This is a genomic window from Acinetobacter sp. YH16031 (assembly GCF_013417335.1).
In the GTDB taxonomy this organism is placed as follows: domain Bacteria; phylum Pseudomonadota; class Gammaproteobacteria; order Pseudomonadales; family Moraxellaceae; genus Acinetobacter.
In genome coordinates this window covers 57672-115342 of the sequence record NZ_VPED01000003.1, presented here as the reverse complement: position 1 = coordinate 115342, position 57671 = coordinate 57672, and the positions used below count along the sequence as shown (strand labels likewise).

The 57671-nt window shown below is 44.4% G+C and carries 53 protein-coding genes (2 of these 53 cut by a window edge); 32 read left to right on the top strand and 21 right to left on the bottom strand.

Annotation, left to right across the window (positions count from 1 at the left end; translation table 11 throughout):
- Both FTV31_RS02480 and FTV31_RS02475 read right to left on the bottom strand, forming a co-directional pair.
- Positions 1 to 19, bottom strand: the start of a protein-coding gene (locus tag FTV31_RS02480) for a type III pantothenate kinase (protein ID WP_180012868.1). It extends 722 nt beyond the left edge of the window; the window shows 19 of its 741 coding nt (coding positions 1-19); it begins with the start codon at positions 17 to 19; its stop codon lies off the left edge, out of view.
- A 14-nt stretch (positions 20 to 33) separates the two neighbouring features.
- Positions 34 to 789, bottom strand: a complete 756-nt coding sequence (locus FTV31_RS02475; protein WP_180012867.1) for a biotin--[acetyl-CoA-carboxylase] ligase — start codon at positions 787 to 789, stop codon at positions 34 to 36.
- A gap of 27 nt (positions 790 to 816) precedes the next feature.
- Between FTV31_RS02475 and FTV31_RS02470 the strand changes: the two genes are divergently transcribed.
- The 6 genes from FTV31_RS02470 to rlmF all read left to right on the top strand — a co-directional run bounded on the left by FTV31_RS02470 (position 817) and on the right by rlmF (position 10317).
- Positions 817 to 1620, top strand: coding sequence for a sulfite exporter TauE/SafE family protein (locus FTV31_RS02470; RefSeq protein WP_180012866.1), 804 nt, complete (start codon positions 817 to 819; stop codon positions 1618 to 1620).
- A 205-nt stretch (positions 1621 to 1825) separates the two neighbouring features.
- A complete protein-coding gene (locus tag FTV31_RS02465; protein ID WP_005234246.1) occupies positions 1826 to 2521 on the top strand; it encodes a GntR family transcriptional regulator in 696 nt (231 codons plus the stop codon).
- An 11-nt stretch (positions 2522 to 2532) separates the two neighbouring features.
- A complete protein-coding gene (gene smc / locus FTV31_RS02460) occupies positions 2533 to 5985 on the top strand; it encodes a chromosome segregation protein SMC (RefSeq protein WP_180012903.1) in 3453 nt (1150 codons plus the stop codon).
- A gap of 1 nt (position 5986) precedes the next feature.
- Positions 5987 to 6982, top strand: coding sequence for a cell division protein ZipA C-terminal FtsZ-binding domain-containing protein (locus FTV31_RS02455; protein WP_180012865.1), 996 nt, complete (start codon positions 5987 to 5989; stop codon positions 6980 to 6982).
- A gap of 96 nt (positions 6983 to 7078) precedes the next feature.
- Entirely contained in the window at positions 7079 to 9118 is a 2040-nt protein-coding gene (gene ligA / locus FTV31_RS02450; RefSeq protein ID WP_180012864.1) for an NAD-dependent DNA ligase LigA, read from the top strand.
- 224 nt (positions 9119 to 9342) lie between these two features.
- Positions 9343 to 10317 carry a 23S rRNA (adenine(1618)-N(6))-methyltransferase RlmF gene (gene rlmF, locus FTV31_RS02445; protein WP_180012863.1) on the top strand — a complete coding sequence of 325 codons (975 nt, stop codon included), beginning with the start codon at positions 9343 to 9345 and terminating at the stop codon, positions 10315 to 10317.
- Between the two features lie 120 nt (positions 10318 to 10437).
- On the opposite strand, the gene FTV31_RS02440 is transcribed toward rlmF, so the two are convergent.
- Positions 10438 to 11505 carry an aldehyde reductase gene (locus FTV31_RS02440; RefSeq protein ID WP_180012862.1) on the bottom strand — a complete coding sequence of 356 codons (1068 nt, stop codon included), beginning with the start codon at positions 11503 to 11505 and terminating at the stop codon, positions 10438 to 10440.
- A gap of 338 nt (positions 11506 to 11843) precedes the next feature.
- On the opposite strand from FTV31_RS02440, the gene bfr reads away from it, so the two are divergent.
- On the top strand, positions 11844 to 12308 hold the full coding sequence (gene bfr, locus FTV31_RS02435; RefSeq protein ID WP_004783337.1) for a bacterioferritin: 465 nt from the start codon (positions 11844 to 11846) through the stop codon (positions 12306 to 12308).
- 53 nt (positions 12309 to 12361) lie between these two features.
- Here bfr and FTV31_RS02430 read toward each other — a convergent pair whose 3' ends face one another.
- The 5 genes from FTV31_RS02430 to FTV31_RS02410 form a co-directional block, all read right to left on the bottom strand.
- Positions 12362 to 12781, bottom strand: a complete 420-nt coding sequence (locus FTV31_RS02430; protein ID WP_180012861.1) for a biopolymer transporter ExbD — start codon at positions 12779 to 12781, stop codon at positions 12362 to 12364.
- Between the two features lie 20 nt (positions 12782 to 12801).
- Complete coding sequence (locus tag FTV31_RS02425) at positions 12802 to 13227, bottom strand: biopolymer transporter ExbD (RefSeq protein ID WP_005234255.1); 426 nt, start codon at positions 13225 to 13227, stop codon at positions 12802 to 12804.
- A gap of 17 nt (positions 13228 to 13244) precedes the next feature.
- Entirely contained in the window at positions 13245 to 14129 is an 885-nt protein-coding gene (locus FTV31_RS02420; RefSeq protein WP_166136694.1) for a MotA/TolQ/ExbB proton channel family protein, read from the bottom strand.
- A 39-nt stretch (positions 14130 to 14168) separates the two neighbouring features.
- Positions 14169 to 14873 (bottom strand): energy transducer TonB, encoded by a 705-nt coding sequence (locus tag FTV31_RS02415; protein WP_180012860.1) that lies wholly within the window; start codon positions 14871 to 14873, stop codon positions 14169 to 14171.
- 137 nt (positions 14874 to 15010) lie between these two features.
- Positions 15011 to 17668 carry a TonB-dependent receptor gene (locus FTV31_RS02410; protein WP_180012859.1) on the bottom strand — a complete coding sequence of 886 codons (2658 nt, stop codon included), beginning with the start codon at positions 17666 to 17668 and terminating at the stop codon, positions 15011 to 15013.
- Between the two features lie 725 nt (positions 17669 to 18393).
- Here FTV31_RS02410 and FTV31_RS02405 point away from each other — a divergent pair.
- Genes FTV31_RS02405 through FTV31_RS02380 form a run of 6 tightly spaced genes read left to right on the top strand, consistent with a single transcriptional unit; the run spans position 18394 to position 27849 of the window.
- Positions 18394 to 20151 carry an ABC transporter substrate-binding protein gene (locus FTV31_RS02405; protein WP_180012902.1) on the top strand — a complete coding sequence of 586 codons (1758 nt, stop codon included), beginning with the start codon at positions 18394 to 18396 and terminating at the stop codon, positions 20149 to 20151.
- 22 nt (positions 20152 to 20173) lie between these two features.
- The gene (locus FTV31_RS02400; RefSeq protein WP_180012858.1) at positions 20174 to 21976 is read left to right on the top strand and encodes an ABC transporter substrate-binding protein; all 1803 of its coding nucleotides are present in this window, start codon (positions 20174 to 20176) and stop codon (positions 21974 to 21976) included.
- Positions 21977 to 21995: 19 nt separating this feature from the next.
- Positions 21996 to 23999 carry a M3 family metallopeptidase gene (locus FTV31_RS02395; protein WP_180012857.1) on the top strand — a complete coding sequence of 668 codons (2004 nt, stop codon included), beginning with the start codon at positions 21996 to 21998 and terminating at the stop codon, positions 23997 to 23999.
- A 17-nt stretch (positions 24000 to 24016) separates the two neighbouring features.
- Entirely contained in the window at positions 24017 to 24955 is a 939-nt protein-coding gene (locus tag FTV31_RS02390; RefSeq protein WP_004783323.1) for an ABC transporter permease, read from the top strand.
- 7 nt (positions 24956 to 24962) lie between these two features.
- Positions 24963 to 26111 carry an ABC transporter permease gene (locus FTV31_RS02385; protein WP_180012856.1) on the top strand — a complete coding sequence of 383 codons (1149 nt, stop codon included), beginning with the start codon at positions 24963 to 24965 and terminating at the stop codon, positions 26109 to 26111.
- A gap of 10 nt (positions 26112 to 26121) precedes the next feature.
- Positions 26122 to 27849, top strand: a complete 1728-nt coding sequence (locus FTV31_RS02380; RefSeq protein WP_034701592.1) for an ABC transporter ATP-binding protein — start codon at positions 26122 to 26124, stop codon at positions 27847 to 27849.
- Between the two features lie 46 nt (positions 27850 to 27895).
- Here the strand turns inward: FTV31_RS02380 and FTV31_RS02375 are convergent, their stop codons facing one another.
- The 4 genes from FTV31_RS02375 to FTV31_RS02360 form a co-directional block, all read right to left on the bottom strand.
- Positions 27896 to 28396, bottom strand: coding sequence for a hypothetical protein (locus FTV31_RS02375; protein WP_153561902.1), 501 nt, complete (start codon positions 28394 to 28396; stop codon positions 27896 to 27898).
- Between the two features lie 83 nt (positions 28397 to 28479).
- Positions 28480 to 29523, bottom strand: coding sequence for a 23S rRNA pseudouridine(2605) synthase RluB (rluB, locus tag FTV31_RS02370; RefSeq protein WP_004783318.1), 1044 nt, complete (start codon positions 29521 to 29523; stop codon positions 28480 to 28482).
- Positions 29524 to 29565: 42 nt separating this feature from the next.
- Complete coding sequence (gene scpB, locus FTV31_RS02365; protein ID WP_005234269.1) at positions 29566 to 30156, bottom strand: SMC-Scp complex subunit ScpB; 591 nt, start codon at positions 30154 to 30156, stop codon at positions 29566 to 29568.
- Positions 30153 to 30947, bottom strand: coding sequence for a ScpA family protein (locus FTV31_RS02360; protein ID WP_180012855.1), 795 nt, complete (start codon positions 30945 to 30947; stop codon positions 30153 to 30155). Before FTV31_RS02360 ends, scpB begins: the two co-directional genes overlap by 4 nt.
- Positions 30948 to 31394: 447 nt before the next feature.
- Here FTV31_RS02360 and FTV31_RS02355 point away from each other — a divergent pair, with 447 nt between their 5' ends.
- Positions 31395 to 31958, top strand: a complete 564-nt coding sequence (locus FTV31_RS02355; RefSeq protein ID WP_125278774.1) for a hypothetical protein — start codon at positions 31395 to 31397, stop codon at positions 31956 to 31958.
- 26 nt (positions 31959 to 31984) lie between these two features.
- On the opposite strand, the gene FTV31_RS02350 is transcribed toward FTV31_RS02355, so the two are convergent.
- The 3 genes from FTV31_RS02350 to FTV31_RS02340 all read right to left on the bottom strand — a co-directional run bounded on the left by FTV31_RS02350 (position 31985) and on the right by FTV31_RS02340 (position 33660).
- Positions 31985 to 32257, bottom strand: coding sequence for a hypothetical protein (locus tag FTV31_RS02350; RefSeq protein WP_125278773.1), 273 nt, complete (start codon positions 32255 to 32257; stop codon positions 31985 to 31987).
- 38 nt (positions 32258 to 32295) lie between these two features.
- Entirely contained in the window at positions 32296 to 32913 is a 618-nt protein-coding gene (locus FTV31_RS02345; protein ID WP_004783309.1) for an L-threonylcarbamoyladenylate synthase, read from the bottom strand.
- Between the two features lie 84 nt (positions 32914 to 32997).
- Positions 32998 to 33660 (bottom strand): elongation factor P hydroxylase, encoded by a 663-nt coding sequence (locus FTV31_RS02340; protein ID WP_180012854.1) that lies wholly within the window; start codon positions 33658 to 33660, stop codon positions 32998 to 33000.
- Positions 33661 to 33759: 99 nt separating this feature from the next.
- On the opposite strand from FTV31_RS02340, the gene FTV31_RS02335 reads away from it, so the two are divergent.
- The 6 genes from FTV31_RS02335 to lysM all read left to right on the top strand — a co-directional run bounded on the left by FTV31_RS02335 (position 33760) and on the right by lysM (position 37557).
- The gene (locus FTV31_RS02335) at positions 33760 to 34317 is read left to right on the top strand and encodes a DUF177 domain-containing protein (protein ID WP_004811191.1); all 558 of its coding nucleotides are present in this window, start codon (positions 33760 to 33762) and stop codon (positions 34315 to 34317) included.
- A 77-nt stretch (positions 34318 to 34394) separates the two neighbouring features.
- On the top strand, positions 34395 to 34577 hold the full coding sequence (rpmF, locus tag FTV31_RS02330; RefSeq protein WP_004279227.1) for a 50S ribosomal protein L32: 183 nt from the start codon (positions 34395 to 34397) through the stop codon (positions 34575 to 34577).
- A 247-nt stretch (positions 34578 to 34824) separates the two neighbouring features.
- Positions 34825 to 35811 (top strand): ACP S-malonyltransferase, encoded by a 987-nt coding sequence (gene fabD, locus FTV31_RS02325; RefSeq protein ID WP_180012853.1) that lies wholly within the window; start codon positions 34825 to 34827, stop codon positions 35809 to 35811.
- The gene (gene fabG, locus FTV31_RS02320; protein ID WP_180012852.1) at positions 35808 to 36542 is read left to right on the top strand and encodes a 3-oxoacyl-ACP reductase FabG; all 735 of its coding nucleotides are present in this window, start codon (positions 35808 to 35810) and stop codon (positions 36540 to 36542) included. Before fabD ends, fabG begins: the two co-directional genes overlap by 4 nt.
- Positions 36543 to 36628: 86 nt before the next feature.
- Positions 36629 to 36865: an acyl carrier protein gene (acpP, locus tag FTV31_RS02315; RefSeq protein ID WP_004783299.1), complete on the top strand. Its 237-nt coding sequence runs from the start codon at positions 36629 to 36631 to the stop codon at positions 36863 to 36865.
- A gap of 182 nt (positions 36866 to 37047) precedes the next feature.
- Positions 37048 to 37557, top strand: coding sequence for a peptidoglycan-binding protein LysM (gene lysM / locus FTV31_RS02310; protein ID WP_034701613.1), 510 nt, complete (start codon positions 37048 to 37050; stop codon positions 37555 to 37557).
- 124 nt (positions 37558 to 37681) lie between these two features.
- Here lysM and FTV31_RS02305 read toward each other — a convergent pair whose 3' ends face one another.
- A complete protein-coding gene (locus FTV31_RS02305; RefSeq protein ID WP_180012851.1) occupies positions 37682 to 38149 on the bottom strand; it encodes an Lrp/AsnC ligand binding domain-containing protein in 468 nt (155 codons plus the stop codon).
- 140 nt (positions 38150 to 38289) lie between these two features.
- Between FTV31_RS02305 and FTV31_RS02300 the strand changes: the two genes are divergently transcribed.
- The 4 genes from FTV31_RS02300 (at position 38290) to FTV31_RS02285 (ending at position 42690) form a co-directional block, all read left to right on the top strand.
- Positions 38290 to 39549 carry a D-amino acid dehydrogenase gene (locus FTV31_RS02300; RefSeq protein WP_005234282.1) on the top strand — a complete coding sequence of 420 codons (1260 nt, stop codon included), beginning with the start codon at positions 38290 to 38292 and terminating at the stop codon, positions 39547 to 39549.
- Positions 39550 to 39584: 35 nt separating this feature from the next.
- A complete protein-coding gene (alr, locus tag FTV31_RS02295) occupies positions 39585 to 40697 on the top strand; it encodes an alanine racemase (protein WP_180012850.1) in 1113 nt (370 codons plus the stop codon).
- 38 nt (positions 40698 to 40735) lie between these two features.
- Positions 40736 to 41098 carry a RidA family protein gene (locus FTV31_RS02290; protein ID WP_034701622.1) on the top strand — a complete coding sequence of 121 codons (363 nt, stop codon included), beginning with the start codon at positions 40736 to 40738 and terminating at the stop codon, positions 41096 to 41098.
- Positions 41099 to 41250: 152 nt separating this feature from the next.
- On the top strand, positions 41251 to 42690 hold the full coding sequence (locus FTV31_RS02285) for an amino acid permease (RefSeq protein ID WP_180012849.1): 1440 nt from the start codon (positions 41251 to 41253) through the stop codon (positions 42688 to 42690).
- Positions 42691 to 42745: 55 nt separating this feature from the next.
- Here the strand turns inward: FTV31_RS02285 and FTV31_RS02280 are convergent, their stop codons facing one another.
- Both FTV31_RS02280 and FTV31_RS02275 read right to left on the bottom strand, forming a co-directional pair.
- Complete coding sequence (locus tag FTV31_RS02280) at positions 42746 to 43198, bottom strand: CopD family protein (protein WP_004783286.1); 453 nt, start codon at positions 43196 to 43198, stop codon at positions 42746 to 42748.
- A 23-nt stretch (positions 43199 to 43221) separates the two neighbouring features.
- Positions 43222 to 44451, bottom strand: coding sequence for a beta-ketoacyl synthase N-terminal-like domain-containing protein (locus tag FTV31_RS02275; protein ID WP_005234293.1), 1230 nt, complete (start codon positions 44449 to 44451; stop codon positions 43222 to 43224).
- Positions 44452 to 44726: 275 nt separating this feature from the next.
- Between FTV31_RS02275 and FTV31_RS02270 the strand changes: the two genes are divergently transcribed.
- The 7 genes from FTV31_RS02270 to rimI all read left to right on the top strand — a co-directional run bounded on the left by FTV31_RS02270 (position 44727) and on the right by rimI (position 52650).
- A complete protein-coding gene (locus FTV31_RS02270) occupies positions 44727 to 46229 on the top strand; it encodes an EcsC family protein (protein ID WP_180012848.1) in 1503 nt (500 codons plus the stop codon).
- A 155-nt stretch (positions 46230 to 46384) separates the two neighbouring features.
- Entirely contained in the window at positions 46385 to 46759 is a 375-nt protein-coding gene (gene rpsL, locus FTV31_RS02265; RefSeq protein ID WP_004783283.1) for a 30S ribosomal protein S12, read from the top strand.
- 180 nt (positions 46760 to 46939) lie between these two features.
- Positions 46940 to 47410 (top strand): 30S ribosomal protein S7, encoded by a 471-nt coding sequence (rpsG, locus tag FTV31_RS02260; RefSeq protein ID WP_004783282.1) that lies wholly within the window; start codon positions 46940 to 46942, stop codon positions 47408 to 47410.
- Between the two features lie 132 nt (positions 47411 to 47542).
- Entirely contained in the window at positions 47543 to 49678 is a 2136-nt protein-coding gene (fusA, locus tag FTV31_RS02255; RefSeq protein WP_180012847.1) for an elongation factor G, read from the top strand.
- Between the two features lie 93 nt (positions 49679 to 49771).
- On the top strand, positions 49772 to 50962 hold the full coding sequence (tuf, locus tag FTV31_RS02250; protein ID WP_179991967.1) for an elongation factor Tu: 1191 nt from the start codon (positions 49772 to 49774) through the stop codon (positions 50960 to 50962).
- Positions 50963 to 51196: 234 nt separating this feature from the next.
- On the top strand, positions 51197 to 52078 hold the full coding sequence (locus tag FTV31_RS02245; protein WP_180012846.1) for a metal-dependent hydrolase: 882 nt from the start codon (positions 51197 to 51199) through the stop codon (positions 52076 to 52078).
- Positions 52079 to 52191: 113 nt separating this feature from the next.
- On the top strand, positions 52192 to 52650 hold the full coding sequence (rimI, locus tag FTV31_RS02240; RefSeq protein WP_180012845.1) for a ribosomal protein S18-alanine N-acetyltransferase: 459 nt from the start codon (positions 52192 to 52194) through the stop codon (positions 52648 to 52650).
- A gap of 27 nt (positions 52651 to 52677) precedes the next feature.
- Here the strand turns inward: rimI and FTV31_RS02235 are convergent, their stop codons facing one another.
- From FTV31_RS02235 to trxB, 3 genes are all read right to left on the bottom strand, one after another.
- Complete coding sequence (locus FTV31_RS02235; RefSeq protein WP_005234302.1) at positions 52678 to 53493, bottom strand: arginyltransferase; 816 nt, start codon at positions 53491 to 53493, stop codon at positions 52678 to 52680.
- Positions 53494 to 53514: 21 nt separating this feature from the next.
- The gene (gene aat, locus FTV31_RS02230) at positions 53515 to 54246 is read right to left on the bottom strand and encodes a leucyl/phenylalanyl-tRNA--protein transferase (protein ID WP_180012844.1); all 732 of its coding nucleotides are present in this window, start codon (positions 54244 to 54246) and stop codon (positions 53515 to 53517) included.
- Between the two features lie 83 nt (positions 54247 to 54329).
- Positions 54330 to 55289 carry a thioredoxin-disulfide reductase gene (gene trxB / locus FTV31_RS02225; RefSeq protein ID WP_004783272.1) on the bottom strand — a complete coding sequence of 320 codons (960 nt, stop codon included), beginning with the start codon at positions 55287 to 55289 and terminating at the stop codon, positions 54330 to 54332.
- Between the two features lie 238 nt (positions 55290 to 55527).
- Here trxB and FTV31_RS02220 point away from each other — a divergent pair, with 238 nt between their 5' ends.
- Positions 55528 to 57671 carry the 5' portion of a DNA translocase FtsK gene (locus FTV31_RS02220; RefSeq protein WP_180012843.1) on the top strand. 907 nt of this gene lie beyond the right edge of the window, so the window shows 2144 of its 3051 coding nt (coding positions 1-2144); the start codon lies at positions 55528 to 55530; the stop codon falls past the right edge of the window.

Genomic DNA, 57671 nt, shown 5'->3' with positions numbered 1-57671 from the left:
CCAACCATAGTTTTTTCATTGAATGATGCCTGTTCAGCCGCCGTTTTTGAGACGGAGTTGCCCCTGATAAAATGTCTGTGTATCTGCATCCGTTTCAATAATGACTGCACCATCGTCCTGAATGCCGAGAAAAGTTCCGGAATATTGGCCTTGAATATCGGTAAATTCAACTGTTTGCTGGAAAAATGCAGCATATTGGTTAAACCGTGCCGGCAGATTCTGACTGCCATAATTAAACCATTCACCCGCTTGCTGAATAGCCAGATACAACTCAGCAATCAGATCTACACGTGAAGCATGCTGTAGTCCCAATTCAGTCAGAGAAGTCACCTGCTGATCTGGAATGCTTTCCGTGAGTGGGCTGACATTGATCCCGACGCCGACCACCACCTGTTGGGTCGAAATCGGTTCAATCAGAATGCCGCCCCATTTCCCTTGCAGGCTGTACAGGTCATTGGGCCATTTTACCTGCAAGTCCAGTCCTTTTAGACTTGGCATTTGCAGGATATTTAATGCAATTTCCAGCGCCAGACGACCATCGATTGCTTTTTGTGTATGCAGCAATGTGCTTAAATAGATGTTCCCCTCAGGAGAAATCCACTGACGTTGACGCTGTCCACGTCCCTGGGTTTGCACGCGGCTACACACCAGTACCTGTTGTACCCCTTTGGTTGCCAGTTCCCGGACATCGTCATTGGTCGATGTGGTAATGGGCTTGATCAGCAATACTTCAGGGAGTTGGCCTGCTTGACTTAAACGTTGCTGCAGTTCGCGAGTTTCTACATCCATTTGAATCTAAACGTGGTAAATGTCGTTATGGAGTTAATCATATATTTATTGATTGGTGCAATTGCAGGATTTGCCGCAGGCCTGTTTGGCGTTGGTGGTGGTCTGATTATCGTGCCAATTCTGTACATTGTTTTTACCCAGCTCCAGTACGATCCAAGCGTGATTATGCATATGGCAGTCGGAACTTCTCTGGCCACAATTATTGTGACCTCAATCAGTTCGGTGATGGCACATCATCAAAGAGGGGCAGTGTTATGGGATGTAGTGCGTAATCTGGCACCCGGTCTGGTTATTGGCTCATTCTTAGGAGCTGGTATTGCAGATTATTTATCGGGTCAAGGTCTGCAATTGCTGATTGGCTTCTTTGCAGTCTGGATTGCGTTCAGAATGTTTAGAGGCGCGCATTATCAGGTTGATCCGAATCAGAAATTGCCTTCAGCCGCATTACAGTTGGTAGCAGGCGGCGGCATTGGTGTGGCATCAGCCATCTTTGGAATTGGTGGTGGCAGTTTGACTGTGCCTTTCCTGAATCGTTGTGGTGTCGTCATCCAGAAAGCAGTAGCCACTTCTGCTGCCTGCGGTTTGCCGATCGCAGTGGCCGGTGCCTTAGGTTTCATCTGGTTTGGTCAGAAAGCTGAAGTCGAAGTACCAAATACGATGGGTTATATTCATATTTATGCGTTTATTGGTATTAGTGTGATGAGTTTCATCACTGCAAAATTTGGTGCAAAAGTGGCGCATTTATTATCACCAGTTCTACTAAAAAAATGTTTTGCGGCCTTACTGACTACAGTTGGTCTGTATTTTATCTATCAAGGCTTTACTGCCTGAACTACTCATTTTTTTATCAGCTAAAGTTAAGCTAAATTTTTGAGGAGAATAGGTCACTATTCTCCTTTTTCTTTGACTGGGTTGGCTGTATAGACACAAGATTGTCTGACAATGTCAAAGTATTTTCTGCAAAAAAGCCGTTTAATAACTGAAAAGTCATCCAGAATGACTGCACTTGCATCAATAAAAATAAGACAGGAACAGTATGCAACAACAAGAAGCACACAGTTTGTCTGAACAGATTGCCAAGCATATCAGTGAACAGATTATCCGGGGTGAACTGGTTGAAGGCGAACGCATCCAGGAACTCAGAATTGCATCGGAACTTGACGTCAGTCGGGGATCAGTCCGTGAAGCCTTGCTCTTGCTTGAACGTACCCAGCTGATTGAAATCTTCCCGCGTCGTGGCGCCATTGTTTCGGAAATGTCGGCCATGCAGGTTCGTGCCCTGTTTGACCTGACCTCTTTATTGCTGGGGCAGATGGTACATCGCATGGCAGAGACCTGGCGCAGTCATGAGGCAGAGCGCATTCAGCTACTATTAGAACAATTGGAAGCCGAAACCCGCCAAGGCCATACCGAAAAGTTTTATGATTTGATCTTTCAGGGAATGGCCCAGCAACAGGAGATGGTCGGTAATCTTTACCTGATGCGCTACTATCAGGAACTATTACCATCTTTACGCCGTAGCTATTTTCTGACCCTGAATATTTCAAGACGTGAGCTACAGGAATCTTTTGAATTATTTAAACTGGTGACGGAAGCGATTTTAATTCGTAAATCCCATCAGGCGACGTTATTTATGGAAGATTTTTGTCGACACTTGCGCAACCTTGTGTTGGAATCTCTGACACGGATGAAACAAATTGAACTCGCGTGGGCCAGACGCTCACGACGTTAAATCAGGACACTATGCGTTTAAGCAGTTTAAAACTTTCAGGCTTCAAATCTTTTGCTGACAGTACCACCTTACACTTCAAGGATAACCGGACTGCAGTGGTGGGACCTAATGGTTGTGGTAAATCAAATGTGATTGATGCCATACGCTGGGTGATGGGTGAGTCCAGTGCGCGCCAACTACGTGGTGGCAGCATGCAGGATGTGATTTTTACCGGAACTGCCAAGCGTAAACCGGTGGGCATCGCTAGTGTAGAACTGCGCTTTGATAATATCTATGGCAAGCTGGGCGGTGCGTATAATGCCTATAATGAGCTGGCAGTGCGTCGTCAGGTCAACCGTGATGGCAAGTCTGAATATTTCCTGAATGGCACCAAATGCCGACGTCGTGATATTACCGATATTTTCCTGGGAACCGGTCTGGGGCCGCGTTCTTATGCAATTATTGAACAGGGCATGATTAACCGTCTGGTAGATGCCAAGCCTGAAGAAATGCGGGTTTTTATTGAAGAAGCTGCAGGAGTTTCCCGTTATCAGGCACGTCGCCGCGAGACCATGCTGCATCTGGATCACACTACGCAGAACCTGTCGCGTCTGGAAGATATTGCCTCTGAACTCAAGTCTCAGCTTAAAACCTTAAAACGCCAGTCAGAAACTGCGATTCAATATAAGGAACTGGAAGGCCAGATCCGTACCATCAAGATTGAAATCCTGTCGTTCCAGTGTGAACAAAGCCAGCGTCTGCAAGAAGAATATACTGTGCAGATGAATACGCTGGGCGAGAATTTTAAGCTGGTACGTTCTGAATTGACCACTGTTGAGCATGATCTGGGAGCCATTAGTGAACTGTTCCAGCGCCTGATTCAGCAATCCACGCCACTACAAACAGAATGGCAACAGGCTGAGAAAAAACTGAGTGAACTGGAAATGACCCTGCAGCAAAAGCAGTCCTTATTGCAGCAGAACTCAAGCAGTCTGGTGAAGCTGGAAGAACAAAAAGCACAGACCAAAGAACGTTTACAGCTGATTGAATTGCAACTGGACACCCTGCATCAGCAGCTCGAAGATCAGACTGCACAATTACAGCAGCAGGAAGGTCAAAGTCAGGAACAAAATCAGAGTCTGACTGATCTGAAATCCCAGCAAGGCACGATTGCTGCCCAGTTTACCCAAATTAAAACCCAGGTTGAGCAACAGCAACAACGTAAACAGCAAATGCTGGCGCAAAGTGAACAGCTGGCTAAAAATATTGTCCGGATTGAACAGCAAAAAGAAACCTTGCAACAGCAGGCAGCACAAATTCAGCAGCAGGCGCAGCAAGATGAGCTGGAACAGTATCAGGCTGATAAAGCTGAAGCTGAACAGCAAATCACTGGCTTTGAGACTCAGCTCAAAACACTGAAAACTGAGCTTGAGCAGCTACAGGCAGAACAGGCAAGTCAGCAGCAATTGTTCATGCAGCTGAAATCGGAAATTCAGGTGCTGCAATCAGAACGCAAAAACCTGAGCCAGTTACTGACCAAAGCCAATCCAGATGCCAAAGCGGATGCAGTGCAGTTAATGCAGGTGTTGAAGCTGAATCCACAGGCCAAGGCTCATGCCAGCCTGATTGAAAAGTTCCTGTCGAAATGGCTTTCTGCACAAGTATTAGAAGAAACTGAGCATTTTTTAGAGAATAGTGCACGCCAGCTCAAAGCTCAGACGACACAGGATAATATTCAGATCGCTGAACTCTCTTGTTTAGCAGACTGGATTGAAGCGCCTCAATATTCGCTCTGGCAACAGGTAGCCGTAGCTGAGAACTTTAAACAGGCACTTGGTTTACAAACTCAGCTGAGACCAGGCCAGTCGATCTTAAGTCTGGATGGCTATCATGTCGGACCCGACTGGATGATTGCACTGGACTATGATGAAGCCAGTCAGGCGGGACAAGGAGCACTGAGTCATCGTATTCGTCTGGATGAAATCGAGCAGCAACTGATTCAGCTTGAACCAAAATTCGCAGATCTAGAGCAACAGCTTCCTAAGTTAAATGCTCAAGTGAAAGCTTTACAGAGCCAGATTCAGAGCATCAATGAGCAGCAGAAGCAGGCACAAAAGCAGTTACAACAGCTTGATCTGAATATTGCTAAAGTCCAGAGTGCGACACAGGCCTTTGCAGTACAGAAACAGCAATTGCAGAACCAGTTACAGCAACTGGACGAGCAACTGGAAGAAGATGCGATGCAGAAAGACGATCTGGAAATTGATCTGCATGCACTGAATCTGAAACTGGAACAGGCACTGCCAAATTACAAAACCTTGCAATTCCAGCTGGAAGAACTCAATGCCCAGCTGGAAGACTCACAGCAAGTCACTCAGCAGGCGCAGCAGGAATTAGAATTACTGCGCCGTCAAACGGTACAAAGTCAGCAGCAGGCTGAACTGCTGGAAAAAGACCAGCTGTTTTTAAAAGAGCAATATCAACAGATTATTGCGCAAATAGAACAGGCCAAAAAGTTTGTCGATCCGGTACAACTGGAATTACCTGCTTTACAGAGCCAGTTCAATGAACAGGCACTGATCACGGAAAAACTGCAAAAAACCTGGGCAGACTGGCAGATCGAGCTGAATCAGATCCAGAGCAAGCAGCAGCACTTGACTGAGCAGCGCCATACTTTCCAGCAGCAAGATGAACAATTGCGTACTGAACTTGAAGCCAAACGTCTGGCCTGGCAGGCAGCAAAATCCGATTTACAGCATTATTCAGAGCAGCTGAAAGAGTTGAATAGTGAAGTAATTTCAGGGCTAAATATTGATGTAAAAGTACATCAGGCTAAACTGGAAAAAGCACAGGCTCAATTCGATAAACTGGGTGCGGTGAATCTGGCAGCTTCTGAAGAGTATGAAGAAGTTTCGAAACGCTATGGCGAACTCAGCCATCAGATTCAGGACCTGGAAAATACCGTTGAACAGCTGCAGGCAGCAATGAAAAGTATTGATCAGGAAACCCGCAAGCTGTTTATGAATACCTTCGATCAGGTCAATGCCGAGCTACAAAACCTGTTCCCGAAAGTATTTGAGGGCGGTGAAGCGAGTTTAAGTCTTGAAGATGGATGGCAATCGGGTGTAAAACTGATGGCTCGCCCACCGGGCAAGCGCAACAGTTCACTGGCATTACTTTCTGGTGGTGAAAAAGCTTTAACCGCATTAGCACTGGTCTTTGCAATTTTCCGCTTAAATCCGGCACCATTCTGTGTATTGGACGAAGTGGATGCACCGCTGGACGATGCCAATGTGGGACGTTTTTGTAATTTAGTCAAAGAGCTTTCTGAACAAGTGCAATTTATTTATATTACCCATAACAAACTTGCAATGATGATGGCGACTGATCTTTTAGGTGTAACCATGCCTGAACCGGGAACCTCAAAATTAGTGACAGTAAATTTGGAACAGGCAAAAGAATACGGCTTAGCTGCGGAGGTATAACATGGAAATCACCACAATTATCGGGATTGTTATTGCAATTGTGATTATGCTATTCGGCATAAGACTGATCTTGAAAAAACCTGCGGAGGCTGTACCGTCACTGGATGCGGATCTTCATATTGATCCTGACAGCCAGACTCCGGTTATTCCGAGGCATGTACGTTCTCAACTGTCTAAAACCGAAAGTCCGGCAGCTGCACGTGTTGAACCAAGTCTGAATGAAGAAGCAGTAGACAACATTGCACCTGAGACAGAACAAAAAGAAGCAGTCAAAGTAGAGCCAACTTTGACTGAAACCGCCCAGCCAGAAACCAAAGCAGCAAGTCCGCTCGATACACAGGTGGTTGCAGAGGAAGCAGCCAAAACAGAAGAAAACACTACGTCAGCTGAACAAGAAAACAAGCCTGAAACAGTAGAAGTAGCAGAAGAAGAAAAAGAGCCTAAAGCCGCTGAATTTAGCCTGAATAGTAATATTGAAAAAGCTGAAATTTCTGACTTTAATGATGAAAGCAGTATTCTCGATGCACATCTCCATGAGCAAAAAATTGTGGATGAAGAATGTTCGCTAGCCAATGCTGAAACGATTATTTCATTGCATGTTTATCCACAAGGCCGTGCTCTTTCAGGTGAAAAAACTCTAAAAGTTTTACTGAAATATGGCCTGCGTTATGGTGAGTTGGCATGTTTCCATCGTTATAGTGAAGATGGCTCAAAATTGCTATTTTCGGTATTACGTATGGCAGATACAGGGATGGAAGGTTTTGACCTAGAAACTCTGTCGACTGAAGAAGTCAAAGGTTTGGCGTTCTTCCTGGCTTTACCGCATAGCGATGTACAGAATGCCTTCGATACTATGGACAGCATTTCACGTCTGATTGCGCGTGAAGTGGATGGTCTGGTGTATGATCAGAACCAGCAGGAAATGACCCCACAATTACGTGAATTCTGGCGTCATCAGGCGATTGATTATCGTGCTGGACAGACTGCAGAAGTTTAATATTCCAATATTGAATCTGCAGAATCCGATTTTTATAATAGCGAAAAGCTGAATATTGTATAGGGCGGATTTTCCGCCCTTTTTTATGGTGAAATTATGACCCAAGATGCCACTGTCATTGCGCAAATGCGTCAATTGATTCAACTGATTGCCAAGCATAATCATGCTTATTATGTGATGGATCAACCTACGATTGAAGACAGTGAATATGATCAGCTCTTTCATCAGCTCAAAGCCTTAGAAGAACAATATCCACATTTACAGCAGCCAGACACACCGACAGTCAAAGTAGGCGGTCAGGCACTTTCCAAATTTTTGACCGTAACGCATGCAGTGCCAATGCTGTCTTTGGGCAACGTGTTTAATCAGGATGACCTGTTTGCTTTCGCACGCCGTATTGAAGAGCGCTTACCCAATCAAAAGATCGAATACGATGTTGAGCTGAAATTTGACGGTCTGGCGATTTCCCTTTGGTATGAACATGGCGTACTGGTTCGTGGTGTCACCCGGGGTGATGGGGAAACTGGCGAAGATATTACCCAGAATGTCAAAACCATCCGTAACCTGCCGAAATTCCTGTCTCCAGTGAATGGCGTGATTCCAGAATTACTGGAAGTACGTGGCGAAGTGCTGATGCCGAAATCTGGCTTTGAACGCCTGAATGCAGCCAATGCTGCGAAAGGCGAAAAAACCTTTGCCAATCCACGTAATGCCGCGGCCGGCAGTTTACGCCAGCTTGATCCGAATATTGCAGCTTCTCGACCTTTGGCTTTCTATGCCTATGGGATTGCCCAGTGTGTACCGCATCATGGTCAAACCACGATGTCAGCCAGTCTGGAATGGCTACAGCAGTTTGGCTTTGCTGTTGGTGAGCGCCATTTCATCTGCAGTAGCATCCAGGAAGTGCAAAAGGTTTACGAGCAGATTATTGAAGAACGTTCAAAGCTTAGTGTCGAAATCGATGGTATGGTCATCAAAGTCAATGACCTGAAACAACAACAGAAACTGGGTTTCTTGAGCCGTGAACCACGTTGGGCAACCGCTTATAAATTCCCTGCGGTTGCGGCATTGACCACCGTTGAAAATATTGACTGGCAAGTGGGCCGTACCGGGACTCTAACGCCTGTGGCACGTTTAAATCCGGTTGCTGTGGGCGGTGTGACGGTTTCTAATGTGACCCTGCATAATATTGGTGAAATTCATCGTCTGGATGTAAGAATCGGGGATACCGTCAGCGTTTATCGTAGTGGTGACGTGATTCCTAAAGTTGAAAAAGTCTGGCCAGAATTTCGTCCTGCCGATGCGGTAGAAGTGCATTTACCTGAGAACTGTCCGGTCTGTGATTCTCCGGTGGTGATGCCGGAAGGTGAAGCATTGGCACGTTGTTCGGGAGAGCTGTATTGTGCTGCGCAGCGTATCGAGACGATTCGTCACTTCGTGTCTCGTAAGGCCATGGACATTGAAGGTCTGGGCGATCGCTGGGTAGAGTCACTGTTACATCTCAATCTTTTGAAAGATGTCTCGGATATTTATCACTTGCATGAACACCGTGAGCAATTGCTGCAAATCGAGAAAATGGGCGAAAAGTCCGTTCAGAATCTCATTGATTCGATTGAAAACAGTAAGAAAACTACATTAGCAGCGTTTATTTATGCACTCGGTATTCGTGGCGTGGGTGAAACCACAGCCCGTATGCTGGCCAATACTTTCCAGACTCTCGACGCTTTGCGTAGTGCTGATGTAGAGGCTTTAAAGAAAACACCGGATGTTGGTGATATTACCGCAGAATGGATTGTTGATTTCTTCCAGGCACCGCATAACTTGGAAGTATTGGATCGCTTGTTGGCTGCTGGTATTCATTGGGATGCGCCAATTGCACCAACGCGCCAACCACTGAATGGTGAAAGCTGGGTAGTGACTGGAACTTTAAGTTCTATGGGACGTGATGAAGCGACGCAATTACTGCAAGCATTAGGTGCACGGGTCAGTGGCAGTGTCTCTAGCAAGACCAAATGTGTGGTGGCGGGTGAAAAAGCCGGTTCTAAGCTCGATAAAGCAGAAAAACTCGGTGTGCCTGTGATCAATGAAGCGCAATTTATTGCTTTGATGAAAGAGCATGGGCAAATCGAAGAATAATTAGCTCTAAACAATGACTCAAATAAAAAAGACACCTAGGATGATGAATCTTGAGATGTCTTTTTTATTGCTAATTTAAAACTATAGGTGAATGGAGGGGGAGGATAGACAAATACAAGGACGGGTTCGGCAATGTAAGTTGAATTCACGTACAATATCGATTCATTTGCAGGTATAGATCCTGCCTGATTGATTCTATTCTCCCGTTGATGATTGGCATACACATGGCGCAAGCAAAGAAATCTTTTCCGCAACAAAAATCGCAATTACATGCACGAAATCTGCATCGCAGTCGTTATGATTTTCCTGAGCTTATCAAGACTTGTCCGGAACTTGCGCCTTTTGTCAGCCCGAATCAATATAACGATCTTTCAGTCAATTTTTCTGATCCTCAAGCTGTGAAAATGCTCAATAAAGCATTGCTCAAGCATTTTTATGGCATTCAATATTGGGATATTCCTCAAGATTATCTTTGCCCACCGATTCCGGGTAGAGCCGACTATATTCACTATTTGGCCGACCTGTTAAGTGACAATAATAAAGGTCAGATTCCAACAGGACACGCCGTTCACGTATTAGATATTGGGGTAGGGGCGAACTGTATTTATCCGATCATTGGGCATCGTAGTTATGGTTGGAAATTTGTCGGCTCAGACATTCATTCGGCATCGGTTAAAAGCGCTCAATTTATCGTGGAGGCAAATCCGAATCTCAGGAAGGGGATTCAGATTCGATTGCAGAAGACACCGAGCAATATCTTCAAAGGTGTGATTAAACCTTCAGATCGTTTTGATTTGACCCTGTGTAACCCACCATTTCATGCTTCGCAAGATGAGGCAAATGCCACAGCAACGCAAAAATTACGCAAACTTGGCAAACCGGTTGATCGCTCTAAGGTGGTGTTAAACTTTGGCGGACAAAAGAACGAGCTGTGGTGTGACGGTGGAGAAGAACGCTTTGTTTGCCAAATGGTACAAGAGAGCACACAGTTTGCTGAGCAATGTCTTTGGTTTAGTACACTGGTTTCTAAGAAAACCACATTGCCTATGCTGTTAAATACCTTGCGTAAGTGCGGTGCAGTGGATGTAAAAACTATTAAAATGACGCAGGGGCAAAAAGAGAGTCGTTTTGTGGCTTGGACTTTTCTAGATACAAAGCAACAGCAAGCGTGGAAAAATGCGCGTTGGACTTCTGCTTAGCTTGTTTTTATGCAGGAATAGTGAGCTTGTGGGCGCATAAGTCGGTGTAGTAGCTCAAATTTAATCTGACAGACACCATAAAAAATCGGTCACTGTCAGATCAGGTTTGAGCTCGTACAATTAAGGAATATATTTCTTCACCACACCATCATCCAGCAATTGCTGGAAATGTTCGACCAGACTTTCTTTCACTGGACGATATTCCAGACCGAGTTCATCCTTACTTTTTTGTGCATTAAAGAAAATTGGATAACCCATATTGAGTTCAACAAATTTACGGCTAAAGCCTGCCAGAGGACCAAAAATCTTGAAAGCCGTTTTTGGCAACTGGTTGCGCGGAAACGGGAATTTTGGACCAAATGCTTCACGCAGGATTTTACCCATTTCTAGCAGGCTCAAAGTCTCACTACAGATAATATAACGGCCATGCGCTTCCGGATTAAATGCAGCACGGATATGGGCTTCAGCAACATCCTGAACATCCACCACACCATTCCACATTGGTGGAACACCCAGCAAGGTCATGCCATTGGCAAACTGTTGCAGAACTTCCACACTGCCTGATTGAGTATTAGGCGTTAAGGATTCCCCAAAGACCAGTGCCGGATTGATACAGATCAGATCCCAGCGATCCTGTGCTTCCGCCATTTCCCAAGCTTTGCGTTCTGCCATGACTTTGGAATATGGATAAGGCTGATGGGTTTCTGAACTGGTGGTATTCCAGTGAGATTCATCAAAACTGGTGTGCTCGGTTTGCAAAATATCAATCGCATCGCCATACGTTGAGGCAATACTTGAGGTGACAATCACACGTTTGACAGATTCAGTTTTATTGATGCTATTCAGCACATTTTGCGTACCCAGAATTGCCGGTTCAATAATGTCTTTGAGCGCATCTTTATAATTGGTGACCACAAAAGGCGAGGCCATATGAAAGACAATTTCACAACCTTCCATGGCCGCATCAAAAGAACCGGGCTTGAGCAGGTTAGCTTCAAACAGCTTTAAGGTCCCCGGGCTGTTGTCTGCAATTTGTTCAAGGTGTGTATAACTCTGGGTTTTATTCAGGTCACGTACAGTGGCGTGTACGGTATAACCTTGTTTTAAAAGTTTCTGGATCACCCAACTGGCGATATAGCCAGATGCGCCGGTGACCAGAACAGGTGCTGTGCTATGTTGTAATGTCATATTTAAACCGTTGTTGTTTTGACTTCTTTCATCGTAGGCACAATTATGCATGAACCAGGCCAAACAGGTGAGTCCAAGATAAAAATAAGCAACAAGATAAGTACTTATTAATATTTACAAAAATTAACGTTTGAATATTCCAGCTTGCTAGAATGAATAAAAACGGAACGAAAAATGCAAGATGTTGTTTTATAAATGGGATTTGGCCGAACAGAGAGCGTAAATGCAAGTGCTTCTCATTTTAATTATATAAAAATCAGACATTTACCATAATTTTGCTTTTGCAAATCAAAAATCTTTTCTCCATAATAGGATGATAAAAGCAGGGAGTAATTCAAATGCGCGGTAATCCAGAAGTCGTAGATTATTTAAATATGCTGATCGGTGGCGAACTGGCTGCTCGTGATCAATACCTGATTCACTCTCGTATGTATGAAGATTGGGGTCTGACTAAAATCTTTGAACGCATCGACCATGAAATGCAGGAAGAAGCACAGCATGCAGATGCCCTGATCCGTCGTGTCCTTTTTCTTGAAGGTACGCCAAATATGCAGCGTGATGACATCGAAGTTGGTGAAGATGTGGTGACCTGCCTGAAAGCTGACCTGAAGCTTGAGTATCATGTCCGTGAAAAGCTGGCTCAAGGGGTCAAACTTTGTGAAGAGAAGGGCGATTATGTGACCCGTGACATGCTGCGCCAGCAAATGTCGGATACGGAAGAAGATCATACTTACTGGTTAGAAAAACAGTTACGTTTGATCGAGCTGATTGGTCTACAAAACTATATCCAGTCACAAATGTAAGATATTGAATAATAAAAAACCCAGCAGATGCTGGGTTTTTTGATTCTATAGACTTAAGAATTTTTGTTACTGACAATTCCGATTTTTTTCACTTCCAGACGCTGAGCCGCAGCCATCACCATCGCGATATGCTTGTATTCAGTTGCACGATCAGCCTTGATTTTAATCTGATCCTGATCGGCTTTTTGCGCCACGGTCTTGAATAAGGCTTCCAGCGCTTGAGCATTGGCCACCGGCTGATCATTCCAGAAGATCTGGCCTTGAGCATCGAGACGCAAATTCACAATCTCTGGCGGTTTTTCCTCAGTCGGTGGTGGTGTACCATTCGGCAGGTTGATATTAATCGAATTATTCGGCAATGGAATAGTGATAATAAACATAATCAGCAAGACCAGCATGACATCAATCAATGGTGTCATGTTGACGTCCAGCATTACATCATCATCCTGATTTGAGCCGACATTCATTCCCATAACTGGATTCTCCCTCAATCTTAAGGTGAAGCGGGCGGGGTCGTGACAAATGCAATCTTGCCAATACCTGCTTGCTGGGTAGTACTGATGACCTGATCAATCGCTTCAAAAGCTGTTCTTTGATCACCGCGAATATGCACCTCAGGCTGAGGACGTTTCTGGGCTTCTGCCTGTAAACGGGTCAGTAAAATTGCCTTGTCCGGAATATAGGATTCATTCCAGAAAATATCGCCATTTTTATTGACTGCCAGCTGGATATTTTCCGGCTTGGTTTCATACGGGACATTACGTTCTTCAGGCAGATCGACCGGTACGGTATGAATTGCAACCGGTACTGTAATCAGAAAGATAATCAGCAGTACCAGCATCACATCAACCAGAGGCGTGGTATTAATGGTACCAATGACCTCATCATCGCTGTCGTTTGAATTGACCATCATTCCCATGGTTGACCCCCCCATTTTTATTTTGTGTCGCGGTGAACAGGATTGTTTGAGCTGATTTCACCGCTCAGTAATACAGCATGCAGGTCAGAACCGAAGGTACGAACTTCTTCCATTACAGCTTTATTACGGCGAGTTAACCAGTTGTAACCAAGTACTGCCGGAACTGCCACAGCCAGACCGATTGCAGTCATGATCAGTGCTTCACCGACCGGACCAGCAACTTTATCGATTGATGCCTGTCCTGAAATACCAATTGCAGTCAAGGCATGGTAAATGCCCCAAACGGTACCAAACAGACCTACGAAAGGTGCAGTAGAACCTACAGTTGCAAGGAAGGCCAGACCACCACTCAGATGGCTTTGAATCTTGTCGACTGCGCGTGAAATAGAAATCGTAACCCAGGTATTAAAGTCGATACGCTCTAGTAAAGTACCGCCATGGTTTTTGGTTGACTTGATGCCTTTTTCAGCGATAAAACGATATACGCTGGCTTCATCCAGATTTTGCGCTGCATTATCCAGAGAAGAAGATTCCCAGAACTGATGCTCTGCTTCTTTGGCTTGTTTGCGAATCTTGCCTTGTTGCAAGCACTTGGTGATCATGATGTACCAGGTACCGATCGACATGATCACCAGAATGAACAGGGTCACTTTAGACACCATGTCGCCTTCTTTCCACATGGCTTCCAGACCATAAGGGTTGCTGGCAGGTTTTTCAGCTGCAGCAGGTGCTGGCGGTGTAGGCTCAGCGACAGTCGCAGGAGTTGGGGTTGCCGTTTCAGTGACTGTCGTTGCAGGTGTAGGGGATTCTTCAGCAAATACGGTTTGCAAAGGTAGTAAAGTACTTGCCGCAATGACACTTGCAGCAGTGATATTTTTTAAAATGTGTCGTGCGTTTTTCATAATGAATCTCCTCATTTTGTTTTTAATCTGTTGTCTGGATCAGTCCAAGATAAATTCGTAGGGAATGTCGTACCAAGATTCTTGTGGTTCACCATTTTTCATTGCAGGTTTGAAGGTACATAAGCTGAAAGCCTTGGACGCTGCACGGTCGAGTGAACGGCTGCCACTGGATTTTTTTACTTTGGCCTCTTTCACTTTGCCGTCGGTATTCACAAAGACAGAGATCAGCACATTACCTTGCTCTTCCTTCATTGATGCATCACGTGGATATTCCGGACTCTTACAGCCAGCTTCGCCTTGAGATACACCGCGTGTAACGCCAGTTGGTTGCGGTGGAGCAGCAGGCGCTGCTGCAACAACTGGGGCTGGTGCAGCCACTGGACTTGGGGATGGTGTTGCTGCAGCTACAGGTGTTGGTTCTGCAACCGGTTGAGTGACTGTTGGTGTAGGTTGTGTTTTCTGTACTGGAACCACTTTTTCTACCGGTTTAACCTCAGGAACCTGTGCCACTTTCTCTACTATTTTAGGTGGCTCAGGTGGGGTTTCTTTCGGTGGTTCTGGTTCTGGTGGTTTAATATCCTGAATAATCATCAATTCAACCGGTTCTTCTGACGGTTTGATGATGTCTTTTGCCATACCTGCCATTAGCACCAGGCCCACCAGGATATGCAAGAAAATCACGACACCAATTCCAGTTAACTTTTTGGCGGAGCTTTTTTCTATGTCTTCAAACGTTGTGCTCATCATGACTCCTGGAATTTAAGACAAACAAGAAATAACGGTTTATTTCAAAGCTGATGTAGCTGCATTATTTTTTGTTTGGCTAAAATGATATGAATACTGCAAATACAGCATGGCGCTGTATTTGCAGAAAGCTTGTCTTAGAATTTGTAAGTACCACGGATGTAGTAAGTACGACCTGTAGGATCTGAGTAACGAGGGTCATAACCGTATTGGAAGTTATCCAGAACATCAGATGCAGCAGGCTCTTCATCAAAGATGTTGAGGATACCGCCAGTCAACTCCAGGTTTTTGAAGCCTTTATAAGTTGTTGCGAAGTTATAAAGTGTGTAGTCACCCACATCACGTTCGCCAGAGTAGTCTTCATAACCACGAGTGAACTGTTGTTCAAAGATCATTTTCCAGTCTTCATAAGACCAGTTCAGGTTGGCAACATGTTTCCAGCGAACTACTGCCGGGTCTTCATATTTGCCTACCAGACCAGACCATTCACCGCCTGGTTCACTTTGGTAGTCCAGATTGATCACGTAAGTACCATCAATACCGAAACCGAAACGACCAGTAGATGTTTTAGGTGTCAGGTAGTTCAGGCTCAGGTCTACACCTGAAGTTTTTAAACCGCCAGAGTTCATCAGGGTAGTACGGATGTGCTGGATACGGCCTTCGCTATCACGTATAAAACGGTCTGCATAAAGGTCTGGATTACCAAAGATTGATGATTCACCCACTGTACCTACCAGACCATCGATCTCGATATTGAAGTAGTCAGCAGTGAAAACCAGGTTTTTGATTGGTTCAAATACTAAACCAGCAGTGAACGATGTAGATTCTTCTGGATGCAGGTCAGGTGAACCACCTTGGGTACGCTTGAACTGGGTATTACATTCAACCTGGTATTTAGGTTCGACTGGCGTGCCACCTGGACATAACACAGGGTCATTGTATTTCGCACCTGTCCAGGTTTCACTGATTGGCGCGTTGATTTCGTACAAGCTTGGTGCACGGAAACCGGTGCTATAAGATGCACGGAACATGACTTCCTTCATTGGTTCCCAACGAAGACCAACTTTCGGGTTGAAGGTATCACCGAAGTCGCTGTAGTCATCATAACGGGCAGCAATTTGAGCTTCCAGGCTTGGCAAGATTGGAATCTGGAATTCAGTGAAGAATGCTGTGATGTCACGATCACCCTTACTGATTGGTTTGCTCGGATCAATACCAGAACCTGGTACTTGAGCCACGATTTCAGAGTTTACTTTCGCTTCCCAGTCCTGAGTCGTGAAGCTACCACCGAAGGCAAAGCCAACATCACCTGCAGGTAATTCAAAAATTGGACGGCTGATTGTAAAGTCTGCAGTTGTAGACTCTAAAGAGGCGATGTTAGTTTCGCCATTAATCACAAATGATTCCCAAGGGGTATCGCCTGGACGTGCTGGACCGAATGGGTTGATACGACCTTCATTCAATGCAGTTTGCAGGTTGCTACGGTGTAAGTAACCACCTGTAAATTCATCAGTTGCTTCGCTTTTCGCGTATGACACGCCTGCGTTGATATCCCAGCCTAATGCCTCACCTTCAATACCGGCAAAGAAGCGGTGTGAGTCATTGGTTGACATACTTTGACGGTTACCTGCCTGAGAACGGAGGTAAAGTTGAAGTGGGTCACCGCTTAACTCGCCATCTGTAATAGCTGGAGTAATACCATTACCTGGATAGTATTGGCTGCTTGAAGGTAAAGTCACGGTACGGCCATAAACGTCTGGTGCAATTGAAGTGGATACTTCAGAACGTGTAAACACGTATTCACCAACCGCATTTAATGAATCATTAAGCTTGAATGTCCCTTTACCTAATGCAGATAGTGTTTCAACCTGTGGTTTGATCGCAATTAAAGCCTGCGTATTCAGGTAACAGAAGCCGTCATCTGGAGAAGACCATGGAACATTATTACAGTCATCTGGATATGGGTTACCTAAGTAACCAGTGGTTGGATCATAGATGTTTGCCGGGAAGCCGCTTGCAGAGCCGGCATCAATACCTAATTCAGGAATTACACCACCACGGCGGCTGACTTTACGCTGTTGAGCATGGATCTGGTTAGATTTACGGTAGTCCAAGACACCCATGACGTTAAAGCCATTTTCATCCAGGTCACCGAAACCACCGAAGATCGCAGCTTGTTGTTTCTCACCACCTGAATGTTCAGTTTCATGTAAGGCTCCGGTAACGCCTAAGCCATTGTATTCAGATTTGGTGATGAAGTTGATTACCCCCGCAATCGCATCTGCACCATAAACTGCAGAAGCACCATCACGTAAAATCTCAATACGGTCAATCATCGCCATAGGGATGATGTTTAAGTTGGTACTATCTGTACTGAATGCACTATAGGCAAGACGGCGGCCATTTAAAAGCACAAGCGTTTTGTCTGAGCCTAGACCACGTAAGTTGGCTGTAGAACCTGAAGTATTACTTGCACCTACGTTTTGAGCAGTAGAGAAACCAGCCTGGTTGGCACTGACTTTTACTAAAGCTTCTTCAACAGTAGTTACACCCTGGTTCGCAAGATCTTCACCTTTGATGACGGTGATTGGTGAAGAACTTTGTGCAGCAACCCCCTTGATTGATGAACCCGTCACTGTCACTTTCTGAACTTTAGTTGGCTGTTCAGCAGATGCAGCTTCTTCGGCATGGGCCAGCGGCAGACACATCATACTTAAGCTGAGTGCGCTTAACTTGAGTAGTCTTTTGCTGACGGTTGGAGCCCCCATAGATCCGACCAATTTATTTTTTTTCATCGTAAATTTCACCCTTTTGTTATGTGAAGTAGTGCTGGGTTGATCTAAGCAAGGCGGATGCCAACTTATAAAATTTTATATTTTTATATTTTTAAGTAATTGAAAAATATTAATTTAATTGAATTTGGTTTGATTTAGTCGAGTTATACTGAAGAAAAATTAAGAAGTCTGTGTATCGAATCTGAAGAAAGAAGGAAGTGAGACCCCTGTCAAAGCAATAAATAAATATTTAATGAATAAGAAAGTAGTCCAAAAATGAGAGGGAAATTGAATAAAGTTTAATCATGGTGCATAATTTTTACATAAAATATACAATATTTTTTTAAAATAAATTATTTAAAATACAAATACTTATGTTTATTTTTTGTTTACCTAAAGGTATACAATAGTGCAATAAGATGAAACAGGGTTGAGTTATTTTTGTGCGAAATGAACTTTAGTGAGAATTTTAAGGATAAAAATTTAATTAATGATTCATGGAAAATATTATGTTATTCATAATGTTTTAAATAATTAATAAAAATAAACTTTTTTCAGTTAAAAACAGGAAGAAATCCCTATTTTTTGCAAGGATGGCATGAAATTCGCTTTGTTCAGTTTATTCCATCTGTCCAGCTTTGACCCATCCATTGAAGCAAATATGGGATGATGTATTTAAAACTTCCTATAGCAATAAAACTTCAAGATAAAGAATAGGTACAAATTTGAAATCAGCACTTTTTAGCATGACGATTTTGGCCTTGGCTATGAGCTCGGGGCAAACTGCCTGGGCAAAATCATCTGCACATCCGGATAAAGTTTTAAACCTGGCTTTCGAAGCACCTGATGATGGTTTTGATATGGTCAAAACCTATAATTTTTATAGTGGTAGCGTGGCTGAGGCCATTTTCGAGCCTTTGTTGCGTTATGACTATCTGGCCCGGCCTGCAATTTTGGCTCCGAATACCGCCGAGTCTTTACCCGTGGTTGAACAGGATGGCAAAGTTTATACCTTTAAAATCAAGCCAGGAATTTATTTCAGTCCGGATCCGGCCTTTCAGGGCAAGAAGCGTGAACTGGTTGCTCGGGATTATATTTATTCCATGCAAAGGGTGATGGATCCGAAAAACCATTCGCCTTCTTTTTCCTTTATCGAAGGCAAAATTCTTGGCGCAGATCAAGTCATCCAGCAGGCCAAAAAAACGGGCAAATTTAACTATGATGCTCCGATTGCCGGTTTAAAAGCCCTAGATAAATATACCTTACAAATTACCCTGACCCGTTCAGACCTGAACTTTCCTTACATTCTGGCCTATGTCGCTTTTGCTGGTACTGCACGCGAAGTCATCGAACATTATGGCGATCGGGTAGGTCAGCATCCAGTCGGAACAGGGGCATATCAGTTACACAAATATGTGCCGCGTAGCCGTATTGAGTTAACTGCTAATCCAAATTATCGCGGTTTTGTCTGGAACTTTAAGGGGGATGGTTCAGAGTGGGATCAACGGATTGTCAAGGCCATGCAAGGCAAGCAGATGCCGCAAATCGGCAAGGTCAAAATCAGTATTATTGAAGAAGAACAGTCACGCTGGCTGGCCTTAAAATCTGGACAATTAGACTATGACAAACTGACTGCAAGCGGCGCTGAACAGGCACTGGAAAATAAACAGCTGAAAAGTGAATACAAGAAAAAAGGCATTCTGCATTATCCGAATAAAGAACCGGAAATCACCTATACCATCATGAATATGCGTGATCCGGTGATTGGTGGGAACTCACTGGAAAAAATTGCACTACGCCGTGCCATTGCCTTGTCCTATAACCAGAAAGAAGCCATCCAGCAGCTATATAAGGGCCATGCTGTTAAAGCTGAAATGATTCTTCCTGAAGGCGTGGGCGGATATAACCCGAATTATAGAAGCAGCATTGCCTACAACCCATTGCTCGCCAATAAACTGCTCGATCGTTTTGGCTACAAGAAAGGCGCCGACGGTTACCGCACTTTGCCTGATGGCAAGCCATTGGTTCTGAAAATGAACTCGACCAGCTCAAGTTCTTCCGTCATTTCTGCGGAGCTATGGAAAAAGAACCTGGATGCAATCGGGGTAAAAGTTGAATTTAAAGTCAGTAATTTTGCCGACAATTTAAAAGAAGCCACCCAGTGTAAACACATGATGTGGGGTGGTGCCTGGATTGCAGATTATCCGGAAGGGGAAAACTTTGCCCAGTTGCTGTATGGCCCAAATGCCCAGCAAGGTAACCTGAGCTGCTATACCTCTAAAGCCTATGACGCGCTGTATCAAACTGCGATGAAACTGCCGCCTCAGCAACGTACTCCATATTATGAGCAGATGAACCGCCAGATAGAGGCCGATAATCCGTGGATTCTACACAATACCCGGGTACGCAACTGGCTGATTCACCCACAGGTACAAGGCTTTAAGGCACATCCGGTGACTAGGGCAGTTTGGCAATATCTGGATATTGAACCTGTTAAAAAATAACTTGAGAAGATTAAGAACCAGTATGAATGTGAATACAAACGCTTTAAAAAAGCTGGCCAGTGGGGTTTTAATGGCCAGTTTAATGATGGCAGGTGCTGCACCCACATGGGCTGCCAATCCCGCCAATCCGAATAAAGTCTTAAAAACAGTCTTTCCCGCGGCTGAAACCGGTTTCGACCCCGGTTATATCCATGACCGTTATTCGGCCAAGATTAACTCGGCAATTTTCGAAACCTTATATACCTATGATTATCTGGCCTCACCAGCGAAACTGGTGCCATTAACTGCGGTAGATATGCCTCAAGTCAGTGCAGACGGTTTGACTTATACCATTAAAGTTAAAAAGGGCATTTACTTTGCAGATGATCCGGTCTTTGGCGGTAAAAAACGTGAACTGACCGCCTATGACTATGCCTATTCTCTAAAGCGTCTCTTAGATCCAAAACTTAATTCACCAAATAGCTGGTTGCTGGATGGTCGGATCAAAGGGCTGGAAGCATGGACAGCCATGGCGAAAAAAAATGGCAAAGTCTATGAAAATCCATTTGAAGGTATTCAGACTCCAGATCGCTATACCTTGGTACTCAAGCTGAATAATCCGGATCAGAACTTTCCGATGTTGCTGGCCCACGGTCCAGCTGCCGCAGTTGCACGCGAAGTCATTGAAAAGTATAAAGACAAAGCTGGCTGGGTAATGAGTAAGCCGGTCGGTACAGGGCCTTATGTACTTAGTCGCTGGACACCGGGATCACGCATTATCTTAAAGCCAAATCCGGCTTACCGTGGTTTTGTCTGGAATTATAAAGCCAATAGTGCAGAAGACCAGGCGATTGTCAGTGCGATGCAGGGCAAAAAAATGCCTCAAATCGGTACCATTGATGTACGTGTCATTGAAGAATCTCAATCACGGATGTTGTCATTTAAGAAAAATGAACTAGATCTGGTTGAAATCGACGGCGATCTGGTCATGCAGGCATTGGATGGTGACAAGTTAAAACCTGAGCTGGCCAAGCAAGGCATCAAGCTGTCGCGCATGTTGGAGCCATCGATTAACTACCATTACTGGAATATGCAAGATCCGGTAGTAGGTGGCTTTACACCAGAAAAAATAGCCTTACGTCGTGCGATGGCAATGGCCTTTTCTGTTGAAAACATGATTAGCGTATTACTAAAAGGAGATGGTGCAAAACTGCACATGCCTATTCCACCAGGAGTTGCAGGCTATTCACCCGCTTATAAAACCAGTACGCCATATTCGGTCAAGGCAGCCAATATGTTGCTGGATCGCTATAACTATAAGATCGGTGCGGATGGCTGGCGTAGAACTCCTGAAGGTAAACCTCTGGTGATTGAACTGATTACAGCCAATACCAGTCGTGGTCAGCAACAGGGCGAATTCTGGAAAAAGACCCTAGATAATATTCATATCAAACTGACCAGTAAGGCCATGCCATTTGCTGAAGGCATTAAGCTGGAAAAGCAATGTAAAACCATGTTTAAAAGCTCTGCATGGATTGCCGACTATCCTGATGCAGACAACTTCATGCAGCTGTTCTATGGCAAAAACGTCAATGTCACCAATAATGCCTGTTTTAAGCATGCGGAATATGACCGTTTATATGAACAGAGTCAGAGCATGCCACCGGGACCTGAACGGGATCTGGTCTATCGCAAAATGACCCGTATTCTAGAGGTCAATATGCCAACCATGATGCTGTATAGCACTTACCGTAATGCATTAGCGCAACCTCATGTTATTGGACACAAGTCCCATCCGATTCTGTCTACAGAATGGATGTATATCGATATTGATACTAAAAAGTAAGAAAAAGCTGGAGATGATGATGACATTAAAATACTTGAAATTTACCACACTCTGTCTGGCGATGATCGGGGGAGCTCAAACCGTCATGGCGGAGACCCAAACCCAGCTTTTGCCTTTATTCAAGGCTACAGAAATTCCGGCATTGTGTGATGCCAATCTGGATAAAATGCAAAAAGATATCCAGAAATTTGAAAGCCAGAAAATCAAAAATAAGGCTGAAGCCCGTCCTTATCTGGCAGCTTGGGATACATTGCAGGCATCGATCGGTGATTTTGTTTCACCTATCGGTTTATATAGTAATGTCGATCCTGATCCGGCCTTGCGTCAGGCGGCAGATGACTGTGAACTGAAAATCAGTAAATACCTGACTTCCATGTATCAGAGTCCAAAACTGTATGCCCAATTCAAGAAACTGAAAGTCACAGATCCGGTCGATGAGAAATTCCTGAAAGATATTCTGAATCAGTTTGAAAAAACCGGGGTACAACTCAGTGCAGAGAAGCAGAAGCGTCTGAAGGAAATTATTGAAGAAAGCACCAAACTGGGGCAGGACTATTCCAAGAATGTACGTGATAACCCTGAAAAAGTTGAATTCACTGCTGCAGAGCTGAAAGGTTTACCTGAGAGCTATATTGCCGGTTTAAAGAAAAATGAAAAGGGAAATTATCTGCTTGGCTTCGACTATCCGGAATATCAGCCGTTTATGGAGCTGGCAGAGAGTGATGAAGCACGTAAACGTTATCAGACTGCCTATACCCGCCGAGGGACTGAGAAAAACCTCGAATACATGAAAAAGGCCATTGATCTGCGTTATGAACTGGCTCAGCTATTCGATAAAGACAGCTATGCGTATGTTGCCTTAAAAGATCGTATGGCCAAAACCCCAGAAGCAGTCAATAGTTTTCTGGATGAGGTTTATGCCAAAGTTGCACCATTAGAAAAGCAGGATGTTGAAGAATTACGTCAGTTCAAGGCAGAAACCTTAAAAATTCCTCTGGAAAAATCAGAAATTGAGCGTTGGAGCCAAGGCTACTGGAGTGAAAAACTGCGTCAGGCCAAATACAAAGTGGATCAGGAAAAACTGCGTGATTATTTCCCGACTGAAGCGGCTCAAAAATGGTTATTTGCCGTGTCCTCCGATTTATATGGGATTGAATTCAAGCCGGTAAAAGTCAAAGCCTGGCACGATGAAGTCGAATATTATGCCGTGCATGACAAAGCCACCGGTGAGTTTATGGGCGGACTTTATGTCGATAAATACCCACGTGAAGGCAAATATGGCCATGCTGCAGTCTGGGGTGTTTATGGTGGCAGCCGTTTAAATCATCGCCGTCCGGTATCTGTTTTGGTGACTAACTTCAACCGTAAAGGTCTGAACAGTAATGAACTGGAAACTTTTGTACATGAAATGGGTCATGCGCTGCACGGAATTTTATCGAAAACCCGTTATACCGAGCAGTCAGGCACATCGGTAGAGCGTGACTTTGTTGAAGCACCTTCACAAATGTATGAAGAGTGGGCGCGCCGTTTCGAGACTTTATCTAAAGTAGCAGATTACTGTGAACCTGCTTGTCCGCGTGTCGATGAAGCCATGACCGAGCGCTTAAAGAACGTGAAGAATTATGGTCGCGGCCTGCATTATGCCCGTCAGACCCTATATGCTCAGTACGACATGGCCCTGCACGGTAAAGATGCGAAAAGTATTGATCCATTAAAACTCTGGCAGGATATGGAAAGTAAAACTGCGTTGGGTTCTGTTCCAGGTCAGCAATTTCCAGGTCAGTTCGGGCACTTGATGGGTGGCTATCAGGCGGGTTATTACAGCTATATGTGGTCTGAAGTGCTGGCACTCGACATGTTGTCTGCTTATGGTGATCATCTGATGGATCCGAAAGTCGGCATGCATTATCGCGAGACCGTACTGGCACAAGGCGGACAAAAACCGGGCGATCAGATGGTTAAGGACTTTCTGGGCCGCGAACCGGACAGCAAAGCTTTCTTTAATGAAATTTCAGGACATTAAGTCAAGGAAGGAAAGCGATGCTGGCATATATTATTCGAAGGATTTGGCAAATGATCCCCACCATGCTGGGGGTGATTCTGCTGATATTCCTGTTATTTAACTGGGTCGGGGGAGATCCGGCCTATATCCTGGCCGGTAAAATGGCCAATGCTGAGCAGATTGAAAACATCCGTCAGCAGCTCGGGGTCGATCAGCCCTATTACGTACAACTGTGGATTTTTATCCAGCAGATTTTGACCTTTGATTATGGCGTGAGCTGGAGTACCGGTGAGTCGGTATCACAGATTATTACCACGCGTTTGGGGCCATCACTGACCATCCTGATTCCACTGACTATCCTGCAAACGATTGTTTCAATCATTTTGGCACTTGGGGTAGCTTCAGTGCGCGGTTCACTGACTGACCGCATGATCATGATGCTGTGTACCATCGGTATGTCGATCAGTATTCTGGTCTATATCATCGTATTCCAGTACGTCTTGGCTTATGAACTGAGCTGGTTCCCGGTACAGGGCTGGAGCGATAACTTTACTGAAAACTTATTCAAATATGCACTATTGCCAGTATTAATCATGCTGGTGGTGAGTATTGCACCGACTTTACGTCTCTACCGTAGTTTTGTCTTGGATGAAGTCAATCAGGACTATGTCCGTACCGCACGTGCCAAAGGTCTGGGCGAAAGCCGCATTCTGGGCGTGCACGTACTGCGCAATGCTTCGATTCCAATCATTACTGATGTCATGGCGGGACTTCCGGCTTTACTGATCGGTGCTTTCCTGATTGAACGTTTCTTCGGTATTCCTGGCATTGGCCGTGAAGTGATTATCGCAGTTGAGCGTTCTGACTTTCCGGTAATTAAAGCGATTACGGTCTATGTTGCGGCTGCGACCATGTTATTTAACCTGATTGCCGATCTGATCTATAAATGGGTCGATCCACGTGTACAGTTGAAGTAGGTGAATTATGCTGAGTGCGATATTTAAAAAAGAGCAACATACTTCAGCAGTGCCTGAGTCTGCTTCAACCGGATTATGGCAGCTGGCGTTGCGTCGTCTGAAACGTGACCGCATTGCGATGTTCTCCCTATTTGTGGTGCTGTTTTATCTGCTGATGTTGCTGCTTTCCATGACAGGTGTGATTGCCAAGGACTGGAATAAAGAAGTAGCGGTGAGTTATGCACCCCCAAGCTTTATCTATACACCGTCTATGCCTGGAGCGGCAGGTGAAGATCAAAGTACTGAATCTGCCGTAGTACCAGTTAATCCAGTTGATCCTTTAAAAGATGTGATTGCAGAACTGGAAGCAGAAATTGCTGCTGAACAGGGCGCAGGTGTGATTGATTATTATGGTGTAGTCGATCCACTGGCTGAAGATATGAAAGCCATTGATCAGGAATTAGGGGGTCAGTTACTGGATCAGAGTAGTGAGCTTAAACAGAGCCTGTTCTTTGGCGCAGATAAATGGGGTCAGGATGTACTACTGAAAACCATTAAAGGTGCAGAAACTTCGATTTTAGTTGGCCTGATTGCTGCGCTGGTTGCGGTGGTGATTGGTACAGTACTGGGTGCGATTGCTGGCTATTTCGGTGGTTGGGTCGATGATGTGCTGAACTGGTTCTACAATATCTTTACTTCTATTCCTTATCTGTTGCTGGTGTTAGCGATTGCAGCAGTACTGCAACAAAAAGGGATCTTATCGATTATCCTGATTTTGGGTCTGACCGGCTGGACCGGGGTATTCCGCCTGGTTCGTGCGGAATATATGAAGCATACTGCACGTGAATATGTACTGGCAGCGAAAGCCATTGGGGTAAGCAATATGCGCCGTATCTTCGTGCATATTTTTCCGAATGTCAGTCATATCGCTTTGGTTCAAATGTCCATTCTTGCAGTGGCCTTTATCAAGTCCGAAGTCATTCTCAGCTTCTTAGGCTTTGGCGTACCGATTGGTGTGGTGTCATGGGGTAGTATGCTGAATGAAGCGCAAAGCGAGCTGATTTTAGGCAAATGGTGGCAGTTGACTGCGGCATCGGTGGCGATGGCGGTACTGGTGACAGCTTTCTCAATGTTTACTGATGCATTACGTGATGCATTAGATCCAAAACTGAAATAGGAGCGCAGCGATGTCTGAAATGAATCCAAGCACAGCACCCGCGTTACTTCGCGTAGATAACTTACGTGTCAGTTTTAAAGGTGAAAATAAACAGTATGTGGAAACGGTCAAAGGAATTTCATTTGAAATCCCGGCCAATACTACAGTGGCGTTAGTCGGTGAATCCGGAAGTGGTAAATCTGTGACTTCATTAGCAGTGATGGGACTATTAGCACCTGAGAACTCGAAGGTCGCTGAAGACAGTCAGATCCTGTTTGAAGGTCGGGACTTATTGAAACTCAAGTCGAGTGAAATGCGTCAGATCTGTGGCAAAGAAATTGCCATGATCTTCCAGGAGCCAATGTCCTCATTGAATCCAGTGTTTACCGTGGGCATGCAGATCTCGGAAATTCTACGTCTGCATTTGGGCATGAATAAAAAGCAGGCCCGTCAAAGAACACTGGAACTTTTGCAGGAAGTCGGTATTCCTTCACCGGAAACCAAGATTGATGCTTATCCGAGTCAGTTATCTGGCGGACAGCAGCAACGTGTGATGATTGCGATGGCAATTGCGTGTGAGCCGAAGCTCTTGATTGCCGATGAGCCAACGACAGCACTAGATGTGACTATCCAGAAACAGATTCTGGACCTGCTTGAATCCCTGCGTCAGCGCCGTCAAATGTCGATGTTGTTCATCAGTCATGACCTGGCGGTAGTTGGTGAAATTGCGGATCAGGTCATTGTAATGCGTTATGGCGAGATTCGTGAGCAAGGTTCGGTGACAGAAGTCCTGAACAATCCTCAGGATATTTATACCCAAGCCTTGTTACACTGCCGTCCACAGCTGTCGCACCGCCCATTGCGGTTGCCGGTGATTAGCGACTTTATGAAGCAGGATAGTCTGGCGCATGACCTGCATGCGAACGCTCCACTACAACAGGAACGTTCCCGTGGTCTAAAAGGTAATGAAGAGATCATTCTGGATGTACGCGATCTGAAAAAATCCTTCTATAGCCGTAAAGGCCTATTTGGAAAAGATGAATTTCAGGCTGTGAAAGGCGTGTCTTTTCAGCTGGCTAAAGGCAAAACCTTAGGGCTGGTTGGGGAGTCAGGTTCTGGTAAAACCACGATTGGTTTGCTCCTGATGCGACTGCAACAAGCTACAGGCGGCAAGGCGTTGTTTCAGGGTAAAGATATCTTGTCGATGACTGAAAAAGAGTTTACGGCCTATCAGCGTAAAATCCAGATCATTTTCCAGAACCCTTATGCTTCTTTGAATCCGCGTTTTACCGTGGGACAAATCCTGATGGAGCCGATGCAGATTCATCATATTGGCAAGGATGATGCAGAACGTAAACAGATGGCACTTGATTTATTAGAAAGGGTCAGCTTACCGGCTCAGGCCTTCTATCGCTATCCACATGAGTTTTCAGGTGGCCAGCGTCAGCGGATTGCAATTGCACGCTGTCTGACCTTAAAGCCTGAGATTTTGATCTGTGATGAATCAGTGTCCGCACTGGATGTATCCGTACAGGCGCAGGTACTGAACTTATTGCAGGATTTACAGGATGAATTTGGTCTGAGTTACATCTTTATTTCGCATGATTTGTCAGTGGTGAAATATATTTCTGATCAGATCATGGTGCTAAATCATGGTGATCTGGTGGAAATTGCCAACTCAGATGATCTGTATCAGTCTCCGCAACACGACTATACCAAGCGTCTGTTAAGTGCGATTCCTCAGGGTATTCCGCAGTAATTTGCTAAAGTACGAAATAAAAAATGCCCACATTGCTGGGCATTTTTTATGACGGGAATTCACTTTCAGGAAATCGCTGAGCCAACTGCTCGTATATTAATTTTTGGTCTAGCACATGAAATTGACTGAGATTAAGATCATAGTTTTGTGCCGCTGTATGTAATCGGAGCAATACCATTTGATGCTGGTCATTGGGAGGAATTGCAATATATTCAAGCTGCTGAACTTCACTCAATTTACATACCTTACGGTAAGGATGCTCAAAGAGAGACCAGTAGATACTATGCTCAGAAATGACCAGTGCCCGGTATGTTTTTATAAGATGGATGACAAGAACCAATAAGAGGGAGGAACCGATTAGGATACAGGTCCATAGATCCAGCACTTGCAAAGGATGCGTACTAAAATCACGAATAAAATGAAAATCACTAAAAGGGATAGGGCTGCGCTCTGGATCAGCTCTTTGCCAGATGTTGTAATGAACCAGCATAAAATGGATCAGCATCAATATATAGAAGCCGTAAAGCCGGTTAGTCTTAGTAGACATAGGTTTATAATATTGGTTTGTCATTATTATTGTTCTTGCAAAAAAAAAAAGAGCCACCGAAGTGACTCTATCTTATTCAAAGCTTAGAACTTTTTAAAGCCTTTATTCGCACCATATAAACCGCGTGGTGCATTGCCTTCACGGTTTTCGCGGCGACCAAACTGGTTGTCTTCACGGTTGTCACGACGTGCAAACTGGGTGCCATTCTGGTTTTCACGACGACCAAAGCCCTGATCATCGCGACGTTCACGGTTGTTGTATTGCGGCTGCTGCTCATCGGTATCACGGCGTTGCTGACGCAGGTAACCACCACGGCGCGCTGCCATTGGTTTTTCCTGCATACGTTCGTTACGACGTTTCGCCATACCGAATAAGCCGGTACCTTGACGCGGTTTCAGCTCAACTGATTTGGTCAGGTTGTCGATATCCTGTTTATCCAGCTCGATCCAGCGACCTGTACGAAGTTCACGTGGCAGAATCACGGTACCATAACGGGTACGTAGCAAGCGGCTAACTTTCAAACCTTGTGATTCAAAGATACGACGAACCTCACGGTTACGACCTTCTTTCACGACAACTTGATACCAACGGTTGATCCCGTCACCACCTAGTTCAGAGAATGATTCAAACTTCGCAGGACCATCATCTAGCACTACGCCTTTCAGCATGTTGTTTTTCAGTTGTGGAGTCACTTCACCCATGACACGAACCGCATATTCACGTTCGATTTCATTGGATGGGTGCATTAAACGATTCGCCAGTTCGCCGTCATTTGTGAACAGTAACAGACCGGTCGAGTTAATATCCAGACGGCCGACCATTACCCAGCGATCGCCTTGAATTGATGGCAGGTTGTCAAATACTGTTGGACGCTGTTCAGGATCATTACGTGAACAGATTTCGCCTTCTGGCTTATAGTAAATCAGGACACGACGACGGATTTCGTCTTCGATCTGGAACTGCACTTTACGACCATCGATGCGAAGCTCATCACCTGGTTCGATTCGTTCACCCACTTGGGCAATCTGCCCATTCACACTCACACGACCTGCGGCAATGACTTCTTCCATATAACGGCGAGAACCCAAACCAACACGTGCAAGCACCTTTTGCAACTTTTCACTCATGACAGCATAACCTTAGAAATAATTATTCAACAGTTCACCTATTTATGACTTCGGTGCATTCGCATCGAGCGCCATAAAAGCTTCCTTGGCATCCTGCAGGGGAGGCAATTGGCCTAAAGAATTTAAGCCAAACGCATTTAAAAATTGTGGCGTTGTCACTAACAACGCAGGTCTTCCAGGGAGTTCACGAAAGCCGGATTCTTTAATCCAGTTCCAGTCAAACAGCGTACGCAAAATCTGACTGTTATTCGTGACACCACGAATTTGTTCAATATCAGCTCGGGTCACTGGCTGATGATAAGCAATCACCGCAAGCATCTCCAGTAATGAAGGTGACAGGCGTGTCGGTCGCTCGGGCCAGGTCTGTGCAATAATATTACGATATTTTACACGCACTTGAAAACGGTAACCTTGCACAGTTTCAACCAGTTCAATAGAACGGCCATGCATCAGCATGGAAAGCTGTTGTAAATACTGGCGCAGCTCCTGCTTGCTATAGCGATCCTGAAATGCTTCTTTCAGTCGAGCTAAGGAAACCGGGGAGTCACTGGCAAAAATAATGGCTTCCAGCTGCATCAGAATTTCATGCAGATTATCTTCCGCAGACAAGGAGATATTATGTTCTGTGTTCATGCGTGTGCTCCTTGAATTGCGAGCGGTGCCTCAACACCTGAGGCAATAATTTGAATTTTTTGCTGGCGGGTGAGTTCCAACACGGCCATAAAGGTCACGACTACACCCATGCGTCCCTGACTTGGCTTGAGTAATTTATCAAAAGACAAGACTTCACCAGATTCCAGATGGCTTTCAATATAGGCAATCCGCTCTTCCAGTAAAACAGGCTCCTGTTGCACCTGATGAATGACCGGTTCAGGGCGGTTAAAGACACAAAGCAAGGCATCACGCAGCAGATCAACACTATGACCTTCATTGGGCTGGATAAACTCGCCTAAGTGAACATTGGTCTGAAAGGTATCACGTTCCAGAATCGTCATCTGACCCAGACGTTCTGCAGCTTGTTTGATCCGTAAATAATTTTCCAGACGCTCAATCAGGTCCTGTTTTGGATCCTGTTCAACTGCAGCCACGCTTTTCGGTTTAGGCAGTAATAAACGGGATTTGAGATCGGCCAGTAAAGCAGCCATCACCATATAATCCGCAGTTAGCTCAATATTCAGGGATTTCATCGCATCCATATAGGACAGATATTGGGAGGCAATCGGCGCGATATCAACCTGCAACAGGTCAAAACCATTTTTCTGGATCAGGTAGATTAAAAAGTCGAGGGGGCCTTCAAAATGTTCTAACAGAATTTCAAACGCTGCTGGAGGAATATACAGATCCTCTGGAATCGTATTTTGCCATTCATCCAGAACCCGGATGTTTGGAGCAGATTCCATAGCGTTATGGGGCATTTGAGTCATTACAATTATAAGCCACGCGAATTTTCAAAGGCATGAAATGGCTTATTCCCCGAGCTCTTGTCAGGAGAAAAAGCACATAATTTAGTAGTTGGCATTGTACTGGAAAATTTTCGTTAAATAAAATAGATATGCATTCAAAAGCAAAAAAACCATATTTATTTTAGGAGAAATTTTATTTTTTTAATTCGATAAAATGCACAAGTCTGATATTAAACAGCATATTAGCTAAAATTAAATGCAATATAGCCTGGGTGGCTTAAGAAACTGTAACTTCATATAGAAAATTTTTAAAAGATTTTCAGCACCTATTAAATAGTGAATGTGTGAAAGCTCATCAGGAAACATGTGATAAAAATAAGAAAAAACAGTTATCTATCGCCTAAAAAATAAACTAATATAGCCAAAAATATTAATAAATAACAAACATAGATCAGGTTAATTATAAAAATGCCAATCATACTTGTGTTAATCGGCGTCATCGGCTTAGGGGTATTCTGGGGCTATCCTCAATATCAGCTCATGCAGCTTGAAAATGAAATGCGTACCAATCTGAAGTCTGGCGGCTTTTCCAGCTTTGTCGAGCAGGCCAAACCAGTGATGCAGGCCATGAAACTGGATTTTAGCGTACTGGACCAGTATCCTCATATTCGTTTCTATATGCGTAATACGCTTTATACGGGCAAAGATTTACCCGACGGTGTTACTGCAATGGTCAAAACCATGAGCTGTAATTCTATTGATTCTTTTAGGACTATGGAATCCACAGCCCGGACTGCGTTATTGAATGTGCTTGAAGAGGATCAAATCACTTTTCATGTTTCAGTCAAAAACAGGTTTGGTGCTGAACTTGCAACTCATCAGCAAAAACTGTCGGAATGTCCAAACTTCTTGCAGTTAAAACATTATAAAGAAGGTGATCCGTTACCCCCAATGCCAAGTTTGAATAATCAGGTTCCTTCGGTTGCACCAGCGGTCAGTACATCTACTCAGGAGCGTGCAGCGAGCTATTAAATCTTGGCATGCGTGATAAGGTTATTTTAATTCTGCTCTCGCAATACATATTCGATGATACGTTGGCAGGTAGCTGCCAGACAAACATTGCTTGTTGAATAAACTTGTAGAAGTTTTCTTGCCATCGCGATCTCAAGAAAGTATGAGTATTCAATATTGTTGATATTCAGATTTAATTCTGGCTTGGAATTTTTATCGATAGATATTGCCTTGGATTCCAGTGTCCAAGGCAATTCAGCATAGATCAGATGATCGGCAGGAAATTCATTCAGGTTCAGGAGGATATAAAATAAATCCATTTTATTTTCTTCTGAGACTTCATTAGAAGCAGCTTTATTTATTCAAAAGCACTGACATCACCAACACCACGACGAATCACTTCAGGCTGATCTCCTGATAAATCCACAATAGAAGTCGTACTTAATGTGCCCAGTCCACTGTCGATAAACACATCAATCCGTTTGCCGAGCTGCATTTCAATGTCATAAGGATCATCTAAAGGATCCGTCTGATCTGGCAGGATGAGTGTGGAAGTTAGCAGCGGTTCGCCCAGTTCTTGAAGCAGCATTTGACACACAGGATTGGTGGGGATACGCAAACCAATGGTTTTTTTCTTCGGATGCATTAAACGTTTAGGCACTTCGCTGGTTGCCGGAAGAATAAAAGTGGTCACAGCAGGCGTATTATTTTTCAGCAAACGATAGACGGCATTGTCGACTTTGGCATAAGTCGCAAGATCGGATAAGTCACAGCAGATAATGGCATATTGGTGCTTAGGTCCTAGACCACGAATCTGTGCGATTCGCTCCATCGCATGTTTATTCCCGATCTGGCAGCCAATCGCATAGGCTGCATCGGTCGGATAAACCACAACATCACCGGCACGAATACGTTCTACTGCCTGACTGATCAGACGAGCTTGCGGATTATCCGGGTGTACACGTAAATGCAGCATAAATATTCCTCCCAACCTGCCTTAAACTTATTATGAAATGCCTTTGTATAAAGTAACAATGACAAACAGGTAGATTTGTGTAATTTAATCAAGCATTTCACGTTGAAATTCATCAGATTTTAAACTTTTGCCCGCACGGGTGCAGACACAGATACAATCAATGAAGCGTTTGGCATCACGTGGCAGTTTGGCTTCACCACTAAAATAGCGTTGTACCTGAGCATAAACATTATCTTTAAAGCTGGAGCCATCGCCACCATCACCGGTTAAATTATCCAGAGACACACGGAACTTACGGCCAAATGCTTTGGAAAACATCCATTCAATCGCTTGTGGCTTTATTTCGACCTGCTCAAATAATGCCTGCTGTTCCTTGGTGCGGCCATCTGGTGCATACCAGTAGCCCAGATCTGGCAATAGACGACGCTTATCACCAGCAATGGTCCAGTGGCTGATCTCATGCAGGGCACTATTGAAGAAACCATGCGCAAATTGAATGCGGGCAGGGGTATCTTCAGTAGCCGGGAAATATTCTGGTTCAAAATCACCACGGACTAATGTGACATTTAGGTGGGAAAACCAGTGATTAAAGTGTAAGATGAGCCAATCAACCTGTTCTGCTTCTGACGATACATTCGCCCACGGTAAGCGTTGCACTTGCTGTAGTGAGCTGTCAGAATCCAGAGTTGAAAGTGTGCTAACGAGTGATGAAACATTCACTTCTGTTTGCGGCTGCAACAGATGCATGACTGAAATTACCCAATTGGTCTGTCTAAAAATAAGTACAAAATTGTATCTTAATCTTTGACAGAGTTCTGATGAATTTGTAGAATTGCCGCCTTAATTATGTCAGCAAATACCTTTCCGGCACAGATTGAGCCGTTTAAATGGGCTGAACAGGGCTTTAAATGGTCAGGTCAACTGCCTTTATCCCGCTTTGTTCGTATTGCTCGTGAAGCTGTTGGATCAATTGATGATCAATTGATTAACATAGACTGTAAGCTATCAATGGATGCTTATCATCGCATTGTGTGGCTAGATGGCCATGTTGAAACGAAAGTTCCAATGGAATGCCAGCGTTGTCTGGAAACCGTTGAGATTGAACTCGTTTCAGATTTTCATCTTGCCCTTGTGGATGACGAATCACTGATAGAGCGCTTGGATGAGGATGCTGATTTCATCGTCTTAGGTGAAAGTGAAGCAACGACGAAAGGTTCATATGATGCACCTGCCACCGCTGATTTACTGGCACTCATAGAAGATGAATTGTTATTGTTGATGCCGTTGTCTCCTAAGCATGATGTTTGTGAGCATAAGCACCAACCCGCTCAAGAAGAAGTTGTTGAAGAAAAACGGGACAATCCGTTTGAAGTTTTGGCAGCTTTGAAGGGTAAACTTAACTAATTTTTGTGTTATACTCATACGTATAAGACAATCGAATTTGTTCTGATCCATTTTTTCGATATTTGTAAGGAGCCATCATGGCCGTTCAGCAAAACCGTAAAAGTCGCTCTCGCCGTGACATGCGCCGTTCACATGACGCTTTAACTGAGAATGCATTAACTGTAGACCAAGCTACTGGTGAAACTCATCGTCGTCACCACGTATCTAAAGATGGTATCTACCGTGGTCGTCAATTATTCGCTAAAGCATCTGCTGAATAATTAATGATGTATTAAGCGTTAAAGCTTAGTAGAAAAAATGGGAGCGTTAAGCTCCCTTTTTTTATGCCTGATTTTATACATAGGTTTTGTGGTCATCATGTGAAGTCGCGGTTTTTGTTGTATTTGGCAATTACCCAAGCCAAAATTACGTGTTAAATTGCGCTCCACAATGGGTAAGGTGATCTGATCGGCCAATTTTTTAGGTTTAAGAAAAGATTCGCACCTCTTGAATGAAAGGATTTTATTTATGTCTGCTAAACAACTCGAACAAGCAGCTCAAGCAACTAAAACTGCATTTGTGTTCCCAGGTCAGGGTTCACAAAAAGTCGGCATGCTCGCTGAACTTGCAGAACAGTTTAGTGGTATCCGCGATACATTTGCTGAAGCATCTGAAGCGGTGGGTTTTGATCTGTGGCAGATTGCCCAGACGGGTGAAGGTCTGGATCAAACCGAATTTACTCAACCGGTACTATTAACAGCATCAATCGCTTTATGGCGTGTATGGTTAGAGCTGGGTGGGGTAGCACCAAAATATATGGCGGGCCATTCACTCGGTGAGTACAGCGCGTTAGTTGCAGCGGGTGCTTTAAGTCTGGGTGATGCAGTTAAGCTGGTGAACCTGCGTGGTAAGCTGATGCAAACTGCTGTACCTCAAGGTGTAGGTGCAATGGCAGCGATTCTGGGTCTGGATGATGCCAAAGTGATTGAGCTTTGTGCACAAGCAACAGCAGCAGGCGAGGGTTCAGTTGAAGCAGCCAACTATAATGCTCAGGGTCAAGTCGTAGTTGCTGGTAATAAAGAACGTGTAGAAGCCGTAATGGCACTGGCGAAAGAAAATGGCGGTAAAGCGATTGCACTGCCAGTTTCAGTTCCTTCACATTGTTCACTGATGAAACCTGCAGCTGAGCAGTTCGCAACAGCTTTGGAACAAACTGCCATTGAGATGCCACGCATACCTGTATTACAAAATGTAGGCGCAAAAGCAGCTGCGGACGTGACTGAACTTCGTCAGGCTTTGACTGAGCAGCTGTATGAGTCAGTACAATGGACTAAAACACTACAATTCCTTCAAGATGAAGGCGTTGAGTACATTGTAGAATGTGGCCCAGGTAATGTACTGGCCAATATGGCAAAACGTTTACCGAATATCGAAAAAGCACTTCCATTAGATACTAAATCTCGTCTGGAAGATGCGTTGAACACCGTATTGGTGGCAGAAGGGAAAATTGCATGACACAGGAACGTAAAGTTGCCTTGGTGACAGGTGCAAGCCGCGGCATTGGTGCTGCAATTGCACAACAATTAATTCAAGACGGTTATTTTGTCGTAGGTACTGCGACTTCTGAAGCGGGTGCAGAGAAACTTAATGCACAATTTGCTGAAAATGGTGCCGGTAAAGTTCTAGATGTACGTGATGGTACTGCAATTGATGCGCTAGTCAGCGATATTGAACAAAACTATGGTTCTGTGCTGGTACTGGTGAATAATGCCGGTATTACCAAAGACAACCTGTTATTACGCATGTCGGAAGACGACTGGGATGATATTTTAAACATCCATCTGAAAGCCGTTTATCGTTTATCGAAACGTGTGCTGAAAGGTATGACTAAGGCACGTTTCGGCCGTATCATTAATATCAGTTCTGTGGTGGCGCATTTTGCTAACCCAGGTCAGGCGAACTATTCAGCTGCCAAAGCAGGTATTGAAGCATTTGGTCGCAGTCTCGCTAAAGAAATGGGTAGTCGTCAGATTACAGTCAATGCTGTTGCACCAGGCTTTATCGCAACTGAAATGACTGAACAGTTAAGTGAAGAAATTCGCAAAAAAATGAGTGATCAAGTGGCTTTAAACCGTTTAGGTGATCCACAAGATATCGCGAATGCCGTAAGTTTCCTGGCATCGGACAAAGCCAGTTACATTACAGGTACAGTCATTCACGTTAATGGTGGTTTATACATGAGCTAAACGGCACATGTATTAACTTTCCAAATTTTATAGATTCAATTAAACTAACGGCATTAAAAACGCCACAAGCAATGAGGAGAATTCCTGTGAGCGATATCGAACAACGCGTTAAACAAGCGGTTGCAGAACAACTTGGTATCAAAGTCGAAGAGATTAAAAACGAAGCATCTTTCATGGATGACTTAGGTGCTGACTCTCTAGACCTAGTTGAACTTGTTATGTCTTTCGAAAATGACTTCGACATCACTATTCCTGATGAAGATTCTAACGAAATCACAACTGTTCAATCTGCTATTGACTATGTTACTAAAAAACTTGGTTAATACTGATTTTCAGCTTTGCTGAACCTAAAGACCACCGCAAGGTGGTTTTTTTGTGCCTGTAGAATAGATATAGGGTGATTTTACAATCGATAACCTTTTGCTTACCAATGACTAACTTTGTATCTGCTGCTTTCCTTATACAAATAAGAATGATCTGATGAATAACAAGAATGGAGTCCACTATGGGTCTTTTTGATTTTGTAAAAGGCATTGGTAAAAAGAACACTGCAGCTGCGGAGCCACAACAAACACCTGCAGCAACTCAGCAAGCGCCTGCAGCTGCACCTAAGGCAGCACCGGCTGAACCTTCTGCACAGGAAATAGCAAATAAGTTGTTAGGTCATGTCAAAAGCCTAGGACTGCCAATTACAGGATTGTCGATCAGCTATAACTCAACCTCAGATCTGGCAACCGTACGCGGACAGGTACAAAGTCAGGCGGATCGTGAAAAGATTATTTTAGCGGTAGGAAATGTTGATCATGTCGCTAAAGTGGATGACCAGCTGACTGTGGCGAATCCGGAACCTGAAAGTAAGTTCTATACGGTTAAATCGGGTGATACTTTGTCTAAAATTTCGAAAGAGTTTTATGGTGATGCCAATCAGTACAACAAGATTTTCGAGGCGAATCGCCCTTTACTGAAAAATGCAGATGATATTTTCCCGGGTCAGGTACTACGTATTCCTGCCTAGTTTTAAATAATCATCAATATAAATAATAAAATTTTATTTTAAACTTATCTGATTCAGATAAACGGTTCACAACAAAGCCCCTTATGGGGTTTTGTTGTGTCTACCACTTGAACTCGGGTCAGAATTAGGTTCCTACATCCAGATATGAACTTTCCTTTACTTCTTCCATCACCACATAACTATGTGAGGAAGCAGAAGAGGGGAGCTTTTTTAATAAATCCCCAAGCAGACGCCGGTAAGCACTCATTTCCTTTAGGCGGGCTTTCACCAGGTAATCAAAATCGCCCGAGATCAGATGACATTCCAGCACTTCAGGAATTTCACTTAAGTCACGCGCGACCTGTTCAAATACATCGCCCGATTTGGCAGAAAGTTTGATTTCCAGAAATACTAGTAAGTTCTTTTCCAGCTTTTCCGGATTGAGCCGGGCATGGTAACCCATGATGATTCCATCGCGTTCTAGCCGCTTCACTCGCTCGGAACAGGGTGTGGTGGAGAGGTTGACTCGGGAGGCGAGTTCACTGATTGCAATGCGCCCATCGCGCTGCAGGATATCTAAAATCATGCGATCAATGCGGTCTAATTTACGCATCTATTATTCCCTTAATTTTTAAAAATGACGCGAAAAATCTAGTGAATTTGCTGAATATATCAGTTTAAAACAGTGAAATTCACTATTGATCCAAAAATATACTGGTGAAATAAACTATAAATGTCATTGAGGGTAATGTCATGCGCGTAATTGTATTGGGTGGTGGTGTCATTGGTGTAACAAGCGCCTACTATCTTGCGCAGCAGGGAGCAGAAGTGACTGTCCTTGACCGTCAGGCAGGTCCGGCTGAAGAAACCAGTTTTGGTAATGCGGGCCAGATTTCTCCTGGTTATTCGACACCATGGGCAGCACCTGGCATTCCATTTAAAGCAGTGAAATGGATGTTCCAGCATCATGCACCATTGGCGATTAATGTTGATGGTAGTCTGTGGCAGTTACAGTGGATGGCCCAGATGCTGAAAAACTGTAATGCTCAACATTATGCAGTGAATAAAGAACGTATGGTGCGGGTCGCTGAATATAGCCGTGACTGTTTACGTAATCTACGTCGTGATATCGGCATTTCTTATGAAAACCGTTCTAAGGGAACCTTGCAGATTTTTCGTAAGGAAGCACAGCTCGACGCAGTGCAACGTGATATCGAAGTGTTGAAAGAAACCGGCGTGGATTTTGAGTTGCTGGATCGTGAACAGCTGGCCAAAGTTGAACCGGCACTGGCAGAAGCTAAAGATAAACTGGTAGGTGGTTTGCATCTGCCAAATGATGAAACCGGTGATTGCTACCTGTTTACCAATGCACTGGCCAATTACGCCAAAGGCATGGGCGTACAATTCAAGTTTAACCAGCATGTTGAAAAACTGCTATTTGAAGGCGACCAGATCAAAGGTGTACTGGTCAATGGTCAGGTGTTGACCGCAGATAGATATGTGCTGGCTTTCGGTAGCTATTCCCGTGATTTTCTGAAGCCGTTACACCTGGATCTGCCGGTGTATCCAGTCAAAGGTTATTCATTGACCATTCCAATTGTGGATCAGACTCATGCACCGCAATCGACTGTGCTGGATGAAACTTACAAGATTGCATTGACTCGTTTTGATCAACGGATCCGTGTCGGTGGTATGGCAGAGCTAACAGGCTTTAATTTGGGTCTGAATGAAGATCGTCGTGCAACCTTGGAAATGGTGACTCGTGACCTGTTCCCGGGTGGTGACATGGCGCAGGCCAGTTTCTGGACCGGCTTACGTCCAATGACTCCGGATAGCACACCAATTATTGGACCGACACGCTTTAACAATCTGTTCCTGAATACTGGGCACGGTACCTTAGGCTGGACTATGGCCTGTGGTTCAGGAAAGCTGATCAGTGATCTGGTACTGGGTCAAGCACCTGAGATTAGTACTGAAGGCTTGTCGCTGAATCGTTATCAGCAGGTTGCTTAAGCTTTTAAGGATTATCAGTTTCAGGGAAGAAATTTATGCCACGTCCAATACACGCGGTGATTCATCAACAGGCATTGCAACATAACCTGCAAGTTGCACGTTCCTGCGCACCTCAAAGCCAGGTCTTTGCAGTGGTTAAAGCTGATGCCTATGGGCACGGTATTGAACGGGTTTATCCCGCATTAAAAAGTGCCGATGGTTTTGCCTTTCTGGATCTTACTGAAGGAAAGCGTTTGCGTGCCTTAGGCTGTGACAAGCCCTTATTGTTGCTGGAAGGCATTTTTGGCCTTGAAGATTTATTCGACTGCGCCAAGTACGGGATGAGTTTTGCAATTCATGCCCAGCATCAACTGGAATGGTTAAGAAGCTTTGTCCAATTACAGCCAGATGTACAGTTTGATGTCTTTTTAAAAATGAATAGCGGAATGAACCGGCTCGGTTTTTTACCTGAGCAGTATCCTGCCGCTTTTCAGGAATTAAAGAGCATTGAGCAAGTACGCTCCATCAGTCATATGACACATTTTTCCGATGCAGATGGTATGCGCCTTGGACAGGAAGGTATTGAACATCAACAGCTGGTCTTTACCGAAACCATTCAAAATCTGCCTGGCAAAACCTCACTCAGCAATAGTGCTGCCATTCTGCGTCATCATCAGCATATACAGTCAGACATTGTACGTAGCGGCATCATGCTTTACGGCAGTTCACCTGACTATCCCGCCCATACGATTGATCACTGGAACTTAAAGCCGACCATGAGTCTGCGTAGCGAACTGATCGCGATTCAGCAGGTTCGGGCAGGAGACAGCATTGGTTATGGCTCTACTTTTATAGTTGAGCAAGATATGCAGATTGGAATTGTGGCCTGTGGTTATGCGGATGGTTATCAGCGAATCACACAAACTGGAACACCAGTTTTGGTAGATGGGATTCGAACCCAAACGATCGGTCGTGTCAGTATGGATATGCTGGCGGTTGATCTAGGTTCTGTACCTGATGCGCAGATTGGTAGCGAAGTTGTGCTGTGGGGACAATCCATACACGGCACAGTATTGCCGATTGATGAAGTGGCCGCGGGTTCGGGTACGGTTGGTTATGAGCTGATGTGTGCTATCACCCAACGTGTGCCCATACAGATTGAAAGTTAAAGATTAAACAAATACTAGAAATAAGAGAGGATAAAATTATGACGGAACATGCAGATATTCAGCGTTTGAACAGCAATCAGGTCATGAGTGCTGTCACCATTCACAATAAAACGGTGTATTTATCAGGGCAGGTGCCAGACAGCAGCAGTCTGGATATTCGTGGTCAAACGCGGGAAGTGCTCATGAAGATTGATCAACTCCTTAAACTGGCAGGTACAGACAAAAGCCGTCTGTTATCTGCACAGCTCTTTGTTAAAAACTTGGAAGACTTTCAAACCGTCAATGCACTCTGGATTGAATGGCTCGAGGGATGTGGCACACCAGCACGCGCAACCATTCAGGCGGATCTGGTGAATCCCGCCTGGTTAATTGAAATTGCAGTGATTGCAGCACTCCCTTAAGTTGCTTCAGATTTTTATATCTCCCAACTTGATTTTGTAAGCACATCAGGCCTGATCATTTAATTCATTAAATGAAACTGCATCTGCAGTCAGGATTTCAGGAAGAAATCCGATCAGATAAGCGAGGGTCTGATGTGGAAAAGGAACTGAATATGAATACAGCCTCTTCTAAAAATGATGCATCATCATCTCCCCGTGAATTACAGCGTAAGCTCTCTAACCGACATTTGCAGTTAATTGCCATTGGTGGTGCCATTGGTACAGGCCTGTTTATGGGTTCTGGTAAAACGATTGCACTGGCAGGGCCTTCAATCTTGTTTATCTACATGATTATTGGAGCCATGTTCTTTTTCCTGATGCGTGCATTAGGGGAAATCCTGTTATCTAATCTGCACTATAAATCTTTCATTGATATGGCGCATGACCTGATTGGTCCGGGGGCTGGCTATTATATTGGCTGGTCATACTGGCTGGGCTGGATTCTGGTCGGTATTGCTGACTTAGCGGCAATTATTAATTATCTGAATTTCTGGCTGCCACCCGATATGGCTTTTACACCCATGGGACAGGCCATGATCAGTGCTGGTTGTGTATTGCTGGTACTGGGAATTAACCTGCTGACCGTGAAGCTGTTTGGTGAAATCGAGTTCTGGTTCGCCTTGATTAAAATCTTGGCAATTTTAGGTCTGATTGCGATTGGCGGATATATGATCTTCAGCGACTTTCAGGCACCAGGTGGATCGGCTGCCAGCCTGACCAATGTCTGGGCCTATGATGGTTTGTTCCCTAAGGGCACGATGGGCTTTCTTGCTGGTTTTCAGATTGCGATGTTTGCTTTTGTAGGGGTAGAGCTGCTGGGTACGATGGCGGCTGAAACCAAGGATCCGGAAAAGAACTTGCCTAAAGCAGTGAATGCGATTCCTACACGGATCATCCTGTTCTATGTATTGTCTCTGCTGGTGATTATGTCTGTAACGCCGTGGGTAGAAATTCCTGCTGATCAAAGTCCTTTTGTGACTCTTTTCTTGCATGCGGGTATTCCCGTATCAGCCATTATCATGAATCTGGTGGTGCTGTCTTCTGTAATGTCTTCCATGAACAGTGGCGTGTTCTCTACCAGCCGGATGCTGTTTGGTCTGGCACGTGATGGTCAGGCACCTCAGGCTTTGGCTGAGCTTTCAAGTCGTGCAGTTCCGGCTAAAGGTCTGTTATTTTCCTGTGCTTTTATTATGGCAGGTGCGGCTTTCCAGTATTTTGTGCCGAACACGATGGAAGCCTTTACGCTGGCCAGTTCACTCTGTGTGATTCTGTTTATCAGTATCTGGGGGCTGATTATGGTGTGTTATATCCGTTACCGTAAACAGCAACCTGAAAAACATGCCATTTCGACCTTCAAAATGCCGGGCGGAATCTGGATGTCCTATCTGGTGCTGATCTTCTTGTTCTTTGCCTTGGTTATTTTAAGTCTCGAAGCAGATACCATGAAAGCACTGATGATTAGTCCGCTATGGTTAGTAATTCTGTTCACCACCTATCACACTTTGTATAAACCACGTCTTCGTAAACGTCAGCAACTTCTCTCCGGAGAATAAAGTACAGACATAAAAAATCCCCGATCAATCGGGGATTTTTTAATTTTAGGGAATTTTAGAAAGTAGGTTTTACCACCACTAAAATCACTACTGCAAACAGGATCAAGGTTGGCATTTCATTAAAGAAGCGCCAGAACTTATGAGACTTGTAATGTGCATTTTCCATCAGTTTCTTGCGGTAATAACCACATACCAAATGGTAAATGACCAGCAAGCCGACTAGGCCGACTTTCAGATAGAACCATAAGGCTTCATGGTAATGACGCGTTGCATCACCCCAATCGACCAGAAAGTGTGCTGTAATCAGCGTGGCGACCATGGCTGGCCACATAATCCCACGATACAGCTTGCGTTCCATAATTTCAAAGCGTTGATGACTTACGACATCTTCACTCATGGCATGGTAGACATAAAGCCGTGGCAGATAGAACAAAGCAGCGAACCAGCAAACCACAGCAATAATATGTAATGCTTTTACCCACAAGAAAGCATCAGAAGGAGCATCCATCAAGTCACCCTAAAATGGGCGGCTTAGCCTTCCCATTTTTTGAAAACGAGACAAGCATTTACGCCGCCGAAACCGAAACTGTTACTCATCACAGTATTCAATTTTGCGTCACGTTTTTCAAGTACGATATCAAATGGTTTTGCGCCTTCATCCAGTTCAGTCACGTTGATGTTTGGTGCAATAAAGTCATTTTGCATCATCAGGATAGAGTAGATCGCTTCCTGTACACCTGCAGCACCCAGGCTGTGACCTGTCATAGATTTAGTCGAGCTGAGTGGAGGAACCTGACCTTCACCGAAGGCACGTGCCATGGCTTTAAGTTCAGTAACATCACCTGCTGGAGTAGAAGTACCATGTGTATTCACATAGTCAATTTTATCTACGCCATGCTGTTTCGCTTCTTCTAGAGCCATCAGGATACAACGTGTTGCACCTTCGCCAGATGGAGCAACCATGTCAGCACCATCAGAGTTAGCTGCATAAGCCACAACTTCAGCCAGAATATTCGCACCACGTGCCTGAGCATGTTCCAGTGACTCAAGCACCACAAAACCGCCACCACCAGCAATCACGAAACCGTCACGGTCTGCTGAATATGGACGAGAAGCTGTTTCAGGTGTGTCGTTGTATTTAGAGCACAGTGCACCCATCGCATCAAACAGCAGGCTTTGAGACCAGTGATCTTCTTCACCACCACCGGCAAGCATTAAATCCTGTTTACCCAGTTGGATCAGGTTATAAGCATAACCAATGGCATCGGCAGAAGTTGCACAAGCGCTGGTAATCGAGTGTGCAATCCCTTGTAATTTAAATGCGACACCGACGTTTGCTGTAATGGTATTCGACATGTTACGTGGTACGAAGAATGGACCAACTTTGCGTGCGCCTTTTTCTTCCAGCAATTTTGTCATTTCTACTACAGAAGCTGTCGAGTTGCCACCTGAACCACCCGCAATACCATAACGTGGATTATTCGCCAGATCTTCCTGTTTTAAACCTGCGTGCTCAACGGCAGCCACAGCGGCGTTGTAGGCATACATTGCACAAACGCCCATAAAGCGTTTCAGCTTACGGTCAATACCATCAAAATCCTGTTCAGCAGCAGCGCTAACATGACTCTTGAAATTCAGTTCAGCATAAGTCGGATTAAAACGTGTTCCTGAAATCCCGTTTTGTAAAGAGTGATTCACATCCTCTAATGTATTACCAATGCACGAGTTAATACCCATACCAGTGATGACAACACGTTTCATCTACAGATCCTTATAGTTTATCTCTGGGGCAGCGGGAGATATTTGGCGTTGATAAGACAGCAAAATATAGCGCTAACCTCTATTTCACAATGCAGAACATCATAGCAGAAAGATTTTTGAAATCTTATGGCAAATGTTATGCCGTGTGACAGTAGGTTGAGTTTATAAAGTACTGTGTAGAGCTTTTACTAAATGAAACAGAATAAGGTTGAGATAAATGCTGACTACACCTAGTATTTATACCAAATACAAGCACGTGCATGCTGAGGTAAAAAATGGTAAATGCTAATAATAAACAATCTAATGGTCTGATTTCGAATGCCTTTGGAGTGGCGAAAAAGTTCAGTTCAACAGGTTTGGAACTGTTAAATCATGTTGCACCCGATTCTGTGACTAAAACCTTCAATACCGATCATGCTGTTGATGGCTCGGCAAAAGTCAAAAGCCCTTTTGCTTCAAAAAAATATGAAAATCCCAAGGACATGCTACGCGAACATCTTCCAAATGTTTCCCGTCAGCTGCTGGGCCGTCGTTTTAATACCGTGAATAATGTCGCGCATTTTGTTTCTCCCCAGCTGGCCGACAAAGTATCTGATTACTTTTATAATCACCTGAATCAGTTCAGCAATCAGATGAGTTCGGTTGATGCCATTCTGAATGAAGCAGGGGCGAAGGATCTAGAAGAATTAACTCAGGATACTACGCGTTCTCAACGCATTTCTCAGGCGTTTGCCGAACAAAATAAATGGATGGCGACGGTACAAGGTGCGGTGAGTGGCGTTACTGGCGTATTGGGAACCGCGATTGATATTCCAGCTTCTTTACTGATGGCACTGCGTACCATCTATCAAGTAGGACGTTCTTATGGTTTTGATCTGAGCAAGGAAGACGATCAGGAAATCGTACAGCATATCTTTAGACAGATTGATCTCAGTCTGATTGCCGAAAAACAGGCACTCTTGATGGGGCTTAAAGCGCTGAGCAGTACTTTGAAAACGCATGACCTTTCCCAGTTGCAGACTATGCTTGGATCAAGCAATGATGTGGAAACACTGAAAAAATGGCTCAGCAATCAGGATGGCAGCATGAAGTGGGAATGGATGAACCATTTCCCGAAACTGTCTTTATTAGAACAGTTAACCAAACTGACTCCATTGGCGAGTGCAGGGATTGGCGCAGTCTATAGTCATCGCTTTGTGAATGATGTGAACCAGAAAGCTCAAGAAGTATTTTCTCATGCCCGTCAGTATCTGCAGCAGCATCAGGATCTAGGTTTGTCGCCATATGCTGCCTATGAAAAAGCCGTTAACCTGCTCCAGCAGGCGGCACCGAAGCTGATGGAAAATCTTGATCATTCGGCAGCGGACAAAGATAAGCCAATTCTGGATAAAGAAATCCCAATTGAAGGCAATCAAACCATCAAGCAAGTCAAACTGGTTAAGAAAGATCAGGAAAGCTTGAGCCCGGAAGAAGCTGAAGTGAAAAAAGATGAAAAGGTCAGTGAAGGTCTTGATGAATTGACCGATAAACTGGTTGAACACGCCGATGCTAAACAGGAACAAAAACCGGCTATTCCAAAAGACTCTTTTGATGCAGATGCAGCCCTAGAAGAAGAGCTCGGCTTGCAGGAAAATGACACAGAAATGTTACAGGCTGCAGCTGAAGAAGAGACGGATACAAATAATCCAGAAAACTCCGAGACTGCAGACAAACAAACGCAAGCTGAGGAAACTACGGAAGATGTTACAAAAAATGCTGCCACGAAATCGAAAAAATAAGTGATTTTCGCCATAAAATAAACGCTTAAAGTCGAGATGCGATCGTGTTTTGCCTGACTTCGGCATATTGACCGATTTTGCATCTTGACATACAATTGCATGCCCTCAAAAAGTAGTATTTTTTTGGGGCTTTTTATTAACGGGAGAATTGCCACATGGCAACAACAAATCAGTTGATCCGTAAGGGTCGTACGACTTTAGTTGAAAAATCTAAAGTTCCTGCGTTGAAGGCTTGTCCACAGCGCCGTGGTGTTTGTACACGTGTTTACACAACTACACCTAAAAAACCTAACTCAGCAATGCGTAAAGTTTGCCGTGTTCGCTTAACTTCAGGTTTCGAAGTTTCTAGCTACATCGGTGGTGAAGGCCATAACCTACAAGAGCACAGTGTTGTTCTTATCCGTGGTGGTCGTGTTAAAGACTTACCAGGTGTACGTTACCATACCGTTCGTGGTTCTTTAGACTGTGCTGGTGTTAAAGATCGTAACCAAGCTCGTTCTAAATACGGTACTAAACGTCCTAAGAAATAATCTTTCGAGATTAAGCTCTTAGTTCGCTAGAACTGCAATCCTTTATCGTCTCGCTTGTCTGATTTCTGCATTTAATTTTGTGAAAATTCAAGCGACGTGTAGTAAGGCCAGCGAATGCACACGACACTTTGTGCTACTGCTGGATTAACCTGAAGTGTCATATTTATAGGTAGTTTTAAAATGCCAAGACGTCGCGTAGTCGCTGCTCGTGAAATCCTTCCGGATCCTAAGTTCAGCAGCCAAACAATCGCTAAATTCATGAACCACGTAATGCAAGATGGTAAAAAATCTATTGCTGAAAGTATCGTTTACGGTGCTTTAGACCGCGTTCAAGAAAAATCTAAAGTAGATCCAGTTGAATTTTTCGAGACTACTCTTGAAAAAGTTCGTCCTATGGTCGAAGTAAAAGCACGCCGTGTTGGTGGTGCTACATACCAGGTACCTATGGAAGTGCGCCCATCCCGTCGTACTGCCTTGGCTATGCGTTGGTTAGTAGATGCTGCTGCTAAGCGTTCTGAAAAAACTATGGCTTTACGTCTTGCTGGTGAGTTGCTTGATGCAGCTGAAGGTAAAGGCGCAGCGGTTAAAAAACGTGAAGATGTGCACCGTATGGCTGAAGCCAACAAAGCCTTCTCTCACTACCGTTTCTAAGCGGATAAAACAGGACCTAATCAGGAGGATGATGAATTTAGTTGTCACTAGTTTGTCATCAAAGCGCTTTAAGTTGCTATGCAGCTTAAAGCGTCCTGTTTTAAACAACAAAATTTAGGAATGCTAGAAATCATGGCACGTCAAACCCCAATTTCTCGTTACCGTAACATTGGTATCTCTGCGCACATTGACGCAGGTAAAACAACCACTTCTGAACGTATTTTGTTCTACACAGGTGAGAGCCACAAACTAGGTGAAACTCACGAAGGTTCAGCAACAACTGACTGGATGGAACAAGAGCAAGAACGTGGTATTACCATTACTTCAGCAGCAGTAACATGCTTCTGGAAAGGTATGGCTAACCAGTTCGACCAACACCGTATTAACGTTATTGACACCCCGGGACACGTTGACTTCACGATCGAAGTTGAGCGTTCTATGCGTGTTCTTGACGGTGCATGTATGGTTTACTGTGCTGTAGGTGGTGTACAACCTCAGTCTGAAACTGTATGGCGTCAAGCAAACAAATATAAAGTGCCTCGTATTGCGTTCGTAAACAAAATGGACCGTACTGGCGCGAACTTCTTCCGTGCTGTGGAACAAGTAAAAACACGTCTTGGCGGTAACCCTGTGCCAATCGTGATTCCAGTTGGCGCTGAAGAAAACTTCCAAGGTGTTGTTGACCTAATCGAAATGAAATCGATTATCTGGGACGAAGCGTCTCAAGGTATGAAGTTCGAATATGGTGAAATCCCTGCTGACTTAGTTGAGCTAGCTAACGAATGGCGTACTAACATGATTGAAGCTGCTGCGGAAGCATCAGAAGAACTCATGGACAAGTACCTTGAAGAAGGCGAGTTGACTAAAGAAGAAATCGTTTCTGGTCTGCGTGCACGTACATTGTTGAATGAAATTCAACCAATGCTTTGTGGCTCAGCGTTCAAAAACAAAGGTGTTCAACGTATGTTGGATGCTGTTATTGAGTTCTTGCCAGCGCCAACTGACGTTGAAGCAATTAAAGGTATCTTAGACGACAAAGACGAAACTGAAGGTTCTCGTGAAGCGTCTGACGATGCTCCGTTCTCTGCGCTTGCGTTCAAAATCATGAACGACAAATTCGTAGGTAACTTGACATTCGTACGTGTTTACTCTGGTGTTCTTAAAGCGGGTAGCCCGTGTTATAACCCAGTAAAAATGAAACGTGAACGTGTTGGCCGTATCGTACAGATGCACGCAAATGACCGTCATGACATCGAAGAAATTCGTGCAGGTGACATCGCAGCGTGTGTAGGTCTTAAAGATACAACCACTGGTGATACATTATGTGACGAAAACCACATCATTACACTAGAGCGTATGGAATTCCCAGAGCCAGTAATTGCACTTGCAGTTGAACCTAAAACTAAAGCTGACCAAGAAAAAATGTCAGTTGCTTTAGGCCGCTTGGCGAAAGAAGATCCATCGTTCCGTGTACGTACTGACGAAGAATCTGGTCAAACCATCATTGCTGGTATGGGTGAGCTTCACCTTGACATCATCGTTGACCGTATGAAGCGTGAGTTCAACGTTGAAGCGAACATTGGTAAACCAATGGTTGCTTACCGCGAAACGATCAAGAAATCTGTTGAGCAAGAAGGTAAATTCGTTCGTCAAACTGGTGGTAAAGGTAAATTCGGTCACGTATATGTACGTTTAGAGCCGCTTGACCCTGAAACTGGTAAAGACTACGAGTTCGCTGAAGAAGTTGTTGGTGGTGTAGTACCTAAAGAATTCTTCGGTGCGGTTGACAAAGGTATCCAAGAACGTATGAAGAATGGTGTCCTTGCTGGTTACCCAGTAGTTGGCATCAAAGCGACATTGTTCGACGGTTCTTACCATGACGTCGACTCTGACGAATTATCGTTCAAAATGGCAGGTTCTTATGCCTTCCGTGACGGTTTCATGAAAGCAGATCCTGTTCTTCTTGAACCAATCATGAAAGTTGAAGTAGAAACTCCAGAAGACTACATGGGCGATATCATGGGTGACTTAAACCGTCGTCGTGGTCTTGTTCAAGGTATGGACGATTTACCTGGTGGTACTAAAGCGATTCGTGCAGAAGTTCCACTTTCTGAGATGTTTGGTTACGCAACTCATATGCGTTCTATGTCTCAAGGTCGTGCGACTTACTCTATGGAGTTCGCTAAGTACGCTGAAACTCCACGTAACGTGGCTGAAGGCATTATCGCTAAATTCCAGTCTGGCGGTAAAAAAGGTGACGACGAGTAATCTTTCGATTACTATAAGCCCAAACTAATTCATAGTTAAAAACCAAGCGCTCATGCAGTGATCCTGCATGGGCAGTTCAAAAAGGAAGATCTCATGGCTAAGGCTAAGTTCGAACGTAATAAGCCACACGTTAACGTGGGCACAATCGGTCACGTTGACCATGGTAAAACAACTTTAACAGCTGCGATTGCAACTGTATGTGCTAAAAAATTCGGTGGTGAAGCGAAAGACTACGCTGCAATCGACTCTGCACCAGAAGAAAAAGCACGTGGTATTACAATTAACACTTCTCACGTAGAATACGATTCTCCAACTCGTCACTACGCTCACGTAGACTGCCCGGGCCACGCCGATTATGTTAAAAACATGATTACTGGTGCTGCTCAGATGGATGGTGCGATCCTTGTATGTGCTGCGACTGACGGTCCAATGCCACAAACTCGTGAACACATCCTGCTTTCTCGTCAGGTGGGTGTACCTTACATCGTTGTATTCTTGAACAAATGCGACCTTGTAGACGACGAAGAGCTTCTTGAACTGGTTGAAATGGAAGTTCGTGAACTTCTTTCTACTTACGACTTCCCAGGTGATGATACTCCTGTAATCCGTGGTTCAGCACTTGCTGCACTGAACGGTGAAGCTGGTCAATACGGTGAAGACGCAGTTGTGGCTCTTGTTGAAGCGCTTGACTCTTACATCCCAGAACCAGAACGTGCAATTGACCAAGCATTCTTGATGCCAATCGAAGACGTATTCTCAATTTCTGGTCGTGGTACAGTAGTAACTGGCCGTGTTGAAACTGGTGTCATCAAAGTTGGTGAAGAAGTTGAAATCGTGGGTATCAAAGACACAGTTAAGACTACCGTAACTGGCGTTGAAATGTTCCGTAAACTTCTTGACGAAGGCCGTGCTGGTGAGAACTGTGGTATCTTGCTTCGTGGTACTAAACGTGAAGACGTACAACGTGGTCAAGTACTTGCTAAACCAGGTTCTATCAAACCGCACACTAAATTCGATGCAGAAGTATACGTACTTTCTAAAGACGAAGGCGGTCGTCACACTCCATTCCTTAACGGTTACCGTCCACAGTTCTACTTCCGTACAACTGACGTAACTGGCGCGATTTCTTTGAAAGAAGGCGTTGAAATGGTTATGCCTGGTGACAACGTAGAAATGTCAGTAGAACTAATTCACCCAATCGCAATGGACCCAGGTCTACGTTTTGCGATCCGTGAAGGTGGTCGTACAGTTGGTGCTGGTGTAGTTGCTAAAGTAACTGCATAATCGCTGATTGTGTGAAAAAAGCGTCCCTTTGGGACGCTTTTTTTATATCTGTAAATTCAACCTACTCATTTTCAAGCATATTTAAATTGTCTAACAATATATTTACAAGCTGTCCTTAAGTGATATTTCACTGACCTTATCTGCCCTTATGTGAAAAATTCAACGCAGTAATATAACTATAAGAATTTTAATAATTAGATTTCAGCTCTATATAGAACTGATGGGAGTAAGTGTATGAATGCTCAAGTGAAAATTACCAATCGTGCAAGCGCAAGTTTTCCGGTACGTCGTATGAGTTTTGATTTTGATCAAGTGCCAGAATACTGGATGAATGGTTCAGCAGGACTGACTCACTTTATGACTGCACTCTCTGCATTATTCCCGGCAGGCGAAAAATTCTTTATTGATTCTGTTCGCGCTGTACGTCAGCATCCAGCAATTAAGGACAATGAAGCGCTGCAAAAAGAGATCTCTGCCTTTATAGGTCAGGAAGCTATGCATACCCAGGAACATGTTGGTTTTAATGCTTCAGCGCAACGCCATGGCCATGATGTTGATACGCTAGATCGTTATACTGACCGAGTCATTCAAACTGCACGCAAAATCTTCGCGGCAGTCGGTAAGCCAGTCGGTATTACTCAGGAAATGGTAGACCTCACTGCGACGACTGCACTAGAACATTTTACTGCGACCATTGCATCTCAGTTACTGGCCAATCATCATATTCAGGAACTGATGAAAGATGACACCATGAAAACCATGTGGCTCTGGCATGCCATTGAAGAGAATGAACATAAGGCCGTAGCCTATGATGTATTCGAAGGTGTTTTCGGTAAAGGCTTAAAATCTTATCTGCTGCGTACCACTTCACTGGTTGCAGCGATGGTCACGCTATTCTTTGTACAAAGCTACTTCGTATTGCGTTTATTGAAAGAAGACCGTCAGTTAAGTCTTGGAGCTTTAAAAGAAATCTATACTTATGGTTATAGCCCATCTAAAGGAATTATTACCGGTATGGGTAAAGAAATGCTGATTTACTTTAAACCTGGTTTTCATCCAAATGATCATGACACCCATAGCTTATTACAAAGCTGGAAACAAAAACTGGGCCTTTAATTTAAAACTAGATTAAAAGACTGAAGAGCAACCTAAGTTGCTCTTTTTTTTGCTCGATTTTTTAAATAAAGTTTCTATAATGCGGAGGTTAATTCTAGATAAGATGAACGAAGATGATTCGTTTGATGCAAGCTGCGGATGTACCAGCCGTTGCCAAGATTGAAACCAAAGTACAATCCCATCCCTGGACCTTTAAACAATTTGAAGATGCTGTTACTGCCTATCAAAGCACTGTGATTGAACAGGCGGGGCAAGTCGTAGGGTTCTGCATTTTACAGCCGGTGTTGGATGAAGCCAATTTATTACTGATGGCAATTGATCCTGCGCAACAGGGCAAAGGTTTAGGTTATCAGTTGCTAGATGCCTCAATTGCATTATTGAAAAATAGTCCAGTACAAATCTTTCTGGAAGTACGTGAAAGCAATACTACTGCGATTAAACTGTATGAAAAAACCGGTTTTCATCAGATTGACCTGCGCAAGAACTATTATCCGAATACGAATGGTGCTCGGGAACATGCCATTATCATGGTGAAGTCTTGTACTGATGATTTTGCCAGCCTGTTTAAATAATATTCCAGCTCTTATTTGACGACTAAATTACTTGATGATGGGATTATTCCATCCGCTAGGCAAGGTCGTCATCAAGGAGTTTCCCAGATGTTCAATCTCTACAGGGGTAAGGGTGCGGTTTAATCGGCGCCATTGCCCGTCAATCAATAATTCAAGTGGCAGGTATTGAGACTTGTAGTTCATTTTGGCTGAATGTGGCACCCAGTAGCCCAGATAAACAAACTGTAAGCCAAGTTTTTGAGTGTGCTCAATCTGTTTCAGAATCGCAAAGGCACCAAGGGAACGGCGGTTCTCATCAGGATCAAAGAAAGTATACACCGCTGAAACGCCATCATCGAGCAGGTCACAAGTCGATACACTGATCAGACGATCATCTTTCCATAATTCCAGAAAGAAACTATCGGTACAGCTTTGCAGTAAAAACTTTTCAAACTGGTCACGGCTAGGTGGATACATGTCGCCATCTGCATGGCGTTCATTAATATAACGTTCATAGAGGGCGTAATGTATATCTGTGGCCTGTTCAGGATGGGTAATTTTAACTGTCAAATCCTGATTACGTTTCCAGGCTTTTTTCTGCGAGCTGTTCATTTGGAATTCATGAACAGGAATACGTGAAGATAAACATTGACGGCACAGGTGGCATTCAGGCCGATAGACAAAATCACCACTACGACGGAAACCGGTACGAGAAAGCTCGGACAGCGTCACTACATCAATACGGTGCGCTGGATCAAGAAAAACCATGCGCGCGGACTTGTTGGGCAGATAGCTACAGTCATGCGGCGGCGTAATATAATACTGTAAATCGTTCAGTAGGGACTGTGGTTGATAAGAGTTCATAACAAGTGCCCTCTGTTATTTTCATTCACTTAATCGCGCAGACTGCGCTATTGTTTTACTTGAAAATACACCGTCTTGATACTTTTTCCAATTGATCGCAGGCTGTTTTATCACATCTTGTAACGATTTAAGATATGTGTGGCGAGAAATTGTACAGGCACCTAGACTCATCAAGTGATCATTCACCAATTGACAGTCAATCCAGGGCAGCTGATTTTCTCTGCCAATCAGCATCAGGGTATAGAAAGCCATTTTAGAAACATCGGTCTGGGTGCTAAACATGGATTCACCGAAACAGCCCTTGCCGATAGTCACCCCATAGAGTCCACCTACTAGGCGATCTTCATCCCAAACCTCAATACTATAGCCATAGCCTGCATCGAACAAATCGCAATAACCTTGAATGATCTCTTCACTAATCCAGGTCTCATCTGCATAAGCGCGAGGCAATGAGCAGGAACGGATGACTCTTTCAAAAGCATGATTCACCGTAATTTTATAATCCTGTTTTTTCATGCTTCGAAGCAGGGATTTACTTGGATGATAATCTTCTGGCCGAATAATACAGCGTGGTTCCGGACTCCACCAGCAGATCGGATCACCTTCAGAAAACCAGGGGAAGAGACCATGGGTATAGGCCTCATACAAAGTAGAAGGGGAGAGGTCTGCACCGATACAAATCAGGCCTTCACCCTCAAAATCTGCTTCTTCAGGATTGGGGAAAATGTACTGTGAAGGAGGAAGAAGATGCATGCAGAACCCTGATCTTGAAATAGACTGTTTTTATCATACATAAAAAAACCGCCCATGATGGACGGTCTTTTTATTTTCGCTGCTTAGTCTAATTTACCCATTGCATCGAGATATTTTTCTGCATCCAGTGCCGCCATACAGCCTGAACCTGCAGAAGTAATCGCCTGACGGTAGATACTGTCTGCGATATCGCCTGCAGCGAATACACCCGGGATAGAGGTTTGGGTGGCATTCCCTGCGGTACCGCTTTGTACCTGAATATAACCATCACGCAGTTCTAGCTGGCCTTCGAACATAGTGCTATTTGGTTTATGACCAATAGCAACAAATAGACCTGATACTTCAACGTCCTGAGTTGAATCATCTTGAGTTGATTTTAAACGTACCGCAGTGACGCCAGTGGTATCACCCAACACTTCTTCTACCTGATGATTCCAGATAATGCTGATTTTGCCTTCTTTTTCTTTTTCAAAAAGATGGTCTTGCAGGATTTTTTCAGAACGCAACGTATCACGACGATGAACTAGGGTCACATGAGAAGCGATGTTAGAGAGATATAACGCTTCTTCAACAGCGGTATTACCACCGCCCACAACCATCACTTTTTGTTCTTTATAGAAGAAACCGTCACAGGTTGCACAAGCGCTCACGCCTTGACCCATAAATGCAGCTTCTGATTCCAGACCCAGGTATTGCGCAGTTGCACCAGTACAAATGATCAGGGCATCACAAGTGAACTCTTCCATATCGCCTTTCAGGACGAATGGACGAACGTTAAGGTCAACTTCATTGATATGATCATAAACAATTTCAGTACCAAAACGTTCTGCATGAGCCTGCATACGTTCCATTAAAGCTGGACCAGTCAGACCTTCAGGATCGCCAGGCCAGTTATCTACTTCAGTCGTTGTGGTTAATTGACCACCCAGTTGCAGACCTGCAATCAGGGTCGGTTTTAAGTTTGCACGCGCTGCATAGACTGCTGCGCTATAGCCAGCAGGGCCAGAACCTAAAATAATCAGTCGTGAGTGACGTGCGCTCATTCGCTGTATCCTTTTTTATTTAGAAATTTATTGAATTATACGTGAAACTGTATAACAGTGGTGTGAGATTAAAGTCGATATTATTGATCATCGAAATCGATTTGGGCTATATAGAAGAAGTACACAATAATGCATCTTTTTTGATGCAACAGGTGCATAATATGCATTTTATTGCGACGCTTTTTTTGAAGCATACCAGCAAAAGAATATTCATGAAGAATTGGTTACAGGACAGTATATGACAGCGGTGTCGAGTGCCTATGCACAGCGCTTAGTAATGACATTATTTTTAGTCTCATTTGGGATTTATCTGTTTCTTGCAACAGTGACCTATACACCATTTGATCCGGGGTGGATGCATATCTCTAGTGATACGCAGACAGTTTCAAATGCCAGTGGGGTTGCAGGGGCCTGGATTTCAGACCTGTTATTTGGCTTTCTCGGCTGGGCAAGCCTGCTGATCCCTGTGTATCTGTTTATGGAAGCAATCCAGGTCTGGTGGCCGCGCAGCTTCCTGAACCGTCCATTCCGCTATGCTGCCCAATTCTTCCTGTTATTGACTACATCGGCGTTGCTGTTCCTGTTCTGGCAAGTTCCAGCCGATACGCTGGATAATTCTTCAGGTGGCATTATTGGCTATGAGCTGGGTCAAAGCCTTGAACAATTACTAACTGTCTATGGCGCAGCTTTTTTCTTGCTGGTGCTTTGGGTAGTTCTGTTTACCTTGGCATTTGGTGTGAAATGGAACAAGACCTGGAGCAGTCTCAAGGCAACGCCTGCTTATCTGCAAGATCTGTTCTATCGTAATGTACCAGAAGGTATGTCTGATTTTGACCGTACCGCACCTGTAATTAAAAAAGAAGCGGTAAAAGCAGCTGCCAAAAAAGTGACAGTACCAGTCACTGCCGCACCTGAGCATGATCTGGTAGAAGTCGACCCTGTAGTTCGTGATCATGTCGCTGAACGCCTGTTTGAGGATTTTGCAGATAAAGAATCGCACCAGCCTCACCACTATGAAGAAGATATTTCTGAACCTGTACAGACATCAGCTTCAGAACCTGTTCAGGAACAAGCACCGCAAACAGTAGAGCCGGATCGTGTGGTGGCAACAGGGGAGGTGTGGCGTGCGTTACATTCCAATGAAGACCAGCGTCACAAGCAGGATATCGATGCTTTGCTTAAAGCTGCAGAAGAAGAGCAAGCTGATTTTTCTCCTGATGCATTTGCAGCTGCGTCAACGAATCACAATGCTCATGAAGTGACATCATCATCTACCGCCAAGAATAATCTGGACTGGGATGATGATGAAATTTTTGATGAGTTATTGGCCGCAGTCCCGCAAGGTAAAACCGCAACGGATGTGCATAGCCCGTTCAATTCAGCAGCAGCTGAAAAATCCCTCAGAATTGTAGAAGATGCTGGAACAATCAGCTCAATTGCGGCTGCTCCACTTATGGCTGCACATGCGATTAAAAATACCAGCCTGGAAGCGGACTTTGAGGATCTGGACGATTTACTGGTTGAAGCTGATGAACCAAAACCTGCACCTGTACGTGCATCAAGTTATGCCCAATCTTCTGCTTTTGTTCAGGCACCGATTCAGCGTGTAGAGACAGCAGCTCAAACCGCAGCGACCAATGCAGCAGTTCGGGAAGCATTGTCCAAAGAAGAATTTATTGAAGCTTGGCATGAAACTGCCGGTAAGCCTCAGGATGAAGACGAGTTTGACTTCGATGCGCCACTGACCGATGCCGCTGGTCGTCCAATGTCACGTGCCATGCAGGTCGCTGAGCGCCGTAAAGACCTGTCACCATTGCCGGGTCTGGAATTGCTGGATAAAGTCGATCCGAACAAAAAAGTGAATTTCACTGAAGAGCAATTATCCCGTTTATCAGAACTTCTGGAAATCAAGCTTCAGGAATTTAACGTTAAAGCCAAAGTGGTCGAGGCTCAGCCAGGCCCAGTCGTGACCCGTTTTGAACTGGACCTTGCGCCTGGTGTGAAAGCTTCCAAAGTCACTAATATTTCACGTGACTTGGCTCGTTCGATGTCAATGGCTTCAGTACGTGTAGTCGAAGTTATTCCAGGTAAGCCTTATATCGGTATTGAAGTCCCGAACAGTAGCCGTGAAATGGTGCGTTTGATTGAACTGGTACAAATTCCAAAATTCAACGATCCTGATGGCATTTTGTCGATGGCCATGGGTAAGGATATTTCAGGCAATCCGGTGATTACTGAACTGGGTAAAGCACCGCATATGCTGGTAGCAGGGACTACAGGTTCTGGTAAGTCGGTAGCGGTTAACTCGATGATTCTATCGATGCTATTGAAGTACACACCAGACCAGTTACGCCTGATCCTGATCGATCCGAAACAGCTTGA

Coding starts and splice junctions, on each gene's coding strand:
- FTV31_RS02475 (WP_180012867.1), bottom strand. CDS start 789: ATGGATGTAGAAACTCGCGAACTGCAGCAACGTTTAAGTCAAGCAGGC.
- FTV31_RS02470 (WP_180012866.1), top strand. CDS start 817: ATGGAGTTAATCATATATTTATTGATTGGTGCAATTGCAGGATTTGCC.
- FTV31_RS02465 (WP_005234246.1), top strand. CDS start 1,826: ATGCAACAACAAGAAGCACACAGTTTGTCTGAACAGATTGCCAAGCAT.
- smc (WP_180012903.1), top strand. CDS start 2,533: ATGCGTTTAAGCAGTTTAAAACTTTCAGGCTTCAAATCTTTTGCTGAC.
- FTV31_RS02455 (WP_180012865.1), top strand. CDS start 5,987: ATGGAAATCACCACAATTATCGGGATTGTTATTGCAATTGTGATTATG.
- ligA (WP_180012864.1), top strand. CDS start 7,079: ATGACCCAAGATGCCACTGTCATTGCGCAAATGCGTCAATTGATTCAA.
- rlmF (WP_180012863.1), top strand. CDS start 9,343: ATGGCGCAAGCAAAGAAATCTTTTCCGCAACAAAAATCGCAATTACAT.
- FTV31_RS02440 (WP_180012862.1), bottom strand. CDS start 11,505: ATGACATTACAACATAGCACAGCACCTGTTCTGGTCACCGGCGCATCT.
- bfr (WP_004783337.1), top strand. CDS start 11,844: ATGCGCGGTAATCCAGAAGTCGTAGATTATTTAAATATGCTGATCGGT.
- FTV31_RS02430 (WP_180012861.1), bottom strand. CDS start 12,781: ATGGGAATGAATGTCGGCTCAAATCAGGATGATGATGTAATGCTGGAC.
- FTV31_RS02425 (WP_005234255.1), bottom strand. CDS start 13,227: ATGGGAATGATGGTCAATTCAAACGACAGCGATGATGAGGTCATTGGT.
- FTV31_RS02420 (WP_166136694.1), bottom strand. CDS start 14,129: ATGAAAAACGCACGACACATTTTAAAAAATATCACTGCTGCAAGTGTC.
- FTV31_RS02415 (WP_180012860.1), bottom strand. CDS start 14,873: ATGAGCACAACGTTTGAAGACATAGAAAAAAGCTCCGCCAAAAAGTTA.
- FTV31_RS02410 (WP_180012859.1), bottom strand. CDS start 17,668: ATGAAAAAAAATAAATTGGTCGGATCTATGGGGGCTCCAACCGTCAGC.
- FTV31_RS02405 (WP_180012902.1), top strand. CDS start 18,394: ATGACGATTTTGGCCTTGGCTATGAGCTCGGGGCAAACTGCCTGGGCA.
- FTV31_RS02400 (WP_180012858.1), top strand. CDS start 20,174: ATGAATGTGAATACAAACGCTTTAAAAAAGCTGGCCAGTGGGGTTTTA.
- FTV31_RS02395 (WP_180012857.1), top strand. CDS start 21,996: ATGACATTAAAATACTTGAAATTTACCACACTCTGTCTGGCGATGATC.
- FTV31_RS02390 (WP_004783323.1), top strand. CDS start 24,017: ATGCTGGCATATATTATTCGAAGGATTTGGCAAATGATCCCCACCATG.
- FTV31_RS02385 (WP_180012856.1), top strand. CDS start 24,963: ATGCTGAGTGCGATATTTAAAAAAGAGCAACATACTTCAGCAGTGCCT.
- FTV31_RS02380 (WP_034701592.1), top strand. CDS start 26,122: ATGTCTGAAATGAATCCAAGCACAGCACCCGCGTTACTTCGCGTAGAT.
- FTV31_RS02375 (WP_153561902.1), bottom strand. CDS start 28,396: ATGTCTACTAAGACTAACCGGCTTTACGGCTTCTATATATTGATGCTG.
- rluB (WP_004783318.1), bottom strand. CDS start 29,523: ATGAGTGAAAAGTTGCAAAAGGTGCTTGCACGTGTTGGTTTGGGTTCT.
- scpB (WP_005234269.1), bottom strand. CDS start 30,156: ATGAACACAGAACATAATATCTCCTTGTCTGCGGAAGATAATCTGCAT.
- FTV31_RS02360 (WP_180012855.1), bottom strand. CDS start 30,947: ATGACTCAAATGCCCCATAACGCTATGGAATCTGCTCCAAACATCCGG.
- FTV31_RS02355 (WP_125278774.1), top strand. CDS start 31,395: ATGCCAATCATACTTGTGTTAATCGGCGTCATCGGCTTAGGGGTATTC.
- FTV31_RS02350 (WP_125278773.1), bottom strand. CDS start 32,257: ATGGATTTATTTTATATCCTCCTGAACCTGAATGAATTTCCTGCCGAT.
- FTV31_RS02345 (WP_004783309.1), bottom strand. CDS start 32,913: ATGCTGCATTTACGTGTACACCCGGATAATCCGCAAGCTCGTCTGATC.
- FTV31_RS02340 (WP_180012854.1), bottom strand. CDS start 33,660: ATGCATCTGTTGCAGCCGCAAACAGAAGTGAATGTTTCATCACTCGTT.
- FTV31_RS02335 (WP_004811191.1), top strand. CDS start 33,760: ATGTCAGCAAATACCTTTCCGGCACAGATTGAGCCGTTTAAATGGGCT.
- rpmF (WP_004279227.1), top strand. CDS start 34,395: ATGGCCGTTCAGCAAAACCGTAAAAGTCGCTCTCGCCGTGACATGCGC.
- fabD (WP_180012853.1), top strand. CDS start 34,825: ATGTCTGCTAAACAACTCGAACAAGCAGCTCAAGCAACTAAAACTGCA.
- fabG (WP_180012852.1), top strand. CDS start 35,808: ATGACACAGGAACGTAAAGTTGCCTTGGTGACAGGTGCAAGCCGCGGC.
- lysM (WP_034701613.1), top strand. CDS start 37,048: ATGGGTCTTTTTGATTTTGTAAAAGGCATTGGTAAAAAGAACACTGCA.
- FTV31_RS02305 (WP_180012851.1), bottom strand. CDS start 38,149: ATGCGTAAATTAGACCGCATTGATCGCATGATTTTAGATATCCTGCAG.
- FTV31_RS02300 (WP_005234282.1), top strand. CDS start 38,290: ATGCGCGTAATTGTATTGGGTGGTGGTGTCATTGGTGTAACAAGCGCC.
- alr (WP_180012850.1), top strand. CDS start 39,585: ATGCCACGTCCAATACACGCGGTGATTCATCAACAGGCATTGCAACAT.
- FTV31_RS02290 (WP_034701622.1), top strand. CDS start 40,736: ATGACGGAACATGCAGATATTCAGCGTTTGAACAGCAATCAGGTCATG.
- FTV31_RS02285 (WP_180012849.1), top strand. CDS start 41,251: ATGAATACAGCCTCTTCTAAAAATGATGCATCATCATCTCCCCGTGAA.
- FTV31_RS02280 (WP_004783286.1), bottom strand. CDS start 43,198: ATGGATGCTCCTTCTGATGCTTTCTTGTGGGTAAAAGCATTACATATT.
- FTV31_RS02275 (WP_005234293.1), bottom strand. CDS start 44,451: ATGAAACGTGTTGTCATCACTGGTATGGGTATTAACTCGTGCATTGGT.
- FTV31_RS02270 (WP_180012848.1), top strand. CDS start 44,727: ATGGTAAATGCTAATAATAAACAATCTAATGGTCTGATTTCGAATGCC.
- rpsL (WP_004783283.1), top strand. CDS start 46,385: ATGGCAACAACAAATCAGTTGATCCGTAAGGGTCGTACGACTTTAGTT.
- rpsG (WP_004783282.1), top strand. CDS start 46,940: ATGCCAAGACGTCGCGTAGTCGCTGCTCGTGAAATCCTTCCGGATCCT.
- fusA (WP_180012847.1), top strand. CDS start 47,543: ATGGCACGTCAAACCCCAATTTCTCGTTACCGTAACATTGGTATCTCT.
- tuf (WP_179991967.1), top strand. CDS start 49,772: ATGGCTAAGGCTAAGTTCGAACGTAATAAGCCACACGTTAACGTGGGC.
- FTV31_RS02245 (WP_180012846.1), top strand. CDS start 51,197: ATGAATGCTCAAGTGAAAATTACCAATCGTGCAAGCGCAAGTTTTCCG.
- rimI (WP_180012845.1), top strand. CDS start 52,192: ATGATTCGTTTGATGCAAGCTGCGGATGTACCAGCCGTTGCCAAGATT.
- FTV31_RS02235 (WP_005234302.1), bottom strand. CDS start 53,493: ATGAACTCTTATCAACCACAGTCCCTACTGAACGATTTACAGTATTAT.
- aat (WP_180012844.1), bottom strand. CDS start 54,246: ATGCATCTTCTTCCTCCTTCACAGTACATTTTCCCCAATCCTGAAGAA.
- trxB (WP_004783272.1), bottom strand. CDS start 55,289: ATGAGCGCACGTCACTCACGACTGATTATTTTAGGTTCTGGCCCTGCT.